Annotated in this window: 61 protein-coding genes (1 of these 61 only partly in view); 58 read left to right on the forward strand and 3 right to left on the reverse strand. The window is 46.2% G+C overall.

Translation table 11 applies throughout. The annotated features are described in order from the left end of the window. Window positions 1-102: 102 nt before the first annotated feature. The 15 genes from VIG27_RS03670 to VIG27_RS03740 all read left to right on the forward strand — a co-directional run bounded on the left by VIG27_RS03670 (window position 103) and on the right by VIG27_RS03740 (window position 14,730). Complete coding sequence (locus tag VIG27_RS03670) at window positions 103-312, forward strand: TOBE domain-containing protein (protein ID WP_394525306.1); 210 nt, start codon at window positions 103-105, stop codon at window positions 310-312. Window positions 313-572: 260 nt separating this feature from the next. Next, complete coding sequence (nifH, locus tag VIG27_RS03675) at window positions 573-1,397, forward strand: nitrogenase iron protein (protein WP_394527389.1); 825 nt, start codon at window positions 573-575, stop codon at window positions 1,395-1,397. A 26-nt stretch (window positions 1,398-1,423) separates the two neighbouring features. Continuing rightward, window positions 1,424-1,747: a P-II family nitrogen regulator gene (locus VIG27_RS03680; RefSeq protein WP_394525309.1), complete on the forward strand. Its 324-nt coding sequence runs from the start codon at window positions 1,424-1,426 to the stop codon at window positions 1,745-1,747. Window positions 1,748-1,779: 32 nt separating this feature from the next. Then, on the forward strand, window positions 1,780-2,163 hold the full coding sequence (locus tag VIG27_RS03685) for a P-II family nitrogen regulator (RefSeq protein WP_394525310.1): 384 nt from the start codon (window positions 1,780-1,782) through the stop codon (window positions 2,161-2,163). 14 nt (window positions 2,164-2,177) lie between these two features. Beyond that, window positions 2,178-3,776, forward strand: coding sequence for a nitrogenase component I subunit alpha (locus tag VIG27_RS03690; RefSeq protein WP_394525311.1), 1,599 nt, complete (start codon window positions 2,178-2,180; stop codon window positions 3,774-3,776). Then, a complete protein-coding gene (locus VIG27_RS03695) occupies window positions 3,776-5,149 on the forward strand; it encodes a nitrogenase component 1 (protein WP_394525312.1) in 1,374 nt (457 codons plus the stop codon). The genes VIG27_RS03690 and VIG27_RS03695 overlap by 1 nt, the downstream gene beginning before the upstream one ends. Window positions 5,150-5,234: 85 nt before the next feature. Then, window positions 5,235-6,590 carry a nitrogenase iron-molybdenum cofactor biosynthesis protein NifE gene (nifE, locus tag VIG27_RS03700; RefSeq protein WP_394525313.1) on the forward strand — a complete coding sequence of 452 codons (1,356 nt, stop codon included), beginning with the start codon at window positions 5,235-5,237 and terminating at the stop codon, window positions 6,588-6,590. A gap of 18 nt (window positions 6,591-6,608) precedes the next feature. Further along, entirely contained in the window at window positions 6,609-9,284 is a 2,676-nt protein-coding gene (locus tag VIG27_RS03705) for a nitrogenase component 1 (protein WP_394525314.1), read from the forward strand. Between the two features lie 22 nt (window positions 9,285-9,306). Further along, a complete protein-coding gene (locus VIG27_RS03710; protein ID WP_394525315.1) occupies window positions 9,307-9,615 on the forward strand; it encodes a 2Fe-2S ferredoxin in 309 nt (102 codons plus the stop codon). Window positions 9,616-9,647: 32 nt separating this feature from the next. Then, complete coding sequence (locus tag VIG27_RS03715) at window positions 9,648-10,631, forward strand: hypothetical protein (protein ID WP_394525316.1); 984 nt, start codon at window positions 9,648-9,650, stop codon at window positions 10,629-10,631. Further along, window positions 10,606-11,433, forward strand: coding sequence for a homocitrate synthase (locus tag VIG27_RS03720; protein WP_394525317.1), 828 nt, complete (start codon window positions 10,606-10,608; stop codon window positions 11,431-11,433). Before VIG27_RS03715 ends, VIG27_RS03720 begins: the two co-directional genes overlap by 26 nt. Continuing rightward, window positions 11,411-12,805 carry a hypothetical protein gene (locus VIG27_RS03725; RefSeq protein ID WP_394525318.1) on the forward strand — a complete coding sequence of 465 codons (1,395 nt, stop codon included), beginning with the start codon at window positions 11,411-11,413 and terminating at the stop codon, window positions 12,803-12,805. The genes VIG27_RS03720 and VIG27_RS03725 overlap by 23 nt, the downstream gene beginning before the upstream one ends. A gap of 1 nt (window position 12,806) precedes the next feature. Beyond that, the gene (locus tag VIG27_RS03730; RefSeq protein WP_394525319.1) at window positions 12,807-13,097 is read left to right on the forward strand and encodes a PqqD family protein; all 291 of its coding nucleotides are present in this window, start codon (window positions 12,807-12,809) and stop codon (window positions 13,095-13,097) included. Between the two features lie 20 nt (window positions 13,098-13,117). Next, entirely contained in the window at window positions 13,118-13,729 is a 612-nt protein-coding gene (locus tag VIG27_RS03735; protein WP_394525321.1) for a Fe-only nitrogenase accessory AnfO family protein, read from the forward strand. Window positions 13,730-13,743: 14 nt separating this feature from the next. Next, the gene (locus VIG27_RS03740) at window positions 13,744-14,730 is read left to right on the forward strand and encodes a hypothetical protein (RefSeq protein WP_394525322.1); all 987 of its coding nucleotides are present in this window, start codon (window positions 13,744-13,746) and stop codon (window positions 14,728-14,730) included. Window positions 14,731-14,807: 77 nt separating this feature from the next. Here VIG27_RS03740 and VIG27_RS03745 read toward each other — a convergent pair whose 3' ends face one another. Further along, entirely contained in the window at window positions 14,808-16,358 is a 1,551-nt protein-coding gene (locus tag VIG27_RS03745) for an oligosaccharide flippase family protein (RefSeq protein WP_394525323.1), read from the reverse strand. A 168-nt stretch (window positions 16,359-16,526) separates the two neighbouring features. Here VIG27_RS03745 and nifS point away from each other — a divergent pair, with 168 nt between their 5' ends. The 6 genes from nifS (at window position 16,527) to VIG27_RS03775 (ending at window position 22,050) form a co-directional block, all read left to right on the forward strand. Continuing rightward, complete coding sequence (nifS, locus tag VIG27_RS03750) at window positions 16,527-17,711, forward strand: cysteine desulfurase NifS (RefSeq protein WP_394525324.1); 1,185 nt, start codon at window positions 16,527-16,529, stop codon at window positions 17,709-17,711. Between the two features lie 68 nt (window positions 17,712-17,779). Continuing rightward, window positions 17,780-18,217: a Fe-S cluster assembly scaffold protein NifU gene (gene nifU, locus VIG27_RS03755; RefSeq protein ID WP_394525325.1), complete on the forward strand. Its 438-nt coding sequence runs from the start codon at window positions 17,780-17,782 to the stop codon at window positions 18,215-18,217. A gap of 49 nt (window positions 18,218-18,266) precedes the next feature. Continuing rightward, the gene (mnmA, locus tag VIG27_RS03760) at window positions 18,267-19,346 is read left to right on the forward strand and encodes a tRNA 2-thiouridine(34) synthase MnmA (protein WP_394525326.1); all 1,080 of its coding nucleotides are present in this window, start codon (window positions 18,267-18,269) and stop codon (window positions 19,344-19,346) included. Beyond that, complete coding sequence (locus VIG27_RS03765) at window positions 19,343-20,461, forward strand: N-acetylmuramoyl-L-alanine amidase (RefSeq protein WP_394525327.1); 1,119 nt, start codon at window positions 19,343-19,345, stop codon at window positions 20,459-20,461. Before mnmA ends, VIG27_RS03765 begins: the two co-directional genes overlap by 4 nt. Before the next feature lie 188 nt (window positions 20,462-20,649). Further along, the gene (locus VIG27_RS03770) at window positions 20,650-21,540 is read left to right on the forward strand and encodes a patatin-like phospholipase family protein (RefSeq protein WP_394525328.1); all 891 of its coding nucleotides are present in this window, start codon (window positions 20,650-20,652) and stop codon (window positions 21,538-21,540) included. A gap of 36 nt (window positions 21,541-21,576) precedes the next feature. Further along, window positions 21,577-22,050, forward strand: coding sequence for a GNAT family N-acetyltransferase (locus VIG27_RS03775; RefSeq protein WP_394525329.1), 474 nt, complete (start codon window positions 21,577-21,579; stop codon window positions 22,048-22,050). A 130-nt stretch (window positions 22,051-22,180) separates the two neighbouring features. On the opposite strand, the gene VIG27_RS03780 is transcribed toward VIG27_RS03775, so the two are convergent. After that, window positions 22,181-23,404, reverse strand: coding sequence for an argininosuccinate synthase (locus tag VIG27_RS03780; protein WP_394525330.1), 1,224 nt, complete (start codon window positions 23,402-23,404; stop codon window positions 22,181-22,183). A gap of 220 nt (window positions 23,405-23,624) precedes the next feature. On the opposite strand from VIG27_RS03780, the gene argC reads away from it, so the two are divergent. From argC to VIG27_RS03820, 8 genes are all read left to right on the forward strand, one after another. Further along, window positions 23,625-24,665 (forward strand): N-acetyl-gamma-glutamyl-phosphate reductase, encoded by a 1,041-nt coding sequence (gene argC / locus VIG27_RS03785; protein ID WP_394525331.1) that lies wholly within the window; start codon window positions 23,625-23,627, stop codon window positions 24,663-24,665. Between the two features lie 11 nt (window positions 24,666-24,676). Next, window positions 24,677-25,147: a GNAT family N-acetyltransferase gene (locus VIG27_RS03790; protein WP_394525332.1), complete on the forward strand. Its 471-nt coding sequence runs from the start codon at window positions 24,677-24,679 to the stop codon at window positions 25,145-25,147. Between the two features lie 48 nt (window positions 25,148-25,195). Beyond that, window positions 25,196-26,419 (forward strand): bifunctional glutamate N-acetyltransferase/amino-acid acetyltransferase ArgJ, encoded by a 1,224-nt coding sequence (argJ, locus tag VIG27_RS03795; RefSeq protein WP_394525333.1) that lies wholly within the window; start codon window positions 25,196-25,198, stop codon window positions 26,417-26,419. 24 nt (window positions 26,420-26,443) lie between these two features. After that, entirely contained in the window at window positions 26,444-27,340 is an 897-nt protein-coding gene (gene argB, locus VIG27_RS03800; RefSeq protein ID WP_394525334.1) for an acetylglutamate kinase, read from the forward strand. Next, window positions 27,330-28,529 carry an aspartate aminotransferase family protein gene (locus VIG27_RS03805; protein ID WP_394525335.1) on the forward strand — a complete coding sequence of 400 codons (1,200 nt, stop codon included), beginning with the start codon at window positions 27,330-27,332 and terminating at the stop codon, window positions 28,527-28,529. The genes argB and VIG27_RS03805 overlap by 11 nt, the downstream gene beginning before the upstream one ends. 104 nt (window positions 28,530-28,633) lie before the next feature. Beyond that, complete coding sequence (locus VIG27_RS03810) at window positions 28,634-29,554, forward strand: HD domain-containing protein (protein ID WP_394525336.1); 921 nt, start codon at window positions 28,634-28,636, stop codon at window positions 29,552-29,554. Between the two features lie 70 nt (window positions 29,555-29,624). Then, window positions 29,625-30,257, forward strand: coding sequence for a cyclodeaminase/cyclohydrolase family protein (locus VIG27_RS03815; RefSeq protein WP_394525337.1), 633 nt, complete (start codon window positions 29,625-29,627; stop codon window positions 30,255-30,257). A 17-nt stretch (window positions 30,258-30,274) separates the two neighbouring features. Further along, complete coding sequence (locus VIG27_RS03820) at window positions 30,275-31,123, forward strand: bifunctional 5,10-methylenetetrahydrofolate dehydrogenase/5,10-methenyltetrahydrofolate cyclohydrolase (RefSeq protein ID WP_394525338.1); 849 nt, start codon at window positions 30,275-30,277, stop codon at window positions 31,121-31,123. A 192-nt stretch (window positions 31,124-31,315) separates the two neighbouring features. On the opposite strand, the gene VIG27_RS03825 is transcribed toward VIG27_RS03820, so the two are convergent. Then, window positions 31,316-32,881: a methyltransferase domain-containing protein gene (locus tag VIG27_RS03825; RefSeq protein ID WP_394525339.1), complete on the reverse strand. Its 1,566-nt coding sequence runs from the start codon at window positions 32,879-32,881 to the stop codon at window positions 31,316-31,318. 161 nt (window positions 32,882-33,042) lie between these two features. Here VIG27_RS03825 and VIG27_RS03830 point away from each other — a divergent pair, with 161 nt between their 5' ends. The 29 genes from VIG27_RS03830 to VIG27_RS03970 all read left to right on the forward strand — a co-directional run. After that, on the forward strand, window positions 33,043-33,501 hold the full coding sequence (locus VIG27_RS03830) for a MarR family winged helix-turn-helix transcriptional regulator (RefSeq protein ID WP_394525342.1): 459 nt from the start codon (window positions 33,043-33,045) through the stop codon (window positions 33,499-33,501). Continuing rightward, the gene (locus tag VIG27_RS03835) at window positions 33,502-34,932 is read left to right on the forward strand and encodes an MFS transporter (RefSeq protein WP_394525344.1); all 1,431 of its coding nucleotides are present in this window, start codon (window positions 33,502-33,504) and stop codon (window positions 34,930-34,932) included. A gap of 200 nt (window positions 34,933-35,132) precedes the next feature. Beyond that, window positions 35,133-35,558, forward strand: coding sequence for a DMT family transporter (locus VIG27_RS03840; RefSeq protein ID WP_394525346.1), 426 nt, complete (start codon window positions 35,133-35,135; stop codon window positions 35,556-35,558). A 101-nt stretch (window positions 35,559-35,659) separates the two neighbouring features. Continuing rightward, window positions 35,660-36,313 carry a helix-hairpin-helix domain-containing protein gene (locus tag VIG27_RS03845; protein ID WP_394525347.1) on the forward strand — a complete coding sequence of 218 codons (654 nt, stop codon included), beginning with the start codon at window positions 35,660-35,662 and terminating at the stop codon, window positions 36,311-36,313. 21 nt (window positions 36,314-36,334) lie between these two features. Then, window positions 36,335-37,033 carry a response regulator transcription factor gene (locus tag VIG27_RS03850; RefSeq protein WP_394525350.1) on the forward strand — a complete coding sequence of 233 codons (699 nt, stop codon included), beginning with the start codon at window positions 36,335-36,337 and terminating at the stop codon, window positions 37,031-37,033. Window positions 37,034-37,151: 118 nt separating this feature from the next. Beyond that, on the forward strand, window positions 37,152-39,008 hold the full coding sequence (locus VIG27_RS03855) for a DUF6320 domain-containing protein (RefSeq protein ID WP_394525352.1): 1,857 nt from the start codon (window positions 37,152-37,154) through the stop codon (window positions 39,006-39,008). A 24-nt stretch (window positions 39,009-39,032) separates the two neighbouring features. Beyond that, window positions 39,033-40,061: an alpha/beta hydrolase gene (locus VIG27_RS03860; protein WP_394525353.1), complete on the forward strand. Its 1,029-nt coding sequence runs from the start codon at window positions 39,033-39,035 to the stop codon at window positions 40,059-40,061. Window positions 40,062-40,071: 10 nt separating this feature from the next. After that, the gene (gene rlmH / locus VIG27_RS03865; protein WP_394525354.1) at window positions 40,072-40,551 is read left to right on the forward strand and encodes a 23S rRNA (pseudouridine(1915)-N(3))-methyltransferase RlmH; all 480 of its coding nucleotides are present in this window, start codon (window positions 40,072-40,074) and stop codon (window positions 40,549-40,551) included. A gap of 211 nt (window positions 40,552-40,762) precedes the next feature. Further along, complete coding sequence (locus VIG27_RS03870) at window positions 40,763-41,701, forward strand: M14 family metallopeptidase (protein ID WP_394525355.1); 939 nt, start codon at window positions 40,763-40,765, stop codon at window positions 41,699-41,701. Then, window positions 41,698-42,633, forward strand: coding sequence for a M14 family metallopeptidase (locus VIG27_RS03875; RefSeq protein WP_394525356.1), 936 nt, complete (start codon window positions 41,698-41,700; stop codon window positions 42,631-42,633). Before VIG27_RS03870 ends, VIG27_RS03875 begins: the two co-directional genes overlap by 4 nt. 92 nt (window positions 42,634-42,725) lie before the next feature. Then, complete coding sequence (locus VIG27_RS03880) at window positions 42,726-43,265, forward strand: DUF3877 family protein (RefSeq protein WP_394525357.1); 540 nt, start codon at window positions 42,726-42,728, stop codon at window positions 43,263-43,265. Between the two features lie 25 nt (window positions 43,266-43,290). Continuing rightward, a complete protein-coding gene (locus tag VIG27_RS03885; protein WP_394525358.1) occupies window positions 43,291-43,827 on the forward strand; it encodes a C40 family peptidase in 537 nt (178 codons plus the stop codon). Between the two features lie 134 nt (window positions 43,828-43,961). Further along, entirely contained in the window at window positions 43,962-44,966 is a 1,005-nt protein-coding gene (spoIIIAA, locus tag VIG27_RS03890; RefSeq protein WP_394527393.1) for a stage III sporulation protein AA, read from the forward strand. Beyond that, the gene (locus VIG27_RS03895; RefSeq protein ID WP_394525359.1) at window positions 44,959-45,489 is read left to right on the forward strand and encodes a stage III sporulation protein AB; all 531 of its coding nucleotides are present in this window, start codon (window positions 44,959-44,961) and stop codon (window positions 45,487-45,489) included. The genes spoIIIAA and VIG27_RS03895 overlap by 8 nt, the downstream gene beginning before the upstream one ends. 10 nt (window positions 45,490-45,499) lie before the next feature. Continuing rightward, window positions 45,500-45,694 (forward strand): stage III sporulation protein AC, encoded by a 195-nt coding sequence (gene spoIIIAC, locus VIG27_RS03900; RefSeq protein WP_394525360.1) that lies wholly within the window; start codon window positions 45,500-45,502, stop codon window positions 45,692-45,694. An 8-nt stretch (window positions 45,695-45,702) separates the two neighbouring features. Beyond that, window positions 45,703-46,089, forward strand: coding sequence for a stage III sporulation protein AD (gene spoIIIAD, locus VIG27_RS03905; protein ID WP_394525362.1), 387 nt, complete (start codon window positions 45,703-45,705; stop codon window positions 46,087-46,089). A gap of 17 nt (window positions 46,090-46,106) precedes the next feature. After that, window positions 46,107-47,291 (forward strand): stage III sporulation protein AE, encoded by a 1,185-nt coding sequence (locus tag VIG27_RS03910; RefSeq protein ID WP_394525364.1) that lies wholly within the window; start codon window positions 46,107-46,109, stop codon window positions 47,289-47,291. Window positions 47,292-47,296: 5 nt separating this feature from the next. After that, window positions 47,297-47,926 carry a stage III sporulation protein AF gene (locus VIG27_RS03915; protein WP_394525366.1) on the forward strand — a complete coding sequence of 210 codons (630 nt, stop codon included), beginning with the start codon at window positions 47,297-47,299 and terminating at the stop codon, window positions 47,924-47,926. Further along, entirely contained in the window at window positions 47,874-48,500 is a 627-nt protein-coding gene (locus VIG27_RS03920) for a stage III sporulation protein AG (RefSeq protein ID WP_394525367.1), read from the forward strand. The genes VIG27_RS03915 and VIG27_RS03920 overlap by 53 nt, the downstream gene beginning before the upstream one ends. A gap of 15 nt (window positions 48,501-48,515) precedes the next feature. Next, window positions 48,516-49,367, forward strand: a complete 852-nt coding sequence (locus VIG27_RS03925; RefSeq protein WP_394525369.1) for a SpoIIIAH-like family protein — start codon at window positions 48,516-48,518, stop codon at window positions 49,365-49,367. Between the two features lie 78 nt (window positions 49,368-49,445). Then, complete coding sequence (locus VIG27_RS03930) at window positions 49,446-49,832, forward strand: Asp23/Gls24 family envelope stress response protein (RefSeq protein ID WP_394525371.1); 387 nt, start codon at window positions 49,446-49,448, stop codon at window positions 49,830-49,832. A 156-nt stretch (window positions 49,833-49,988) separates the two neighbouring features. Next, on the forward strand, window positions 49,989-51,416 hold the full coding sequence (locus tag VIG27_RS03935; protein ID WP_394525372.1) for a sensor domain-containing diguanylate cyclase: 1,428 nt from the start codon (window positions 49,989-49,991) through the stop codon (window positions 51,414-51,416). A 129-nt stretch (window positions 51,417-51,545) separates the two neighbouring features. After that, complete coding sequence (gene nusB, locus VIG27_RS03940; RefSeq protein WP_394525375.1) at window positions 51,546-51,989, forward strand: transcription antitermination factor NusB; 444 nt, start codon at window positions 51,546-51,548, stop codon at window positions 51,987-51,989. 1 nt (window position 51,990) lies between these two features. Continuing rightward, window positions 51,991-53,289, forward strand: coding sequence for an exodeoxyribonuclease VII large subunit (xseA, locus tag VIG27_RS03945; protein WP_394525377.1), 1,299 nt, complete (start codon window positions 51,991-51,993; stop codon window positions 53,287-53,289). Between the two features lie 11 nt (window positions 53,290-53,300). Beyond that, the gene (gene xseB / locus VIG27_RS03950) at window positions 53,301-53,513 is read left to right on the forward strand and encodes an exodeoxyribonuclease VII small subunit (RefSeq protein ID WP_394525378.1); all 213 of its coding nucleotides are present in this window, start codon (window positions 53,301-53,303) and stop codon (window positions 53,511-53,513) included. Next, a complete protein-coding gene (locus VIG27_RS03955; protein WP_394525380.1) occupies window positions 53,491-54,390 on the forward strand; it encodes a polyprenyl synthetase family protein in 900 nt (299 codons plus the stop codon). Before xseB ends, VIG27_RS03955 begins: the two co-directional genes overlap by 23 nt. A gap of 16 nt (window positions 54,391-54,406) precedes the next feature. Continuing rightward, window positions 54,407-56,332, forward strand: a complete 1,926-nt coding sequence (dxs, locus tag VIG27_RS03960) for a 1-deoxy-D-xylulose-5-phosphate synthase (RefSeq protein WP_394525382.1) — start codon at window positions 54,407-54,409, stop codon at window positions 56,330-56,332. Next, window positions 56,329-57,144 (forward strand): TlyA family RNA methyltransferase, encoded by an 816-nt coding sequence (locus tag VIG27_RS03965; RefSeq protein ID WP_394525383.1) that lies wholly within the window; start codon window positions 56,329-56,331, stop codon window positions 57,142-57,144. The genes dxs and VIG27_RS03965 overlap by 4 nt, the downstream gene beginning before the upstream one ends. An 11-nt stretch (window positions 57,145-57,155) precedes the next feature. Then, window positions 57,156-57,553 carry the start of an NAD(+)/NADH kinase gene (locus tag VIG27_RS03970; RefSeq protein WP_394525385.1) on the forward strand. 460 nt of this gene lie beyond the right edge of the window, so the window shows 398 of its 858 coding nt (coding positions 1-398); its start codon is at window positions 57,156-57,158; the stop codon falls past the right edge of the window.

Consider the following 57,553-nt stretch of genomic DNA (forward strand, 5'->3'; position numbering starts at 1 on the left):
ACAAATAGATTGACAAAACAACTTGAATTGATTACCATGTGTCAAAAGAAGTTAAGATCTGTTGGTTGTATTCAAAGGAGAGGAATGGAGGAGACAATACATATGAGGCTTAGTGCAAGAAATCAGTTAAAGGGAAAAGTGGTAGGAATAGAACCGGGAGCAGTCAATGCCATGGTAACCATGGACGTGGGAGGCGGAAACATTATTTCTGCCACGGTATCCATGGCGGCAGTAAAGGATCTGGAACTGGAAGTAGGAAAAGATGCGTATGCGATTATAAAAGCAACTTCCGTTATGGTAGGAGTGAACTGAGGTACAAAAGAAAGAGCTGGTGATCCCGCTCTTTTTTGCAGTTATAGATCAAAAATGGAATGTAATACAAAATATAAAAAGAATTAGACTGTAATTTGTGCATAGTGCTGTATTGAATTCAGGAATTAAAACAGATATAGTTATAGCAACCTAAGTGGTCGACAAAACTTAGTTACTTTTTCATTTTCTATTCACGAAGAGGTGGAATGGCAGGATACCCAATGTATCCGCCTTCTGCCTCTTTTTTCATGTAAGGAGGAATTGTTATGAGACAGGTTGCAATCTATGGAAAAGGCGGTATCGGTAAATCTACAACAACGCAGAATCTGACAGCAGGTCTTGCAGAAATGGGCAAGCATATCATGATTGTAGGGTGTGATCCTAAAGCGGATTCTACCAGACTGGTGCTTGGAGGTCTGGCACAGAAGACGGTTCTTGATACCCTTCGTGACGAAGGCGATGACATTGAACTGGATGCAGTTATGAAAGAAGGCTATGGCGGGATCAAGGGCGTGGAATCCGGCGGACCTGAGCCTGGAGTAGGCTGTGCAGGCAGAGGAATTATCACTTCTATTAACCTGCTGGAACAGCTTGGTGCCTATACCGATGATCTGGATTATGTATTTTATGATGTATTGGGCGACGTTGTCTGCGGCGGATTTGCAATGCCTATCCGGGAAGGCAAGGCCCAGGAAATCTATATCGTATGTTCCGGGGAAATGATGGCCTTGTATGCGGCAAATAATATTTCTAAAGGTATTTACAAGTATGCAAAAACAGGGGGGGTAAGACTGGGCGGTCTGATCTGTAATTCCAGAAAGGTAGATAAGGAGCAGGATCTGGTTGAAGCCGTAGCAGCAAAAATCGGAACTCAGATGATTTATTTTGTACCTCGTGACAATGCGGTTCAGAGGGCAGAAATCAGAAAGAGAACTGTAATTGATTTTTCGCCGGAGGAGGCTCAGGCAAATGAATATCGTACATTGGCAAGAAAAGTGGATTCCAATGAAATGTTTGTGATTCCCAATCCAATGAAAATTGATGAACTGGAAGAGATCCTGATGGAATATGGACTCATGGAATAAGTGGGATTGAGAAAGGGGAAGTTGTTATGGTATTGGTGAGAGCGATCATTCGGCCGGAAAAGGCGGATTATGTTATGAAAGAAGCTGCGGAGGCAGGGTTTCAGGCAGTGACCAAAATGGATGTTTATGGACGCGGCAAGCAAAAAGGAATCACCGTAGGAGAAATCCATTACGACGAGATTCCAAAAGAAATGCTTTTATTTTTCTGCAACGATGAGGACAAAGATGATCTGGTAAGGGTAATATTAAGAACCGCCAGAACCGGGGATGGCAATTACGGGGATGGCCGTATCTTTATCTCTCCCATGGAGGAAGCATATACCATCAGCACCGGAAAGAAGGGGCTTTAAGGCAAGGCTTTTGAAAGAAAGGAGTGATTATAATGAAAGAGGTAATGGCATTTATCCGTGTCAATAAAATCAATCCCACGAAAAAGGCCTTGGCGGAAGGGGGATTTCCTGCATTTACCTGCAGATCCGTACTGGGCAGGGGAAAAAAACAGATTGATCCGGAGCTGCTGACCCTGGTTCTGGAGAATGGAGAACTTCCTATGTCTTTGAAAGGAGAGCATTTGTCAGAATCCTACCGGTGGATACCAAAACGGCTGGTGACCTTGGTTGTGGAAGATGAACAGGTAAAAGACGTTGTGGATATTTTGATCAAAACGAACCAAACGGGCAATCCGGGCGACGGGAAAATATTTGTGCTTCCGATTTATGAAGCTTATACCGTGAGAAGCGGAGAGCATACGATAGACGCTTATTGATGGGAGGGAAGGCTATGGCAAAAGAGAGAGATCTATTACTGGATAAGTATTCATCCAGAGTATTTAAAAACAGGAAAAGTCATATAACACAGCTGGAATTTGGGGAGAAACCGGATGAGATTGCTGCTAATAACAGAGCAATACCAGGAATCATAACCGCAAGAGGCTGCTGTTATGCAGGCTGCAAGGGTGTTGTGATAGGACCGATGAAGGATTCTGTGGTCATCACCCACGGACCAATCGGGTGTGCATTTTATACCTGGGGAACGAGAAGAAACAAAGCAAAGCCTTCCTATGAAGGAGAACCCAATTTTGTTCCCTATTCGTTCTGCACCGATATGAGGGCGCCGGATATCGTGTTCGGAGGAGAGAAAAAGCTGGAAGAAGGAATTGATGACATCATGCGGCTGTTCAATCCTAAATGTATTTTTATCTGTTCCACCTGTCCCATTGGTCTCATTGGCGACGACGTACAGGCCGTAGCAAGAAGGGTAGAAGAAAAGTACGGGATTACCGCAATTGGTTATTCCTGCGAAGGATATAAGGGGGTATCCCAATCCGCAGGCCACCATATTGCCAATAATGGCCTGATGCGCTACGTGATCGGAAAAGGGGAAGAAGCACCAAAGGCCAAATACAGTGTCAACTTGCTGGGAGAGTATAACATTGGGGGTGACGGCTGGGAACAGGTTCGGATTTTAAAGAAGATCGGTTATGAAGTGGTTTCTGTATTTACCGGTGATGGTTCGTATGAGACCGTTAAAAATTCCCATCTGGCAGATTTGAATCTGGTCATGTGCCACCGGTCCATCAATTACATAGCGGAAATGATGAAGACAAAATATGGAGTCGACTGGATCAAGGTCAATTTCATCGGAGTGGGAGGAACCTGCAAATCCCTTCGGATGATAGCAAAGTATTTCAATGACCCGGAGCTTATAAAAAGGACGGAGGAAGTAATTGCAGAAGAGTTGGCGGAAATTAATGAGGATATGGAATACTACAAATCCAAATTAAAAGGGAAGACTGCCGGTATCTTTGTAGGAGGTTCCAGGTCCCATCATTACCAGATGCTTTTAAAGGATTTTGGCATGGAAACCACCATTGCAGGCTATGAGTTTGCTCATCGGGACGATTATGAAGGACGGGAGATCATCCCTCAGATTAAGGCAGATGCGGATTCTAAAAATATTGAAGAAATAACGGTGCAGCGGGAGCCCGGCTATGAAGACCGTTACTCGGAAGAAGAGCTGAAAAAGATGCGGGAGGAAGGAATCGAGCTGGATACATATGACGGTATGATAAAAGATATGAACAAGGGCAATATGGTAGTAGATGACTACAATCTGTTTGAGACAGACCAGCTGATTGAGGAATACAAACCAGATATATTCTTTTCCGGCATCAAAGATAAATACGCCATACAGCATGGGGGAGTGGTATCCCGTCAGATGCATTCATACGATTATTCCGGCCCTTATGCAGGTTTCCGCGGAGCGGTGATCTTTGGAAGAGATGTTGCTATGAGTCTTTATACCAATGCCTGGGCGCTGGTGAAACCGCCGTGGAAAACCACGCCTATGATTGAAGGAACCTTAGGAGGTGTAGGCTAATGCTTGAATTGACCCCAAAAGAAATTATGGAAAAACGCCATATGACAATCAATCCCTGTAAAACGTGTGAGCCGGTAGGAGCCATGTTCTGTGCCCTTGGTGCAGAAAAGTGCATGCCTCATTCCCATGGTTCCCAGGGCTGCTGTTCCTATCACAGAACGGTGCTTAGCCGGCATTTTAAGGAACCGGCCATTGCTTCCAGCAGTTCCTTTACGGAAGGTGCATCCGTATTTGGAGGGCGCAGCAACATCACGACAGCTATGAAAAATGTATTTGATATCTATAATCCGGATATCATGGCCATTCACAGCACCTGTCTTTCGGAAACCATCGGAGATGATGTGAATTCCTACATTATGGATATGGAGATTCCCGAAGGCAAGACGGTTTTGTTTGCCAGCACGCCTTCCTATGAAGGCTCCCATATTCAAGGGTTTTCTAATATGATGATCGGTTTTATGAAGTATATGACCAAAAAAAGTGGAAAGCCAAACGGGAAGGCAGCGATCTTCCCGGGCTGGGTCAATCCAGGAGATGACCGGGAATTAAAAAGGATCGCCGGATTGATGGGGGCAAAGTATATTTATTTCCCAGATCATGACGGTACCTTGGATCACCCCATGGATGGCAAGAATGAATATTTCCACAGCCATGCAGGAACGTCTGCAGAGGATATAAAGGCTCTTGGGGATTGCGAAACGCTGATTTCCATGGGAACCTACTGCACTCTGGAGCCTTCCGAGTATATGAAAAAGGAATATAAAATCCCATTTGCCAACATTCCGGTTCCGGTAGGGGTAAAGCTGACGGATCAATATCTTATGGAGCTGCAGAAATTCACAAAGAATGAGGTTCCAAAGGTACTGGAAGACGAAAGAGGCAGACTGGTGGATTTAATGTTAGATGCACATCAGTATGTATATAAGAAGAAAGTCGCCATTTATGGAGACCCGGATATCGTATATGGATTTACTTCTCTGTGTCTGGAACTTGGAATGAGTCCCAAATACATCATCACCGGGACGCCCAAAGAACGGTGGGAGCGGGAAATCAAAGAGCTGATGGATCAGTACGGAGTCGATGAAAGCGAATATGTGGTCAAAGCGGATACGGATTTATTTTATCTTCACCAGTTGATTAAAAACGAAACGGTAGATCTGCTCCTTGGGTCCAGCTATGGAAAGCAGATTGCAAAGGCCGAGGATATTCCTATGGTACGAATGGGATTTCCGGTACTGGACCGGTATGGGAACCCCATACAGGCAACGGTGGGCTATGCCGGAGGAATCCGGTATGTGGAGAAAATCGTAGATGCAATGATGGACCGTCAGGACCGGGATGCGGCAGATGAAGATTTTGATGTAGTGATGTAACTCAGAGAACAAAGGAACCAGGGAGGGAGCCGCACCCTCCCTGTTGTTGTATTTTTTCAGGGTGGTATTTGAAAGGAGCATGGTCATGGAAACGGAAAACAACAACAAAAATATTTTGGAAGCCAGAAAAAGTTCCATTGTAATAAAAGACAGCTGCAGCGGTGCCAAAGGCGGAATCTGCTGTGACAGTAACAGTGTATCCGGTTCCGTGTCTCAGAGAGCCTGTGTATACTGCGGAGCCAGGGTTGTTTTAAACCCCATAACCGATGCATACCATATCGTCCATGGTCCCATTGGCTGTTCCAGCTACACCTGGGATATCAGAGGGTCCCTGACCAGCGGGGAAGATATTTACCGAAACAGCTTTTCCACGGATTTACAGGAAACGGATATTATTTTCGGAGGAATAAATAAGCTGGAAGCAGCCGTGGATGAGCTGATGGAAAAAGAAGAGAATGTAAAACTGATCTTTATCTATGCCACCTGCATCGTAGGGGTGATCGGAGATGATGTGGAAGCGTTATGCAAAATCAAATCCAATCAGTATGGCATACCCGTAATTCCAGTCAAATCCCCTGGGTTTTCCGGCAATAAATCCACCGGATACCGTATGGCATGTGACGCCATTATGAACGTTCTTCTTCCATATAAAAGTGAGCAAAAGAAAAAAGCCATCAACATATTAGGAGATTTTAATCTGGCTGGGGAGATGTGGATCATCAAAAACTATTTAAAAGAAATCGGGATTGATGTGATCTCCGGTTTTACGGGAGATACCTGTTATGAGGATATGATCGAAGCTCCAAAAGCAGCCTTAAATATTGTCCAGTGTGCAGGGTCCAGCACCTATCTGGCAAACCGCATGGAGGAGGAATTTGGAATTCCATTTATCAAGGTCAGCTTTTTTGGAATTGAAGATACCACCTCATCCCTGATCCGAGTGGCAGAAGCTCTTGAGGACGAAGAGGCAAGGGCGAAGGCGGTGGAGTTCTGTTCCAGGAAGCAAGCAGAGCTGAAGGAATTTTTAGACCGGTACCGGAAAAATCTGGAAGGAAAAAAAGCAGCTATTTATGTGGGCGGAGGCTTTAAGGCCATTTCCCTCATCCGCCAGTTTAAAGCCATGGGAATCGAAACTGTGGTGGTTGGGACACAGACCGGAAAGAAGGAAGATTATGAGATAATAGAAAGTCTGGTGGAGCCGGAAACCATCATCCTTGACGATGCCAACCCGGCGGAGCTAGAGACATTTATGAGAGAAAAAGGGGCTCATATTCTGGTGGGAGGAGTAAAGGAAAGACCTCTGGCCTATAAATTAGGGATTGCCTTTTGCGATCATAACCACGAAAGAAAGTTCCCGTTGGCCGGCTTTGAAGGGGTCTATCACTTCACCATGGAGATCAATAGAAGCATCAACAGTCCGGTATGGGACTATGCAGGCTGACAGAAAGGCGGAATGACAATGAAAAGTAAGGTAGAACCTCTCGTAAATTTAAATATCAATCCATGTAAAATGTGTATGCCCATGGGAAGCGCTACCGCGTTCTATGGCCTGAAAAACTGCATGACCATACTGCACGGTTCCCAGGGGTGCGCGACTTATATCCGAAGACATATGGCAACTCATTACAATGAACCGGTGGATATTGCTTCCTCCTCTTTGACGGAACAGGGAACGGTTTACGGGGGAAGTGACAATTTAAAAAAGGGCTTAAAGAATCTGATTGAGCTTTATCACCCGGATATGATAGGAGTGATGACCACCTGTCTGGCCGAGACCATCGGAGAAGATGTTCCGGGAATACTGGAAACATTTCTGGAGGAAAACCCGGAGTACCGTGATATTACACTCATTTCCTGTTCGTCACCGGGATACGGCGGAAGCCAGTATGAAGGATACTTTGCCGCACTTTATGCAATTGTTTCTTCCATAGAAATGAGCAGGGAGAAAAATAATCTTGTGAATGTTGTGACAGCCCCCATCAGCCCGGCGGATACCAGGTACATAAAAAACATGTTAAATCTCTTTGGGATCAATGCCATTCTCCTGCCGGATCTATCTGAAAATCTGGATGGGGTCCACGATAAGGAATATAACCGTCTTCCTCATCACGGAACGGATATTCGCGATTTAAAAAGGATGGGGGGAGCAAAGCTGACCCTGGAATTATGCGGGTTTGAGCGGAAGAATTCAGTGGCGGAATATTTGCAGAATACATATGGAGTGCCCTATATCAGACTCCCCCTGCCCGTAGGACTGAGAGATACGGACATTTTTTTAAAAATCCTTTCTGACATTTCCGGGAAAGAAATTCCCCAGGAGCTAAAAAAGGAAAGAGGGCGGTATTTAGATGCCATGATTGATTCCCACAAATACAATTCCGCCGGAAGGGCCGCTGTATTTGGAGAACCGGATCAGGTATATTCTACGGTGCGCATGATGTGTGAATGCGGAATCCTGCCCGTGGTGTGTGCGACCGGAACCTCCTGTCCGGAACTTGTGGAAAAAGCCGGTGCAGAAATCCATAAATTAGGCACGCGTTATCTGGCGGAAGATTTTAAGATTGCAGACAAGGCAGACTTTAAAGACATCGAAGCCATGGTCACTTCCTGTCAGGCCAATATTCTGGTGGGGAATTCCGATGGAAGAAGGATTGCTGAGGATTTAAACCTTCCGTTAGTACGCAGGGGATTTCCAATCCATGACCATGTTGGAGGCCAGCGGCTGAAAATGCTAGGGTACGAGGGCTCCATGGAGTATATGGATGAGATTTCCAATCAGCTGATTGATACCACAGAAACTACGTTTAGGAAGACACTATATGACAAGTATTATAAAGATGGTCTGATTGGTGAAAAAAAGAAGGAAGAACAGATGAAAGCAGAGCAAGGTATGGTGCAGAAAAATAGTATCGCCGCACAGGAAGAAGTGATGAGACGCAAGACCCTGGAGCATCCCTGCTACAACTGCAAAGGCCACAAATTTGCCCGAATCCATCTCCCGGTAGCACCCGCCTGCAATGTCCAGTGCAGTTACTGTGTCAGAAAGTTTGACTGTCCCAACGAGAGCCGTCCGGGAGTGACTTCCTCCGTCCTTACCCCTGAGGAAGCCCTTAAACGGTATCTTCTGGTCAAGAAAAAAATGCCAAACTTAACGGTCGTGGGCATTGCGGGACCGGGAGAGGCTCTGGAAAACTGGGAAAGTGTAAAAGCAGTTTTTGAATTAATAAGAGAACAGGACCCGGATGTGACCTTCTGCCTTTCCACTAACGGGTTAAAGCTTCCCATGTATGCGGAGGAACTGGCAAGACTTTCCGTATCCCATGTAACGGTCACCTTAAATGCGGTGGACCCTCATATCAGCGGGCAGATGTACCAGTATATCCGGTTTATGGGAAAAGAGTACCGGGAAGATGCGGCAGGGGCCATTATGGTGGCGAACCAGCTTGCAGGAATCCGGCTTTTGATTGCCAGCGGTGTTCTTGTAAAGGTTAATATCGTGACGGTCAAAGGAATCAATGACCATCATGTGCCGGAAGTGGTAAAAACCGTAAAATCCATGGGATGCTTTATCACCAACATCATGCAGATGATTCCGGTGGAAGGGAGCGCATTTGAACGCGTGGAGCCTATTTCCAATAAACAGCTGACAAAACTGAGAAAACAGTGCGAGGAGATCATGCCTCAGATGTATCACTGTCAGCACTGCCGGGCAGATGCGGTAGGTACCCTTACCGATGACAAATCCATAGAGTTAAAAGAATTCTTATCAGAGAAACCCAAAGAATCCGCTCCTGTTTCTATAAGCTACCGGTTTGCGGTGGCATCAAAAAGCGGCGTGATCGTTGATACACATTTCGGGCATGCAAAGGAATTTTATTTATACGATTATAAAAACGGAGAAGTACGTTTCGCAGGAAAACGGAAGGTGGAGCAGTACTGTGCCGGAGAGAAGTCCTGCGGAGAGAAAGAAGATAAAATGGAACAGCTGTTAAAGGCACTTACAGGCTGCAATGGTGTCATCGCCATGCGGATCGGCATGGAGCCAAAGAAAAAGCTGGCACAGCTTGGCATCAAACCGGTAAATACATATGACATGATTGAAGATGCGGTGAAAAAGGCCGCCGCCGCCATGTAAAGAAGGAAAGAGGAGGAGTCAAATGGTACAGCCCAAATATCATGTATTGATCTGCACCAGCTGCAGAGTAAACGGAACCCAAAAAGGAATGTGTTATCAGAAAGGCGGTGTGGACTTGATCCAGTCCTTTATGCAGGAGATCGAAGACCGGGAATTATCGGGGGAAGTGGTCCTTAATAATACGGGCTGCTTTGGAATCTGCGAAAAAGGCCCGGTGGTTGTGGTATACCCGGAAGGCGTCTGGTACGGGAATGTGACCGAAGAAGACGTGGAACGGATTTTTGACGAACATTTTGAAGGAGGAACACCGGTTGCAGATTTGATGATCTGACAGGGTCGAACGGAAAAAGGAGGGGTTGTTTCATGATGAAGATCATAGATGCCACACTTGCTATGCTGGATGAATATTCACTGACAAAGGAACTGGTTTTGGAATTTGCAAAGACGTTGATTCGTCTCTCTGTTTCCGGTGTTGTTATATCGCCAAGGGTTTACCATCTCATCCATGGGGAACTGCCGGAAGGCGCTATCTATTATATGGAGCTTCCTAATTTAAGAGAGAGCAGTAAATATCCGGGTGTTGGATATTTTCTCTCCTCCTTCTGTGACGGTACGGGAAGGGGCATCCGAAATATCCAGGTCAATGACATCTCTGAATTAAAGGGTCTGGAGGGCATTGAGCAGGATCAGAAATTAAGGCTTACCGGCCTTGATGATCTGTTGATCTATGAAAGCAGGGATATATATGAACGGGGCATGAAACTGCTTATGCGGGTCTCCCCCATTCTGTACCCGGAGGACTCTTATTACTGTGCATCTGCCATTGCAGCAGATTTCTTACAGTACCATCACAACGGAACGGTGATGACGACGTTTACCGGAATCGGCAATAAGGCGGCAACGGAGCAGGTGATATTAGCCATGCGGGTGGTGGAGCGATACAAACCAAACCACAGCTTTGAAATGCTGACCGAACTTCGGACTCTTTTTGAACAAATGACCAGATCGGAAGTGTCCTCCCATACTCCGGTGATCGGGCGGAAAATATTTCATATCGAATCCGGCATTCATGTGGATGGGGTCTTAAAAAAGCCTTCCAATTATGAATCCTTTCCTCCGGAGCTTGTGGGAGCATCGAGAAAAGTGGTATTGGGAAAGCATTCCGGAGGAACCTCCATACGCTATAAGCTAAAGCAGCTTCATCTGGAAGGACGCTATGATGTGAACCAGCTGCTGGATCTGGTGAAGCGTAAAAGCATAAAAAAAGGCGGAGAAGTAACCGATGAAGAGTTTTTAAACATAATGAGTGAGTGTGATGTGTATGAAGAGAAGAATCAAATTAGTTGATACCACCCTGCGTGACGGGGAGCAGTGTCCCGGTATCGTATTTTCTCCCTCGGATAAGATCAGGCTGGCTCTTTATTTAGACCGCATCGGCATTGATGAGATTGAGGCCGGAATCTATGATACCGGAACGGAAGGAATGAACTACATCAGTGAGATCATGAAACGGAAAAAACAGGCCAGGATATCTGTGTGGTCCAGATTAAATCCCAGAAACGTAGAAGAATCCGCCAGACAGAGACCGGATTTAATCCACATTGGAACGCCGGTATCCTATGCACAGATCTATAATAAAATTGGAAAAAATAAGAAATGGATTGAAAATACACTCCAGGAATGCATTCAAGTGGCAAAGGATTATAACATTCCCATAACCGTAGGTCTGGAGGATGCATCAAGGGCTGATGTGGCATTTTTAATTTCTTTAATCCGGCTTATGAGGCAGCAGGGCGTGGAAGTCATCCGGTTAGCCGATACGGTGGGTGTCTTATTCCCCCGGAGAGCAAGGGAAATGATTGGGGAGATCAAGCAGACCGGGATTCAGGTGGAGGTCCATGAACACAATGATTTTGGAATGGCGGTAGCAAACTCCATGGTCATGGCACTTGCGGGAGCGGATATGGTTGACGGCACTTTAATGGGGATTGGGGAACGGGCAGGAAACTGCAACCTCTATGAATTTGTACATGGAGCCAACAGGAAATTTGATTTTTTAGTGAACAGTCTGGATATTAAAAAAGCAGAAGGTCTTTTACAATCCATTATGAACGGAGGGGAAACGGATGATACGTCAGATTCGATTTGAGGACGGAAAAAGCAGGATCGCAGAAGGAATTAGAAGTCTTTGCCGTGCGCTTTCCCTGGAAGGCGGAATTCTGGTAAAAGGAACCTACTGTTTTTCCGCGGCAGAGGTGGCAAAGGAACTGGAAGGAGAAGACTTATTTATGAACCAGGGAATCAGGCTCGCTTGTGCCGCCATAAGCGAGATCAATGAGGTTACAGGCTGCGGAACCAGAGAGACCGCCCGCATGATGGGCTCTTTGCTTTCTGTCTGTGAACGAAAAGCGGCTTCGGGCATTAATCCGGTTTTCCTGGCAAAGGATTTAAAACAGGCGGCAGACTCACTGGAAGCAGCCGTCTTAAACGGATCATTTTTTTCCGGAAAGTCAAAAGGAGAGCTGATCGGGCAGATCACCAGGGACCCTGAAACTGCCCGAATGATACTAAAAGGCACTGAAGCCGGGGAACTGGTGGTAAAGGAGTCCATGTATGCGGACACAAGGCTTCAGATCACCAGAGGAATGCACCTTGACGGTCCGCTTACCGTGGGGGAGTCTGGGACGTTTTCTGAGGTGTTGGTCCTGATCGTAAACCGTCCGCTGTCCTCCTTTGGGGAACTGGTTCCTCTGCTTCAGAAATTGGGACAGCAAAAGCTGTTTATTCTCGCAGATCAGATTGAAGGAGAGGCCCTGTCCCTTTTGTCTGCCAATGTAAAAAAAGACCGTCTCCATGTGTGGGCAATGAAAGCACCTGGCATAGGGCGGAGAAAAGAAGATATCATGGGGGATGTGGCAGTCTTAACCGATACAAGAGTGTTTGATGGTATGTACCCATGCTCCATAGAGGAGATCCCTTTGCAGATGCTTGGAAAGGCAAACGTTTTAACGGCAGCAGGGACGTACACGGTAATAGAAGGGGATGCTGACCGGGATATGGTCCGTAACCGAATCGTAGACATAAAAAAGAAAATCGGGGATCCAAAAACCAATTATTACGACAAGCAGAAACTAAGAGAACGGCTCGCTGCCCTAAACGGGACCGCACCGGTGCTTTATGCCGGAGGGGATACACTTTCTCAGTCCAAAGAAGAAAAAAGAAGAATCGAATATGCCGTTGCCTATGCCCAGACTATAGAGCGTTATGGGATATACCATACCAAAGACCTGCTTTCTGTTTCTTTCAAATCCGAAGCAGAAAAAATGCTTGCACAGGTCATAAGCAAAAGTCTGGACGGGGAAGAAATCAGCACCTGGCTTTTGGTATTAATGCTTCGGAAGGTATGCGGTCTGATGGTCATGTGGCTGACAACAGGAGCGGTGATGGTGAGTACGGGGTACGACCGGGAAGATTTGGAACTGATAAAAAACGGTGTGGATATAGAAAGGTTGAGGGGTTGAAATGAAGATCAGGAATGTGAAGCTGAAACCTGGATATGTCTTAAAGGAACTTGGGGGGGAGTTTTGTATTTTTGATGAAAGAGACAGTCAGAACGGTTCCTTAGACGGACTTCCGTCTGTCAATGAGACCTGTATTTTTTTATGGAACAGTCTGGAGCGGGGAACCGCGGTTACGGAGCTGGTCTCTCTTTTGTCAGCTGAAAAAAATATAGATGAGGAAGATGCCCAGCTGGAACTGGAAGAATTTCTTGCAAAGCTGATCCATGGAAAGGTGATCGAAATAGAAAGTTAAAAAAGGAAGGGGTTGTGTGAATGGATCAAATAGCGGTATTCAAAAGAGATGAGAAAATGGAGGCGTTTCTTCATTGCAACAGAGTAGAAATCTATGAAAAACAGGATGAAACCTGGCTTCTTGTAAAGACCGTCAGTTTTCCCCCGGTAAAAGGAAATACCGTAAAGGAACTGCGGCAGGAAACGGAAAACATTGCAGTGTATGCAGAGGATGCGAAAGCCATACTTTGCAAAGAAATAACCGGAATTCCCTTTTCCGTATTTGATAAAAAAGGCTATGGGATTTTCTGTACGGAAGAAGCGGGGGAAGAAACCTTTGAGGGCGTGATAACCGAGTTAAAAGAAAGCGATGAGAAAAAGCGAATGAAAGAAGAAATGATCCGCAATGCACGGCCTGTAGAAACAGGTACTCCCGGAATTTATCATCTGAATCTGCTGGACTTGCAGAAGGAGTGCCCGGAGGTTTCTTCCAAAAAGGCACTGGTCTCTTTTCTGAAACAAACTCCTTTTTTAGAACTTCATCTGATCTGTGCCCATATTCCACCATGGCTGGAGCATGACTCCACTCTTGAAAAAAAGGTCCGGTTACAAGATGGAGTTTCATATGTAACCATAACAAAAAAGCAATGCTAGCGGGAGGGAAAAAGATGCAAAATTATATGGTATTAGATGATAAAAAGCTGCAGACTCCCTTTGGAATCCTGGGAGGGGTGGATTCTTTCTCCTGCCACCCCACAGGAGAACTGTATGGAGTACGGCTTTCCGAGAAAAATATGATTCTCACACAAATAGGAGAACTGGTTCCTGCCTATACGGAAAATAACAGACGAAAGAATCGGCCGTCCATTGAATTTAACAGACAGGGCATGGTCATGAGCGTAGCGCTGGAACAACAGCAGGAGATTACGACTCCCATTGGGGAACTTCCGGCAGAACGCATCAAATTCTATCCCGGGGGAGAGCTGCACCGGGTATTTGTTTTAGATGGACAGCTCAGCGGCTTCTGGACCGAAGAAGAGGAGCGGGAATTAAATGTTCCTCTTACCTTTGACCTGGGATTTTCCGAATTCCGGGCAATGATCAATGGAATCTGCTTCTACGAAAGCGGTGATATCAAAAGTATCACTCTGTTTCCGGGAGAAAATGTCGTCATTCAGACTCCGGTGGGAGTGATAGAAACAAAAGTAGGAGTTTCCTTATATGAGTCAGGACGCTTAAAGTCCGTGGAACCCTCCAATCCAGTCATGGTGCAAACTCCCATCGGAACCATGGCAGCCTATGATCCGGACCAGATTGGAATCAATGCGGACAGCAATTCCCTTTCCTTTACAGAAGCTGGCCGGATTCAGTCTCTCATTACCTGCGACCATTCGGTTTATGTGCAGACGGAGGAGGAACAAATCATCAAGCATTCTCCCCGTATTAAAGTTCATCCGCTTTATGACGACGTGCTTACGGTATCCGGATTAAAGGTAAGCTTTGATTACGATACAGAGGAAGTCAAGATCGAAGATCAAACGTACCCACTGCAGACTTGTGGTTTCACCATAGAACCCTTTCAAAGACCAGGGCTCCATTGCAGTCCCGCGGATTGTGCCAATTGTTCCCTGTGTAACAAAAGTTCTGTAAAATAGTGCAGGAAAAGACATTCATCACGTAGAAAATCTGCCAGGCAAAAGAATACCAATGCTGCCTGGCAGATTTTATTCCCTTAGAAGTCCTCCGTTTTTCCGCCTTTCAATATATGGGCTCCAACCAGAAGAAGCAGATAAAAGCCGCATAAAATTATGATATGTATTGCCGTTTTTATAAAGAGCGGCAGCCCGCTGAAAGGATCAGCTGTAGAAAACGCGGCATAATAGATTCCGATTGCCAAAACCATAAGAATTGCCGGCTTTGCGATCATATCCCAGGCGTTCCATGTAAATTCCACTTTTTTCTTTAAGGTTAGAACATGCAGGAGAGCCAGAAGGAGTTCACTGACCAGAGCACCCACCAGATAAGCAAAGATTCCAAATCGTGGAATCCCGAAAAGGACAAAAAGGAGACGGACCACCATGGCAATTACATTCTGGATAAAGGTTACCGAGGTCCGCCCCAACCCGTTTAGGATGCTGCCCATGGTGGTGACCAGATAAAGAAAGGGGCACAGCCATGCAAGAATGGTCATATAGCTGCCTGCGGTGTTGTCTTTAAATACACTGACCCCCAGATCATCGCCAAATAAAGTAAAAATTCCGATGCACAGGATTCCCACATACAGACAATACCGAAGGGACATGGAAATGGCTGATCCGATTCTGCGGTCATTTCCCTCAGACTGGGCCTCTGCAACTGCAGGAAGCAAAAGCACTGCCAATGAATTAAATACTGTAGATGGGAACAAAATAAAAGGCAGAGCCATTCCGGTCAGAACACCGTAAACAGATAATGCTGCCGAGTCCGTAAGCCCTGACATCTGAAGCCGGCTTGGAATAAGGATGGCTTCCGCACTGGCAAGAACATTCAAAACCAGCCGGTTTCCCATCAAAGGCATTGCCAGATGCATAAGCTCCGGTGCCGTTTCCCGAAAACCGGAGGAAACGTGGGTAACGCCAGGAGCCAGCTTTGGAGGAAAGAACCGGTAGGCGGTGACCGTATAAAGAGAGGAAGCGATTTCTCCGATCAAATGTCCAAAGACAGCAAGCTGTACGGTGATGGTGATGCCTGACTGGATCATAATATCCGCAATTAAAAATACGGCTCCGATCCTCACACTCTGTTCCATGATCTGGGCAAAGGCTGGAACCTGGGGACGCTGCATACCGTAATAATAGCCGTTGATGCAGGCATGAATGGCGGCGCATGGTACAGAAACAGCAACAAAGATCAGAAGAGGCGCGCAGCGGGGTTCCATCAGGATATTTCCGGCAATCATATCCCTGAACTGGATGATACCGTATGCCAGAACCACGGAAATAGTCAAGGAAATGATCAAACCGGTGCGGAAAATGGAACGGCCTTTTCTCACATTGGCGGCTACGGACTGGGATATGGCAGTTTGAATGGAGCCGGCACATAAGGCAAAGCAGATGCCAAATACCGGATGGATCAGATTAAAGACTCCAAGTCCCTCCGCTCCGATAGTTCTGGAAAGAAAGATCCGGTAAAAAAAGCCCAGCACCCGGGTAATGAGCCCGGCGGAAGTCAAAAGCAGGGTTCCGGTCAATAAAGCGTATTTGGTTGGAGACAATTTTCGCGGAATCTTAAGCGTATCATTCATGAAATCTCCTGAAAATGATAATTATTATAAATATATGGATTGGATTCTTTCTTCATGACATATTCATAATGAGAATCATTCCTATTGAAATTCTAGGAAATGTGTGTATAATAGAGTTTGTAGATGAAGCTTTTAACTTTAGGACTACAGAAAGGCGGAACTAACAATATGAAGCAATTGATTTATCTTGACAACGCAGCAACGACCAGAACACGACCAGAGGTCGTAGAAGCCATGCTGCCGTATTTTACGGAATATTATGGAAATCCATCTTCCGTATATGAGTTTTCCGGGATCTCAAAGAAGGCCATCGCAGGAGCCAGAGAAACCATCGCAAGTGCCATTGGTGCAAAATCAAATGAGATCTATTTTACAGCAGGAGGCTCTGAGTCAGATAACTGGGCATTGATTGCGACAGCAGAAGCTTATGCGGAAAAGGGAAAACACATCATAACCAGCAAGATCGAGCATCATGCGGTGCTTCACACCTGTGAGTATTTGGAGAAGCGCGGTTTTGATGTCACCTATTTAGATGTGGATGAGAACGGCGTCGTAAAACTGGATCAGTTAAAAAAGGCCATTCGGCCGGATACCATTCTTATCTCAATTATGTTTGCCAATAATGAGATCGGAACCATCGAACCCATTAAGGAGATTGGCGAAATAGCAAAAGAACACGGCATTTTATTCCACACCGATGCAGTCCAGGCTTTTGGACATGTGCCCATCCATGTGGATGATTATCATATCGATATGCTCAGTGCCAGCGGCCACAAGATCAATGGACCGAAAGGCATTGGCTTTCTTTATATCCGTACCGGCATCAAATCACGCTCTTTCGTTCACGGCGGCGGACAGGAAAGAAAACGGCGTGCAGGAACAGAGAACGTCCCAGGCATCGTAGGCTTTGGAAAAGCTGTAGAGCTTGCAGTAGCTGAGATGGATGAGAGGATCAAAAAAGAGTCCGGGCTTCGGGATTATTTGATGGAGCGCGTGATGTCTGAAGTTCCCTATACGAGAATCAACGGTCATCGTAAGAACCGGCTATCTAACAATGTGAATTTTGCATTTCAGTTTATTGAAGGAGAGTCACTTCTTATCATGCTGGATATGAAAGGAATCTGCGGTTCCAGCGGTTCTGCCTGCACATCGGGTTCTCTGGACCCCTCCCATGTGCTTCTCGCGATCGGACTTCCTCATGAGATCGCTCATGGTTCCCTTCGTCTTACCCTGGATCAGGTAAATACAAAAGAAGAGATGGATTTTGTAGTGGAATCCGTGAAAGAAATCGTAGAAAAGCTGCGCAGCATGTCACCGCTTTATGAGGACTATATCAAGCATCAGGCGAAATAAAAGGAGTCTCTGCAGCAGTGGATCAGTAACAACAGGACATTATTACCTGGAAATGGAGAAGATAGAATATGTATACAGAAAAAGTAATGGATCATTTTGAACATCCAAGAAATGTAGGCGAAATAGAGAATGCAAGCGGTATGGGTACCGTAGGCAATGCGAAATGCGGCGATATCATGAGAATGTATCTGGATATTGATGAAAATCAGGTTATCCGTGATGTAAAATTCAAGACCTTTGGCTGCGGTGCTGCAGTTGCAACCAGCAGTATGGCCACAGAGATGGTAAAAGGCAAGACAGTAAAGGAAGCAATGGAAGTTACCAACAAAGCTGTCTGTGAGGCACTCGACGGGCTTCCACCAGTGAAGATACACTGTTCTTTATTGGCAGAGGAAGCGATTCACGCCGCATTATGGGATTATGCAACCAAGCACGGAATTGAAATCGACGGTTTAAAGAAACCCAAGTCCGACATCGGTGAGGAAGAAATCGAAGAAGAATATTAAGATGCCGGGCTTTTGCTTACCCGGCGGAAGAAAGTGGAAACGTGAAGCTATGAGTAAAGCGAAAGTAGTAGTAGGAATGTCGGGAGGCGTTGATTCCTCTGTAGCCGCATGGCTTTTAAAGGAAGAGGGATACGACGTCATCGGCGTTACCATGCAGATATGGCAGGACGAGGATACCAAGACCCAGGAAGAGAACGGAGGCTGCTGCGGACTGAGTGCCGTGGATGATGCCAGACGTGTTGCATGGGATCTGGGTATTCCTTATTATGTCATGAATTTTAAAGAAGAGTTCAAATCAAGCGTCATAGATTATTTTGTAGAAGAATACCAGAAGGGGAGGACCCCCAATCCGTGTATTGCCTGTAACCGCTACGTCAAATGGGAGTCTCTGTTAAAGAGGAGTCTGGATATCGGTGCGGATTATATCGCCACCGGCCATTATGCCCAGATAGAGCAGCTGCCAAGCGGAAGGTATGCATTGAAGAAATCGGTGACGGCTGCAAAAGACCAGACATACGCGCTGTATAATCTGACCCAGGAGCAATTATCCCGCACGCTGATGCCGGTGGGGGCTTATACCAAGGACCAGATCAGGGAGATTGCTGAAAAAATAAGCCTCAGGGTGGCCCATAAACCGGACAGTCAGGAGATTTGCTTTATCCCGGATAACGATTATGCTGGCTTTATTGAAGAGAATTCCGGAGAAAAAGTACCGGAAGGCAACTTTGTGGACTTGAACGGACAGGTGATCGGACGGCACAAAGGAATCACCCACTATACCGTCGGCCAGAGAAAAGGGCTGAATCTGTCCATGGGACATCCTGTTTTTGTGGTTGAGATACGTCCTGAGACCAACGAAGTGGTGATCGGAGATGGAGAAGACGTTTTTTCCGAATCGTTAAGGGCCGGTTATTTAAACTGGATGGCCATCGACGGACTTCATGGAGAGCCTATGGAGGTGACTGCCAAGATCCGCTACAGCCATAAAGGCGCCCGCTGCACCATCAGGGAAGCGGAGGACGGAGTGGTAGAATGTAAGTTTGAGGAACCGCAGCGCGCCATTACACCTGGACAGGCCGTTGTATTTTATGACGGCGATTACGTTGTCGGAGGAGGAACCATACTGTGAAGAAGCGAAGGAAAAAAAGAGGATGGTTCCTCCTTTTTGCTGTCATTTTCTGTGCAGCCATGCTTTTTGGCTGTCAAAAGAAGTACGAAGCGGTGGATGGGCCAACGGTGGAAGAGGCAAAGGGCGGTCTGCCTGAGCAAGTTAATGGGGCAGTTCCTGTCCCCATGGAAGACACTTCCGGTAATGCAGGGACAAGCTCCCATAAAGCGGCTGTTACCAAAGAGACGGCACCTGCATTTCAGGGAACCGATGAGACCGTCTATGTGACAGGAGATCAGGTCAATGTAAGAAAGTCTCCATCCTCTGACGGGGAGATTCTTACAACGCTGGACAAGGCAGTTTCCTTAAAAAGGACCGGTTACAGCAGTACCTGGAGCCGGGTTGCCTATCAGGACAAGGTGTGCTATATCTCATCCCGATACGTGTCAAAGGAAAAACCAGTGGTAGAAAAGGAAAGCCAGGCACCTTCGGTGACAGGAAGCGGAGCAGGCAAAGTCATAGCCATTGATCCTGGGCATCAGGCGAAAGGCAATTCCGAGAAGGAACCAATTGCTCCCGGTTCTTCTAAGAAGAAGGCCAAGGTAGCTTCCGGCACTCAGGGAGTTAAGACAGGGATTCCGGAATATCAGCTTACCCTTGCAGTTTCCTTAAAGCTCAAACAGGAGCTTTTGGACCGGGGCTATCAGGTCTATATGATCCGGGAGACCAATGAGGTCAATATCAGCAATGCAGAACGGGCCGAGATGGCAAACAAAAGCGGTGCTGATATTTTTGTCAGAGTCCATGCCAATTCCATCAATGACAGCAGCATCCACGGGGCACTTACCATGTGCCAGACCTCTAAGAATCCTTACAATGGAAATCTTTACGGAAAAAGCTCGGCTCTTTCAAAAGCCGTAGTGGACGCACTTGCAGCCAAAACCGGTTTTAAGAACCGGGGCGTGCAGGAGAGCGACTCCATGAGCGGCATAAACTGGTGCAGGATACCGGTTACTATCGTTGAGATGGGCTTTATGAGCAACCCGGAAGAGGATCAAAAGATGGCAACAGAGGAATACCGGGATAAAATTGCAAAAGGGATTGCAGACGGAATTGATGCTTATTATGCAAAGTAAAGTCATAGATCCCATCATAAATTCATTTGAATAATCGAAAATGGAAGAACAGTCTTAGTGGGAATGCAGCTCTTTGACAGAGTGCATACTTAAGAGCTGTTCTTCTTTGTATCAGGTGGTCAGTCATAAATCCCTGCAAAAAAGCATAAATTTTCCTAAAACTCAGCGAAGAAGCGAGGAGATTGAAAATGGCTGATTACGGACTGGCGCTGGCAGGCGGAGGTACCCGGGGAGCGGCCCATGTGGGAGTTTTGACCGCTCTTGAGGAAGAAGGGATGCTTCCGAACCAGATCGCAGGGGCCAGTGCCGGAAGCATCGTGGCAGGGCTTTACGCATCTGGTATGGGAGTGGGAGAAATGAGAGAAACGGTACGGTGGCTTGCCAGACATGGCAAGGGGCTCATTGACCCGGATATTTTTGGGATTGCGTTGTTCCTGCCTCAGATCATTTTCGGGAAAAAGACAACGCTCAGCGGGCTGATCAAGGGGAACCGTATGCAGCATTTTCTTTGCGATCTGACAAAAAAACTGGACATCCAGGGAAAGTGCAAAGGTCTTTTGATTCCGGCAGTGGATATCAACAGCGGGGAAACAGTGGTGTTCACCAATCTGTTTCAGGAGCAGATTCCCTTGTCCGCCCTCGCCTTAGAACATGTGAAATGGGAGAGGAGCGGACTTTTGTGTGATATCATGATGGCAAGCTGTTCCGTTCCTGCAATCTTTTGTCCAAGAACCATGAAGAATTTCCTATTGGTAGATGGGGGAGTGACCAATAATCTTCCGGTGGATTTACTGATTGCCGCAGGAGTGCCTAAGGTTCTTGGTGTGGATATTGGCGAAAAGTATAAAAAGCCTCATGATGAATCCATTATTGAGATTGCTTATAATTCATTTACGGTTATGAGCAGAGATTTAAAAGACTGCGGCAGCAGCGGCGAGGTCCTGCTTTTGACCCCTCCCCTTCCAAAAGAAGCCGGGCTTTTGACCTTTTCCTGCATGGAGGAATGTATGGAAAGCGGCTATGTCTACACGAAAAAGATGATACCAAGAATCAAGAAGGCGTTAGAAAAGAAATCTTAAAATAAATCAAACAGATTACATATAGGAGGAAATGAAATGGAGATTACGTTTCGTTATGCAGAAAAAAAGGATGCCGGATTAATTTTGGATTTCATCAAGGAACTGGCAGTGTATGAAAAGCTGCTTGATGAGGTTGTTGCAACAGAAGCAATTTTAGAGGAATGGATTTTTGAAAAGAAAAAAGCGGAAGTCATTTTTGTGATGGCCGATGGAAAAGAAGCAGGATACGCTCTGTTCTTCCATAATTTCTCCACATTTTTAGGCAGAGCAGGAATTTACCTGGAAGACTTATACGTGACGCCTGAATACCGGGGATATGGACTTGGGAAGGCTTTGATCAAAAAACTGGGCTCCATTGCAGTGGAACGAGGGTGTGGAAGGCTGGAGTGGTCCTGTCTGGACTGGAATACCAAAAGCATTGACTTTTACCGTTCTCTGGGCGCAGAACCTATGGAGGGCTGGACGGTTTACCGGGTTACGGGGGATACTTTAAAAAATCTTGCGGAATAAAAAAGAACGCATTCAGGAATATACTCTGGATGCGTTCTTTTCTATGCGATTACATGGTTTCAATTGCATGTTTTGCATGAAATATTTTTTACTGCATGTTTTTCACTGTATATCTCTTACGATATACTTCCTATTTCTTTTTTTCCGCTTCCTGCATCTTCATCGCACGAACCTTTAACGGAAGACCGAACAGTGTGATGAAGCCGTCTGCATCGTGATGGTCATAGAGATCACCGGTGGTAAAGGAAGCCAGAGATTCGCTGTATAAGGAGTAAGGAGAGGTGGTTCCGGCTTTGATGATATTTCCTTTGTAAAGTTTGAATTTTACTTCGCCGGTCACATATTCCTGGGTGGAGGTTACAAATGCCTGAATCGCTTCCCGAAGAGGAGTGAACCATTTTCCTTCGTAAACAATCTGAGCGAATTTGCCAGCCATGTCCTTTTTCACTTCCATGGTTGCCCGGTCTAAAACAAGCTCCTCCAGCTGCTGGTGAGCCTCTAAGAGAATGGTTCCCCCGGGAGTCTCATAAACACCCCTGGATTTCATGCCAACCACGCGGTTTTCCACGATGTCAATGATTCCGATGCCATGCTTTCCGCCCAGTTCATTCAAGGTGGTAATAATATCGGATACCTTCATCTTTTTCCCGTTTACGCTGACAGGAATTCCCTTTTCAAAGGTCATGGTCACATACTCGCCCTCATCCGGAGCTTTTTCCGGGGAAACACCGAGTACCAGCAGGTGGTCATAGTTAGGCTCGTTGGCGGGATCTTCCAGTTCCAGACCTTCGTGGCTGATGTGCCATAAGTTGCGGTCACGGCTGTAGCTGCTGTCGGCAGAGAACGGAAGGTCGATTCCGTGCTGCTTGCAGTATTCGATTTCGTCTTCTCTGGACTGCATGGTCCAGACATCGGTCATACGCCATGGAGCGATGATTTTTAAGTCAGGTGCAAGTGCCTTGATGCCAAGTTCAAAACGGATCTGGTCATTCCCTTTTCCGGTTGCTCCGTGGCAGATGGCAGTAGCGCCTTCTTTTCTGGCAATCTCAACCAGTCTTTTTGCGATGGCAGGACGTGCCATAGAAGTTCCAAGCAGATATTTGTTCTCGTAAACGGCATTCGCCTGCACACATGGAACAATGTAGTTGTCACAGAAATCATCCACCAGATCTTCAATATATAATTTAGAAGCGCCGGATAATTTGGCTCTTTCTTCCAGTCCGTCTAATTCATTTCCCTGTCCGCAGTCGATGCAGCAGCAGATAACGTCATAATCAAAATTTTCCTTTAACCACGGGATAATGGCTGTGGTGTCCAGACCGCCGGAATAGGCTAAAATAACTTTTTCTTTCATCAATGAATCCTCCTCTGCCTTATTTAAATATAAATCGGTTGAACTTTCATAAATATACACCAAAACGGGCCGTAATGCAAGTGTAAAATGAAAAATATAAAAAAAACTTGCATATTATGCAGATGGGATGTATAATTATGAACTACCGGAAGCAGGAGTATGGATATGCTTCCAAACGTGAAGAATAAACGTATTCAAGACAGGAAAAGGAGAGAAGATTATGATAAAGGCAGGAATCATTGGATCAACCGGATATGCAGGCGGAGAACTTGCAAGACTGTTACTGCAAAGAGATGATGTGGAGATCGTTTGGTACGGTTCCAGAAGCTATGTGGACCAGAAATATGCTTCCATTTATCAGAACATGTTCCGATTCGTAGAGGATTCCTGTCTGGATGATAATATAGAAGCATTGGCAGAAGAGGCAGACGTGATTTTTACAGCAACCCCCCAGGGATTTCTTGCTTCCCTTCTGAATGATACTATATTATCAAAGACAAAAGTGATTGATTTAAGTGCCGATTACCGGATCAAGGATGTGGCAGTATACGAAGAATGGTATAAAATGGTGCATAAAACACCTCAATATATCAAGGAAGCGGTTTATGGACTTCCGGAGCAAAACAGAGAATCCATAAAAAAAGCCAGGCTGATCGCGAATCCAGGCTGTTACCCCACCTGCTCCATCTTATCCATTTACCCTCTTTTAAAAGAAGGGCTGGTGGAACATGACAGTATCATCATTGATGCCAAGTCAGGGACTTCCGGCGCCGGCAGAGGAGCAAAGGTAGATAATCTTTACTGCGAAGTCAATGAGAACATCAAGGCATACGGTGTAGGGGTTCACCGCCATACCCCGGAAATCGAGGAACAGCTGTCATACGGTGCCGGAAAGCCGGTCACCATCAGCTTTACCCCCCATCTGGTTCCCATGAACCGTGGAATCTTAATTACCGCTTACGGGACCTTAAAGAAAGGCATTTCCGAAGAACAGGTACGGGCAGCCTATGAAAACTATTATGAAAATGAACGGTTTGTCCGCGTTCTGGAAGGTGATGTGACCCCCCAGACCAAATGGGTGGAGGGAAGCAATTTCGTTGATGTAAATTTTAAAATGGATAAAAGAACCAACCGGGTGGTCATGATGGGTGCCATGGATAATCTGGTAAAAGGGGCTGCCGGCCAGGCGGTGCAGAATATGAATCTCCTGTTTGGACTGCCGGAAGAGAAAGGACTGAAACTGATCCCCATGTTTCCGTAAGAAAACAGGAGATGGATTTCATAGAGGAAAAAGCAATGGAAATACGAACCATGACGGTCAATGATTATAAAGAGGTTTATGCTCTGTGGTCAGGCATCAAGGGCTTTGGGCTGCGAACCCTTGACGATTCCAGGGAAGGCGTGGAAAAATTTTTAAAACGAAACCCAGGCACCAGTGTGGTGGCAGAAGAGGACGGAAAAATCGTAGGCACCATTTTAAGCGGACATGACGGGCGCCGGGCAAGTTTTTACCATGTGTGTGTGGCAAAGGAATACCGGGCAAAGGGCGTGGGACATCAGATGGTTTTAGAAGCAGTGGAGAGGCTTAAAAAAGAAGGAATCTGTAAAGTAAGCCTGATCGCATTCCGGTCCAATCTGGTGGGAAATAACTTCTGGAAGGACATGGGATTTACGTTCCGGGAAGATTTGAATTATTATGATTTCCCATTAAATACAGACAATGTAACAAACTTTATCGGATAGAAGGATTTACTGGATATAGAATTATTTAAAACATGGAGGAAAAGCGATATGAAAGAGATTAACGGAGGAGTAACGGCAGCGGCAGGATTTAAAGCAGCTTCCACGGCGGCAGGAATCAAATATAAGAACAGAAAAGATATGGCATTGATTTACAGTGAAAAACCGTGCAGAGCGGCAGGAACCTATACCACCAATCTCGTAAAGGCAGCTCCGGTTAAATGGGATAAGGAAATGGTAGACCATGCTCCCTTTATCCAGGCCATCGTTGTCAATGCAGGAATTGCCAATGCCTGTACCGGAAAGGAAGGAGATACCTATTGTGAAGAGACTGCAAAGGCAGCAGCAGAGTGTCTTTCCATACCTTCTGATTCTGTACTGGTGGCATCGACCGGAGTCATTGGAATGCAGCTCCCTATGGACCGCATCAAAGCGGGAATTGAAGCGATGATCCCGGTGCTTGATGAAAGCCTTGAAAGCGGTACGGATGCCGCAACCGCCATTATGACCACGGATACGGTAAAGAAAGAAGTGGCAGTTCAGTTCACTGCGGGAGGAAAAACCATTACGGTGGGCGGAATGTGCAAAGGCTCCGGCATGATCCATCCCAACATGTGTACCATGTTAAGTTTCATTACCACAGATTTGGCCATTTCCAAGGAACTCTTGCAGGAGGCCCTCAGCGAGGATGTGAGGGATACCTATAACATGATTTCTGTAGACGGAGATACTTCCACCAATGATACGGTTCTCCTTCTGGCAAACGGATTGGCAGAAAACCCTGAGATCACAGAAAAGAATGAAGATTACCAGTCCTTTTTAGAAGCCCTTCACTATGTCAATGAATACCTGGCAAAAAAGATGGCAGGAGACGGAGAAGGCTGTACGGCATTATTTGAAGTAAAGATCATCGGGGCAGAGACAAAGGAACAGGCAGTGACCCTGTCAAAATCAGTCATCACCTCCAGCCTTACGAAAGCGGCCATCTTTGGCCATGACGCCAACTGGGGCAGGATTCTCTGTGCCATGGGCTATTCGGGAGCACAGTTTGATCCGGAGCAGGTGGATTTATATTTTGAAAGTGCCGCAGGCAAGCTGAAAATTATTGAAAATGGGGTAGCTCTTCCCTACAGCGAAGAAGAAGCCACAAAGATTTTATCAGAACCGGAAGTGACTGCCACAGCAGATATCAAGATGGGAGAAGCCACAGCCACGGCATGGGGCTGCGATCTGACCTTTGATTACGTGAAAATCAACGCAGATTACCGTTCATAACCGGAAATAAGGGAGGAAAGAAATATGGAATTGGATCAAAGCATCATGCAGAAGGCGGAAGTACTCATTGAGGCCCTTCCTTACATCCAGAGATTCAACCGTAAGACCATTGTGGTAAAATACGGCGGCAGTGCCATGGTGGATGAAGAACTGAAAAAGCAGGTCATTCAGGATGTGGTTCTTTTAAAGCTGGTGGGTTTTAAACCCATCATTGTCCATGGAGGCGGAAAAGAAATCAGCAAGTGGGTGGAAAAATCCGGCATGGATTCCCACTTTGTAGGGGGCCTTCGTGTGACGGATGAGCCAACCATGGAAATCGCTGAGATGGTCTTAAACCGGGTGAATAAAAGCCTGGTGCAGCTTGTCAATGAGCTTGGCATCAAGGCCGTGGGAATCAGCGGAAAAGACGGCATGATGTTAAAGTGTAAAAAGCGTTTTTCCAATGGAGAGGATATCGGCTATGTGGGCGATATTACGGAAGTAGACCCTCAGATCATCAACGAGCTGCTGGAAAAAGACTTTCTTCCCATTATCTGCCCCATTGGTTTTGATGAAGATTTTAAAACGTATAACATTAATGCAGATGATGCCGCCTGTGCCATTGCAACAGCCATGGAAGCGGAAAAACTGGCTTTTTTGACTGATGTGGAGGGCGTTTACCGGGATTTTAAGAATAAGGATTCCCTGATTTCCGAGATGACCATTGAAGAAGCGGAGAAATTTGTTGGCAGCGGCACTCTTGGCGGGGGAATGCTCCCAAAGCTTCAAAACTGCATTGATGCGATGAAACAGGGGGTTTCCAGGGTACATATCATGGATGGCCGGATTCCTCACTGTCTGCTGCTTGAGATATTTACCAATAAAGGAATCGGAACTGCCATTATAAGTCCGGGAGAGGAGCGTTATTATCATGCGGAGTAAACAGGAGTATATGGAAAAAGCGGAAGAATTAATCTATAAGACCTATAACCGTTTCCCTGTGGTGTTCGATCACGGTGACGGAGTGTTCCTTTATGATACCGATGGAAAGGAATATTTGGATTTTGCCGCAGGAATCGCGGTAATGGGCCTTGGCTATCATGACAAGGAGTTTGACGATGCCTTAAAAAGCCAGGTGGAGAAACTGCTCCACACCTCCAATCTTTTTTATAACGTTCCTGCTGTGGAAGCGGGAGAGCTGATCTTAAAGGCTTCGGACATGGATAAGGTATTCTTTACCAACAGCGGAACAGAAGCCATTGAAGGTGCCTTAAAAATTGCCAGAAGGTATGCTTATAACAAGGATAAGAGTCACGATCATGAGATTATTGCCATGAACCACTCCTTTCATGGAAGAAGCTTGGGAGCCCTTTCCGTTACGGGCAATGACCATTACCAGGAACCATTTAAGCCTCTGATTCCGGGAATCCGCTTTGCCGAATACAATGATCTTGACAGTGTAAAAGCCCTTATGAATGATAGGACCTGTGCAGTGATTATGGAAACCATTCAGGGAGAGGGCGGAATCTATCCCGCTACGGAAGAATTCTTAAAAGGCGTCAGAAAACTCTGCGACGAACATGACGCACTTCTGATCCTCGATGAGATCCAGTGCGGCATGGGGCGCACCGGGACCATGTTTGCATGGCAGAAATATGGTGTAAAACCGGATGTGATGACCGCAGCAAAGGCCCTTGGAAACGGCGTTCCCATCGGTGCGTTCCTGGCTCACGGAAAAGCCGCTACAGCCATGTCCCCCGGCGACCATGGAACCACCTACGGCGGAAATCCGTTTGTGACAGCCGCAGCCGCAAAGGTGCTGGAACTATTTGAAAAACGAAAAATCGTAGACCATGTAAAAGAAGTGGGTGATTATCTTTGGGAGCAGACAGAGGCTCTTTCTCAGAAATATAAGATCATAACCGCCCACAGAGGCTTAGGTCTGATCCAGGGACTGGAACTGTCCGTTCCCGCTGCGCCCCTTGTAAAAGACGCATTGTTAAATGAAAGGCTTGTTATCATCAGTGCCGGAGCCAATGTGATTCGCTTTGTTCCCCCACTTATCATCAGCAGGGAGCATGTAGATGCCATGCTTATAAAGCTGGAAACGGTATTAAAAAAACATTCTTGATTTCATTTCTGTATTTTCTAAAAAAGCAAATTTGGAACAGCCGGATTCTTTTAATTCTGCTATAATCAGGTTACCACGTGGAAACCAGAACAGGAGGCAGCGGAATGGAAAAAGAAGAATGGGCGGTTTTATGCACCCTGTATATTGAGGAGCATTTAAAAGAAGAGCTTTCTGTAAAACGCTTGAGTGAATGGGCAGGATACTCCCCCTGGTATTTTTCCAGATGTTTTAAGGAAAAGGTTGGTGCATCCCCCATGGAATATCTAAAACAGCGTCGTCTGTTGGCTGCGGCAAGGGAGATCCGTCGGGGACGGAGAATCCTTGACGCCGCCATGGATTACGGCTGGGAAACTCATGGCGGATTTACCAAGGCATTTGTCAGCCAGTTTGGCTATTCCCCTGTATATTTAAGAGCTTTCCATTTCCGTGATGTCTCAATGAAAGGAGAAATCATGGAATTGTCATTAAAGAATATGGAGTTTTATAAGGAACCTGAGGAACTTTTTTCAGAACTTTGCCGGACTTTGACAGAAAACGGGACGGAATATCACCCGGAAGAATTGAGAAGTATATACGAAGCGGCATCCAATGCCCATAAAGGTCAGACCAGATATTCCGGCGAGGCGTATGTGACACACCCATTAAATGTTGCAATTATACTTGCGGATATGGGTGCTGATATAGAAACCGTTTGTGCCGGATTGCTTCACGATCTGCTTTTTAATGCTTTTTTCCAGGATAAGAAAAATGGATGTTATTTTGAGCACCAAGAGGAGATGAAAGCAGTTCTGCAATCTTATCAGGAATTCAACCAGACCGGCACCTGTACGGATGACCGCGGCGCATTGGTCGCATTGGCGGACCGGCTTCATAACATGCGGACCATAGAATTCGTGGACCCGTCCACCTGGAAACAAAGGGCAGAGGAGACTTTAAAGGTATTTTCTCCCCTTGCTGCAAAATACCAGGATCTACGGCTTCGGTCGGAGCTTGATGACTTATCCATCAAACACCTTATCATATAGCCTTGTAATTTTTTCAAAAGCCTTATATAATGTAAATTAAAATTTTTAGTCTGAAAGGCGGTATTCACAAATGATACAGGATCTTACGGTTTCTTCTTTCCTTGAAAAGCTTTCTTCCAAAAGCCCCACTCCAGGCGGAGGCGGAGCGGCTGGTCTTGGAGGTTCGGTTGGAACAGCCCTTGGGAAAATGGTGATAAACCTAACTCTTGGGAAAAAAAGGTATGCAGATGTGGAGGAAGAGATGCAATCCATTCTGACAAAGCTTTCCCATCTGGAAAAGGAGTTTTTAAGGCTTGCCGATGAGGATGCAGCGGTATTTGCCCCACTGGCGGAGGCCTATAAACTCCCTTCCGGAACGGAAGAAGAAAAAAGGAACAGGGAAAAGATTCTGGAAGGCCATCTTCTTGCAGCGTCCCTGGTACCCATCGAAGTTATGGAACGGTCGCTGGAAGCGCTGGATTACATGGAGATTTTAGCGGAAAAGGGAAGCCGGATGGCGATCAGTGACGTTGGAGTAGGAGTACAGTTTATCCGAGCCTCCCTTTTAGGGGCAAAGATGAATGTGTTCATCAACACAAAGACCATGCTCCAGAGAGAAAAGGCAAGGGAATTAAATGCCATGGCAGAAACCATGGCTGAGAATGGAATCCGCAGGGCAGATGCTATTTATACGCAGGTGGAAGCGGCGCTAAAGACAGAATAAAGGAGGCAGAAAAAGCCGTGATTACATTAAAGGGAGCAGCAGTGTCTGCAAAAATTAAGGAACAGGTGGAAGAACTGTTAAAAGGGAATACAGGACGTATTCCAAAGCTGGCCATAGTCAGGGTCGGAGAACGTCCCGATGATTTATCCTATGAACGGGGAGCCTTAAAGAAGATGGCAGCCTTTGGGCTGGAAGCGGAATGCTTTGCATTTCCGGAAGATATTACAGATCAGGACTTTAAAAAGGAATTTTCCCAGATCAATGAGAGTCGGGACATTGATGGGATTCTTCTTTTAAGGCCCCTTCCAAAGCAGATCCGGGAACAAGACATTGAGCGAATGATTGACCCCCAAAAGGATTTGGATGGCATTTCCCCCATTAATATTGCCAAGGTCTTTGCAGGAGATGATTCCGGCTTTGCTCCATGTACTGCAGAAGCGGTGGTAGAGGTTTTAAAGGCCAATGAGATCCCTTTGACTGGGAAAAAGGTCACCCTTGTAGGCAGGAGCATGGTCGTAGGACGTCCTCTTTCCATGCTGTTATTAAAGGAAAATGCCACGGTGACCATCTGCCATACCCGCACAGAAAATTTAAAAGAGAACTGTCGGAATGGAGAAATACTCATAGCCGCTGCCGGACGAGCAAAAATGCTTGATGCTTCTTATGTAAAAGAAGGGGCAGTTGTGATTGATGTGGGAATCAATGTGGATGAGAACGGAAAACTCTGCGGAGATGTGGATTTTGATACCCTGGAAGGCACCGCCTCCATGGCTACTCCGGTCCCAGGAGGAGTAGGCGCGGTGACCACCGCTGTGCTTGCAAAGCATCTGGTGCTGGCGGCTTGCTGTAGAAGAGATACTGTATAAAGAATACAGAATATTTTATGCATAAAAACACGCTTTGAAGGATAGTCTCCTCTTTAGAATCAAACGGAGGAAGCGATCCTTTCAAAGCGTATTTTTATGCAGTTTGACCAACCGGAAAAATGTAATCCGGTACAATAAAATTTCCAATGGAATTTAATAAAACTTACTTAAAATACCATATTGAAATGTTTCCTATAATTTTTTTGCCTTGACCAGATACTGATAAGCCATAAATTCATCTGCCCTGCTTGTGCTGATGGTGCAGAGGGTTTGGATGAGTTTTGTCTGGTCGTCACTGATCCACACTCTGGTATTCCCCATATCTGCAATTTCATATCCCGCCCGGGAGAACATTTTTTCGATTTCCTCCTTGGTAAAGAAACGCAGATGGGTCCGGTCCAGGATTCCGCTGTCCTGATAGGTGAATTTTCCATTTAACAAATCACCGAGTACCGAAATATGCATGATATTAGGAATGCTGGCAAGAATCATTCCCCCTGGTTTTAAATACCGTTTCATATTCACCAGCACGGCTTCCGGCTGATGAAGGTGTTCAAGAACATCTCCAAAGATAATATAATCAAAGGATTCCAGAGGATAATCCAAGTCTTCTTCCACATTTCCCTGAGTTACGGGAAATAGTTTGGAAGCGATGTTCCAGGAACCGGGGTCCAGCTCAATGCCGTGAAGGTCTGCGTTTGGATATTTGTTTTTTATGGATAAGAGCAATGCTCCACAGGCACAGCCAACATCAAGGACCTTTAAGGGGGTTTCCCCAGGATCGGTGATCAGCCTGATAATATCTGGCCGGCTAAAAAGAGAGTAGTTCAGCCGCACATTCCATTTTTCATAAAAATGATTGTAGTCGAACCAGCGGGCGGAGTTGTTCTGGGGCTGGATCAAGGTATAGACATAGCCATGATGGCAGACATAGGTCAGTTTTTTTGTTTGAAGCAGCTGAAAGCTTAAATCCTTTTGGGCCACCTCCAGGGTTAAAAAGGAATCATCAAAGCCATTTACCTTATCCCAGCAGTCCCTTTTTACTAACAGAGACCCGCAGGTGGGTATCAAACTTGGAGTCATGTGGTGATCGCCGGGAAGATTGTGTTCCAGGGCATATCCGTCTGCCCGCTTGATCGGAGTTACAAATTCCGTAAGCCCCTGAGCCGGACCGTTGGTAACCGCATTGGCTGCACCGATTTCCTCATTTTTATAAAGTGACATGCGCAGATGAAACAGGGCATGGCTCAAGAGGGCGGAGCCGCGGTCAAGAAGCAACAAATCATCGTGTTTGCCCGCCTTCTGAACTGCTTTTTGATAGGCGTCATGAGGGGACAGCCCTTTGGCAGAGACTACCGTAAGCTCCGGATTCCCATGAAGCCAGTTCGTCACCTCTTGGTTCTCTTCCATATCAAGGACTATAACTGTTTTACAGTCTTCCTTTAGAGCCAGGCTGGCGTTTAAAACGGCTTCCATCTGTGCCAGTACAGGGACCGCAGGAATGATAATGGTGACCAGTGGGACATCCTCCGGCGCTTCCTTTTTGATCGCCTCGATCTTATCCGACAGCAATAAAGCCTCCTTATCCTGGTCACAGAGAAAATGACTGTGAACGTAGCAGAGATAAGCTCTCTTTACATTTCCTTCTTCCTGGTAATGGTCTCCCATTTCTTCATATATTTTATAATTGCGGCTGTTGATAGCTGCCTCCTCGTACAGCTTTTCCATGCTTTTTAAGGGTTCTGCCTGAGTCTTCATAATTTCTCCTTTTATAGCTTTTTCTTTCATTATATTCCCTGAGTACGTGCCATTGTGATAATGAGTAGGTTTGGTCAAAAAATAGTTGACTTATCAACTATTTTGAAATATAATAGCTTGCGTGCAATTTTCAGGTAATAAAACGGGAAAAAGGAGAAACAATGAAAGAAGAGCATAGAAAGCTGAGTAAATACACCGGCGGCATTTACCGATGCACCCAGGCTTTTACCAGTGAGATTCTGAAACCTTTTGGATTAAGCAGCGGCTGCTGTTCCTATTTGCTGACTTTAAATAACAACGACGGGATGAATCAAAATCAGATCAGCCGGGAGCTGAATGTGGACAAAGCCATGTCGGCAAGGGAACTGAAAAAGCTGATCCAGAAGGGATATGTTAAAAAAGAAGCGGACAAAAACGATACGAGAGCCTATAAGCTTTCTCTCACAGATCAGGGCAGACGCATCATTCCGGAAATTCACAGAGAGCTGTCTATCTGGAACAATGCCATTACCTCAGGTCTTGAGGAAAAAGAAAAGGAAGAACTGTTACGAATGCTCGATGTTGTTTTGCAGGAAGCAAGACGTCTTCGCAGCGTACAAAAAGAAGAATGGAGATCATGAATGGAACAAACAAATGAAACCGTGTATAAAAACCGAATGCTTATTTTGGTGAATGTAGTTTTACTTACTTTTATGGCAACGCTGGACAGCAGCATTGTCAACGTGGCCCTGCCTCAGATGTCACAGCTTCTGTCCGTCAGTTCAGAAGCAATTGCCTGGGTGGTGACGGTTTATCTGCTGGTGGTGGTAGGAACCATCCTGATATTCGGACGCCTGGGTGATATTTTTGGAAAGACCCGTATTTTCCTGTACGGTGTTTTGGTATTTACTTTGGGGTCCTTATTATGCGGCATATCCCATAACTTTCCCCAACTGATCATTTCCCGAGGGATCCAGGCTCTTGGCGCTTCTGCGGCCATGGGCACCAACCAGGGGATCATCACTCAGATATTTCCCGTCCATGAAAGAGGCAAAGCCCTTGGAATATCCGGGACCTCGGTGGCGCTGGGCTCCATGGCAGGTCCGCCCCTGGGAGGCTTCATCATCCATTCCTTTGCATGGGAATATATTTTCCTGATTAACGTGCCAATTGGAATTTTCGTGTATATTTTGGGAATGAAAATACTTCCAGTTGCCAAGAAGAGTACAGCGGAGCCTTTTGATATAAAAGGAGCCATTTTGTTCTGTATTTCCATTGCGTCTTTGTTCTTATCCATGAACCTGGGAAAAGAATATGGCTATGGAAATCCCTTTATTGTGGGGGGCATGGTCTTATTTGCCGTTTCCTTTCTCCTGTTTTTGCTGCTGGAACGGAAAACCGAGATCCCCCTCCTGCCGTTGAAGCTGTTTAAGAACAGCTTATTTTCCATCAGTATATTTTGTGCGTTTCTATCCTTTGTAGCCATCAGCAGCTCCACCATCATCCTGCCGTTTTATCTGCAGAATACCCTTAAATATTCTTCGGCAGTGACAGGACTCATTCTTATGGTATCTCCGGTCATTCTGGCGGTGGTAGCACCGGTCAGCGGCCATCTGTCGGATCAGATAGGCTCTGAGATCCTGACCTTTGTGGGATTGATTCTCACTGGAACCGGATTAGGGCTTATGTCAACGCTGACAGAAACATCAGATATAAAGCTTCTGATTGCATATCTGGCCATTATGTCAGTCGGAAACGGATTGTTCCAATCACCCAACAATTCCCTGACCATGTCAACGGCCCCCAGAAACATGCTGGGAATATGCGGGAGTGTCAACGCCCTCATCAGAAATCTGGGAATGATCAGCGGGGTGTCCTTTGCAATTTTGATCCTGTACAGCCGGATGAGTGCCAAAATCGGCTATAACGTGTCCAATTACATTGAAGGGCGGGATGATATATTCATCTATGGCATGAAAGGCGTATATGTGATCGCTGCTCTGATCTGCGGCCTGGGCGCCCTTTTTACAGCCATCCGCTTATACGGAAGGAAAATAAAAAAGACCCTGTAATATTTTTACAGAAGGACTTCATAGATTTTATCGGATACCAATAGCCGCGTATACGCTGATTTTTGTCAGTGCTGCGCGGCTATTGGCTTTTATGCTTCTTAAAAACGGTATCCATTTCGTGTCTAATGATAATATTTGCATAAAAAAGCAAATAAAGCACAACCTAGGATATAGAAGAAAATTGGATACGGAGGTACTTTATGATAGGCTTTATGATCGCCTTGATATCAGGGGCACTTATGAGCATTCAGGGGGTTTTTAATACAGGAGTAACCAAACAGACCAGCATGTGGGTGGCTACTGGCTGGGTACAGCTGAGCGCATTTATAACCTGTATTGTTTTATGGTATTTTTCGGGCCGGGAAAATATATCAAGCCTTTTGGAGGTGCAGCCAAAATATATTTTGGTGGGAGGAATCATCGGAGCATTTATCACCTATACCGTAGTAAAAAGCATGGGAACTCTGGGACCGGCAAAAGCTACGATCGTCATTGTGGTTTCCCAGATCCTGGTGGCTTACGGAATCGAATTTTTTGGATTGTTCGGCGTGGAAAGAGTTGGGTTTGAGTGGAAAAAACTCATCGGTGCCGTCGTTGCAATCATCGGAATCATGATATTTAATTAATTTGAAATAGTGCTTGTATTTACCTGTTTCTTTCGGTAGAATAATAACATAGGCTGAAGATGGTATCCTTTTTTGCATAATTTTGTAATAGGAGGGATATCATGAAGTACCAGAAAGCGAAAATCGCGGTCATTATTTTATGTGTTTTGATTTCCGGTATATGCTACAGTTACAGCAGGATTCAAACAAGCAGGACAGAAGGAATTGATTTGCAGGAGATGCCTGTCACAGAGGAAGCAGCGGCAGGCCCCCAAAAGCCTGAATTTTCTGGTTCCGATGAGACTGAAGATCAGGGCAGCGGTTTTCGCAGCACCAGAGAAGCTGCTTCGCTGCCCTGTTATGTACATATCTGTGGGGAAGTGGTTTCTCCCGGTGTTTATGAACTTTCCGAGGAAAGCAGAGTCTTTCAGGCGGTGGAAAAGGCCGGAGGATTTACCGCGAACGCGGCCGCAGAAAGCCTGAATATGGCGGAGCGGATCAGAGACGGTATGAAGATCACCGTGTTAAGCAGGCAGGAAGCCCGGTCGGCAAACAAAAATCCGGCAGATTCTTCTCAGGGAAAGCATCAGGTGAATTTAAATACGGCAGTCAAAGAAGAACTGATGACCCTGCGGGGCATTGGAGAATCCAGGGCAGAAGATATCATACGATATAGGGACAGCCACGGAGGATTTAAAAAGATTGAGGATATTATGAAGGTATCCGGAATCAAGGATTCAGCATTTCAGAAGATAAAAGACGACATAACGGTTTAATATAGAAGACAGAGGTGTGAGATGGCAAGTGTTTTAGTAGTGGATGATGAAAAACTGATTGTGAAAGGGATGAGGTTCAGCCTGGAGCAGGATGGTATGGAAGTGGACTGTGCGTATGACGGAGAGGAGGCCATTGGTCTGGCAAAGCAGAAAGAATATGATGTGGTGCTTCTTGATGTCATGCTCCCCAAGTTCGATGGCTATGAAGTGTGTCAGGCCATCCGGGAATTTTCCGAGATGCCAATTATCATGCTGACAGCCAAGGGCAATGATATGGATAAGATTCTGGGCCTGGAATACGGAGCGGATGATTACATTACCAAACCGTTTAACATTCTTGAGGTAAAGGCGAGGATCAAGGCGATTATGCGCCGGAATGCCAAGAAGGGCAGACGGGACCGCCAGGATGAAAGCCGCCTGGTTACGGCAGGCGATTTAAAGCTGGACCGGGACAGCAGACGGGTTTTTATCGGAGAGAAAGAGATCAATTTAACCGCCAAGGAATTTGACTTATTGGAGCTTCTTACCTGCAATCCAGGGAAAGTTTACAGCAGGGAACAGCTTCTTACCTTTGTATGGGGGAATAAGGCCATGGACACAGGAGATGTCCGTACCGTAGACGTTCATGTACGGCGTCTCAGAGAGAAGATCGAGCCCAGTCCAAGTGATCCCAAATACGTGCATACCAAATGGGGCGTGGGATATTATTTCCGTGTCTAGGAAATAAAAAAGGCGGATTTCCTGCCGGCTACGGGGAAATCCGCCTTTTTCTAAATGAGGGAATCAGATCCCTTTGAAATACCAGTAGAATTGGGAACAGAAAAGAGGCACAGACCGGATGAAACGAAGTCCACAGGGAGAGAGATGGAGAAGGCTTGACAATACGGCAAAGATTTTTCCTGTTATAGCAAGTGAAAATTTAAGCAGTGTATTCCGAATTTCGGCTACTTTAAAGGAAGAAGTGGACCCGGGGACCCTGCAGAGCGCTCTGGAAGAGATTCTTCCACAGTTTGAAGGATTTTCCGTAAGGCTTGGGAGAGGATTTTTCTGGTATTATTTTGAGCACAACAAGCGTATGCCCGTAATAGAAAGGGAGACTACGTATCCCTGTAAATATATCGAACCCAGAAGCAGCCACCAGTACTTATTTAGGGTCAGTTATTATGACAGGCGGATTAATTTAGAAGTGTTTCACGCCATCACCGACGGATTGGGCGCTGTCAACTTTTTAAAAGCACTGGTTTACCGGTACCTGGATTTGAAAAGCGGTTCCCGGACCGGGCATTATTTTGATCAGAAGATATCTTCGGATATTTCCATGAACGTGGAGGACAGTTACGTCCGTCATTACAAAAAGACCTTAAAGCGCAAATATAGTTCCAAGGCAGCATTTCGTATCAAAGGAGAGGTCCTTCCCCTTGATGAGGAGAACATCCTTCATGGCTATATGAGCTTAAAGGAATTAAAGGCGGCAGCCAGGCGTTACAAAGTCAGCATAACCAGGTTCCTTACTGCAGCTCTTATCTGGGCCATTTACCAGGAGTATCTGGGGAAAAGGGCATGCAGCCAGCCGATTGGAATCAGCATTCCCATTAATTTGAGGACCTTTTTTGATTCCAAGACTATGGCTAATTTTTTTGCCGTCACCCTGATTGAATTTCTTTCCGATGGAAAAGAGCATACTTTTACGGAAATATTAAAGACAGTGAGCGACCAGATGGATCATAAAATTACAAAGGAAAAGCTGGAGGAAGTGATTTCCTACAATGTCTCCAATGAAAAGAAGTGGTATCTGCGTATCACGCCCCTGTTTTTAAAGTGGGCGGCGTTAAACCTGATTTTCAGAAAGAATGATAAAGCATATACCATGACCCTATCGAACATCGGTCCTATCAATATTTTAGAGGAATACAAAGAGGACATCGAAAGGTTTCATATGCTGATCGGAGTTTCCAAAAGACAGCCCATGAAGTGCGCGGTCTGCGCCTATGAAGATGAGGTGGTGGTGACTTTTACTTCTGTATTTCAGGATACCAGGCTTCAGGACCGTTTTTTTTCTGTTTTAAGAGACGAAGGGATTGCTGTGGAGTTAGAAAGCAACGGCGTTCCTGGAAATCGGGATGACAGAGGGCGGTATCCTCATATCCGTTATGACAAGGAAAAGCTGAAGATGATTGCCAATGTTTTTTATGGATTGATGCTGTTTGTGGCTGCGGTCCTTGGGGTCATCAATTATGTCACTTACTCCGGTTCCATGTGGTCTGTCATTGCCATTGGACTGATGGCTTATGCGGCTATGACGGTCCGTTATTCTCTGATGCGCCATGCCAATCTGGGATCAAAGATTTTAGTCCAGTCGGCAGCCGCGGCTGTGCTGTGGGTGACCATTGACTATTCCTCTGGTTATAGCGGCTGGTCGTTGAATTATGGAGTTCCCAGCACCATTCTCTTTGCGGATGTGGCGGTGGTGTTTTTGATTTTGGTAAACCGGATGAACTGGCAGAGCTATTTTATGTACCAGATTGCCATTACGGTATTCAGTTTTATACCGCCCATTCTATGGGCAGCTGGACTGATTACCAGGCTGCCTCTTACCATTGCGACCGTTTCCGTGACTGTGCTCATTTTAGCAGTCACCATCGTACTAGGGGACCGTAGTTTTAAAAATGAATTAAAGCGGCGGTTTCATGTATAAAGACAGGAAGGAGTTGTCTTTTCATTGAGAAGAAAAAAAGTGAGTGTAAGGGGAAATCTGGTGAGAGAAATGATGCAGAATGTTATGGAAACCTCCTTAAAAGAACCGATACAAACCGGTGAGCTGAGGAAAAAACCGGTGGAGCCGGCCTGGATCTGCCCCGCGGGCTATGAATATGAGATCATTAAAACAGAAACTTTTAACATGGAATATTTATGCCCGGCAGGCGTGGTGACCGGACGTGTCATCTTACAGCTTCACGGGGGAGGATACATTGGACCAATGAAGAACATTTACCGGAGATTTGCGGTCCGGTATTCCAAGATCAGCTACGGCGGGGACGTACTCACCCCGGATTACCGGGTTGCACCGGAGAATCCCTATCCGGCGGCGCTTTCTGATGCCGTAGCAGCCTATGAATGGCTTTTGAATGAGAAAAAATATGAGCCGGAGAACATTGTGGTTGCAGGAGATTCGGCAGGCGGAGGCTTGGGCCTGGCGTTAGGTCTGTATCTAAAGGATCATAACCTTCCTTTGCCCGGAGGTTTCATCACCATGTCAGCCTGGACGGATTTAACCAACAGCGGAGAAAGTCATAAGACAAATTACGAAATTGATCCCTTGTTTGGAAACTCCACCCGGAATATGCTGTACGATTCCTCCTATATCGGAGCGTCTGACCCCAAAGATCCCTATCTATCACCGCTTTTTGGAGCATTTGATGGATTTCCGCCGGTTCTGTTGCAGGCAGGAAGCTATGAGGTTCTTTTAAGTGATACCTTGTCATTGGCGGAAAAACTGAAAAAAGCCGGTGTGAAACACCGCCTGTCCGTTTATGAGGGGATGTTCCATGTCTTTCAAATGGGACTTGACTTGATTCCGGAAAGCCGGGAAGCCTGGGACGAAGCCGAAGAATTTTTACGCATCGTGTATCACATCAACAGAAAGCCGGAAGGAAAAGTGGTGCGCAAAGTCCGAAACGGAGAGAAAAAATCAGTAAGAGATGTAACCAGGTTCCTGATTGCAATGATGAAGAAGGAGCTTGACGGATAAGGAGATTCCAATGAGGATAACTTTGGTTACGGTCGGTAAGATTAAGGAGAAGTTCTTTACCGACGCCATTGCAGAATATACAAAGAGACTGAGCCGCTACTGTAAGCTGGATATCGTTCAGGTGGCCGATGAAAAGACACCGGACAATGCCAGTGAAACAGTAGAGCGCCAGATCAAGGATAAGGAGGGGGAGCGGATTCTTTCCTCTATTAAAGATGGTTCCTATGTGGTGGCTTTGGCCATTGAAGGTGAGATGTTAAGTTCCGTAAAGCTGTCGGAAAAAATCAGTGCCCTGGGTGTGGGAGGAACCAGCCAGATCGTGTTTGTAATCGGCGGTTCCCTGGGACTTTCAGAAACCGTTTTAAGGCGGGCAGATTATAAACTGAGCTTTTCCCCCATGACCTTTCCCCATCAGCTGATGCGGGTGATTTTGCTGGAGCAGATTTACCGCAGTTACCGGATTATGAATGGAGAGCCGTACCATAAATAAATGCATCCGATTAAATAAATGCAAGGTTCGTAAGCCAATGGAACTTAGGGGTGCATTGACAAAACCTTAAAAAAACGGTATATTATTTAACAGGCAACGGTGCTGTTTTCGCATCCGTTGTCTCTTTTTGTGCAAGAAACAGCTTGACGTTTGTCAAAGCCTGTTCTATTGTTGAAATAAGAAAAAGCAGAAACAAAAGGTGAGGAAAATTATGATAGAGACGGTTGTATCTGTGGGGCTGGCAGTAGGGGAAAACTGGAACATCTATAAGAACAGGATTCAGCCGCCGGTACGAAAAGGAAATGAAAAACGGCTGAGCATCGTGACCGGAGTTCATGGTGACGAACTGGAAGGACAGTTTGTGTGTTATGAGTTAAACCGTATTCTGCAGGAAAATATAGAGCATTTAAAAGGCATTGTAGACATTTATCCGGCACTGAATCCTCTGGGACTGGATTCCATTACCAGAGGGGTGCCCGGTTTTGATATTGATATGAACCGGATCTTTCCGGGAGATGAGGAAGGGGCGGTGACAGAGCACATCGCCTCCCGGATCATGGCGGATATATCCGGTTCTGATTTTTGTGTGGATATTCACGCCAGCAGCATATTTGTAAGAGAGATTCCCCAGATTCGTATGAGCGAAAAGCGGGCAGATTCTCTGATCCGTTATGCAAGGCTGATGAATGTGGATCTGGTGTGGATTCACGAAAGTCCGGTGGTGCTGGAGTCCACTCTTTCCCATGGTCTGAACAGCATTGGTGTCCCCACGTTTGTGGTGGAGATGGGCGTCGGGATGCGGATCACCAAAAGCTACGGCCGCCAGCTGACCGATGGGATCTTTTGTCTGATGAAGGAGCTTGGCATTTGGGAGGGGGAGACCATTACACCAAAGGACCCCATGATTTCCTTAAACCGGAAACTGGGACTGTTACATGCACAGAAACCGGGGATTTTTATTCCCCTGGTGGAGCATCTTGGGATCGTAGAGGAAGGACAGCCTATGGGCCGGATCTTAAATCCCCTGGACGGAACGATTATGGAAGAAGTCGTTTCACCCATATCCGGACTTGTATTTACGTTAAGAGAATATCCGGTGGTATCCACAGGTTCCCTCTTAGCCAGAGTGTTGGGAGGGGAAGAAGCATGAGAAAAGAGGTTGTTTTCACCCTGAGTAACCTTTACCGGGACAACATGGATATATACGGGTATCATTTTGGAAAAGGGGATAAATCCGCCTGTATCGTGGGAGCGTGCCGGGGCAATGAGATCCAGCAGCTTTACATCTGTTCCCAGCTTATCCGGAAGCTAAAAGAGCTGGAAGAACGGGGAGCCATCGTAAAAGGCAATGAGATTCTGGTTATTCCGACCATGAATACATCCTCCATCAATCTGGGAAAAAGATTCTGGTCTGCCGATGATTCGGACATCAACCGGATGTTTCCGGGAGACAGGGAGGGAGAGACCACCAAGCGGATTGCGGCAGGAATTTTTGAGGCAGCCAAGGAATACAGCTATGGAATCCAGTTTACCAGTTTTTATATTCCCGGTGATTTCATTCCTCACGTGCGTATGATGGATACGGGACATCAAAATCCCAGTCTTGCCAATTTATTCGGACTTCCGTATGTGGTTATCCGGGAGGCAAAGCCCATTGATAAGGTAACACTTAATTACAACTGGCAGCTTTCTAACACCAATGCGTTTTCCATCTATACCAGCGGCACGGATAAAATCGACGAGCCGTCTGCGAACATGGCAGTTGCTTCGGTGCTGCGTTTTTTGACCCGTATGGGGCTGATCCGATACGCCAGCCACAGCGGTTATATCGCCTCCGTTCTCCGGGAACAGGACTTGGCCAGTGTCCGGACAGACTGTGCTGGCATATACTGCCCTCATTTTCAGCCGGGACAGGAGGTAAGCCGGGGAGATGTGCTGGCAGAGATTTATGATCCCATGGAGGGAGAAGTGATCAGCCAGATCCTGGCGCCTGCGGAAGGAATCGTATTTTTTGCCCATTCCCAGCCCCTGGTCATGGAAGGAGCGATTATTTATAAAATTATCCGAAGGCTCCATCAGTAATAGAAACCTACTTGACTGGTATGGGTATGACTGTCTATAATAGACAAAGGAGCTGCCAGACAAAGGACAGGCTTACAGTTGGGAGAACGGATATGCAATATGCTTTTCTGGAGCAAATGCTCATGAATTCGATAAAAGAAGTGCAGATTAAATTAGGCTATGAAAAAGAGGCCATCCGGTTTTATTATCCGGAAAAAGCCCTATGCAAAATAGTGAAGATAAGCGGTGATTCAAAAGAAGAAACGAAAGAATTTATGGAAGGCTTTAAAGAATATACGAAGGACAAGCTGGGCAGGCTTAAAATCACCAAAAGCCAGGGACGCTTCTGCTTTGAGATCCCTGCAGAAGGTGTGGATTATGTATACAACAACGTGGAGGACAACGGATTTTTAAGGGAATTTATTGAAACGGTAGAAAAGCCTCACGCCACCCTGGACGATATTCTAAGTGTTTTCGGTAAATATTCAAATGGCAGGATCATCTGTGAAAAGTCTTCACAAGAGGAATGCGACTATATCATATTTTTTGAAGATGCCTCCTTCGATTATTACCGGTATTATTTAAAGTTTCATGAAAATCATGTGACTTACCACAGGTTTCTGCTTGAAGAAGCCATGGAAATGGGAATATAGAAGAAACCATATAGGGAGAGAATCTATGCAGAAAAAAACATTGACCACAGTTTTGCTTTCCGGCTTTGCCATGATACTTGCGGGCAGCTTTCCGGCAAAGGCGGATACCATTACAAATTCAGCCATTCCTTTGGTTCCTCCAATGCCCTTTGAAAAGCTGGCCGGACCGGGAGTGAATTTAAAGGGTCCTTATTCCCCGGGCTTTACTTCAGCCAAAGGAGCAGAGGTTGCTAATTATGCCAGACGGTTTCTGGGGAACCCATACGTCTATGGAGGGACAAGCCTGACAGAGGGCGCGGACTGTTCCGGGTTTGTTTTAAGCGTCTATAAGCAATTTGGAGTGAACTTACCCAGGACCTCTCAGGAGCAGGGAAAAGCAGGGGTTGAAGTGGACGGCATTGAGAATGCAAAGCCGGGAGATTTGATCGCATACATAGGACATATCGGGATTTATGCAGGTGATTATAAGCTGATCCACGCAAGCGGGCCAAAGGATGGGATCAAGATATCCAACTATGATTTTATGCCGGTCCAGTCTATCAGAAGAATCATAAACGAATAAAAGCAAGCACATCAGGTTTGGAATCAAGAGCCTGATGTGCTTTTTTAATATGGAAAAAGGGCAGAAATGGACAAACGTTTTTAAGGAATAATTTGTCCCACCTTACATATATTGAGGTAAGAGGAGGGATGATGGTGGAAAGGAAAGACGAGCTTATTCATATATTTTCTAAGAACGTAAGAGAGATTCTAAGCCGGGTAGCCGCAGACTTTGAGGAAGTCCAGGAAATAAGGCTCCGGGCGGCTGGTCCTCTTTTGCTGGTGTACCGAAACGAGGAATATTATGTGTCTCAAAACGGAGCATTAAGCAAAGAAAGGGCCGATGCTTACCTGGTTGCAAAAAATGAACTGAAGGAAACCATGGAATACATGAGCAACCATTCCCTGTACGCCTTTGAAGAGGAGATGAAGCAGGGATTTATCACCATACCGGGCGGTCACCGCATCGGGATTGCGGGAAAGACCATTCTGGATGAGTCCGGCATCAAGACCATGAAGTACATATCCTTTATCAATGTCCGGCTGTCCCATCAGATCAAGGGCTGTGCCTTACCGGTTCTTCCTTATGTATATGGGGCAGGAAAAGAGATCTGCCACACGCTGATCATTTCTCCCCCAAGGTGCGGAAAGACCACCTTACTTAGGGATTTGATCCGGCAGGTATCCAACGGGACCAAAGAGTATCCCGGCCTTACGGTGGGGGTGGTTGATGAACGTTCTGAGATTGGAGCCTGTTATCAGGGGGTCCCTCAGAATGAGATTGGAATAAGGACCGATATTTTAGACTGCTGTCCCAAAGCAAAAGGCATGATGATGCTGATCCGTACAATGTCTCCCAGAGTGATTGCTGTGGACGAGATCGGAAGCAGGGAAGATTTGGAAGCCATGGAATATGTCATGAACTGCGGCTGCAAACTGATTGCAACGGTCCACGGAAGTTCCATTGATGATATCAAGCAGAAGCCGGTATTGAGAAAGCTGGTGGAGGAACGGGTTTTTGAGCGGTATGTGGTCTTAAACTGCCGGGGAAGGATCGGGAACATTGATCAGATTTACGACTCCCGGGGAACCCAGTTATATAAGGCACCGCTTCATCCGGCAGAAGGGCGGTGGGACAGGCAGGAGTGGGCATATGGGTAGAACCTTTTTTAAGCTGCTGGGAGCGGCACTGGTTATTATTTCCTCCTCCGGGCTGGGATTTTACATGGCGGCCCAGTGGGGGGAACATTTGAGGACCCTGGAAAAGCTTAAGAAAATGATCTTCCTATTAAAAGGAGAAATTGTCTATGCCAATTCCCCTTTGACCGAGGCCTTTGAAAGAACCGGAAAAAAGGCAGGAGGCGGGATTGGTGATTTGTTTTTGGCAGTGTCGGACCGGTTGATGGAACAGCATGCAGAACCTTTCTTTACCGTATGGCAGGAGGAGATTGATAAACTGCCGAAAGAAGTCTGTTTGTCCAAAGAGGACAAACAGAATCTAAAGGGGCTGGGAGAACATCTGGGCTACCTTGATATGGATATGCAGGAAAGAAACATTTTGCTTTATTTGGAGCAACTGGATTTAGCCATCAATTATTTGAGAAAACATAAGCAGGAAAAAAGCCGTCTTTACACCACTCTTGGCATCATGGGCGGACTGTTCCTGACCATTGTAATGTATTAAGGAGGATCGCATGGGGGTCAATTTGATTTTTCGGATTGCGGCAGTTGGAATCCTGGTTTCCGTCATTTGCCAGGTTTTAAAACACAGCGGGCGGGAAGAGCAGGCATTCTTAACAAGTCTTGCCGGTTTGGTCCTGGTGCTGTTCTGGCTTGTGCCTTACATATACCAGTTATTTGAATCCATTAAAAATCTGTTTGCATTGTAGGTGAGCGCATGACGGTAGTTACCATAGCCGTGACAGGAATTGTGGCGGTGCTTTTGGCAGTATCCTTAAAAGGAATAAAGGGAGAGTATGGAACCTATGTAGTTATGGCGGCAGGCTTTTTTATTTTTTTCTACGGAATGGGAAAGCTTACCACCATCATTGATACCATGAAGGAGATTCAGTCCTACATTAAGATCAACAACATTTATTTATCCACACTGGTAAAAATGATCGGCATTACATACATCGCAGAGTTTGCAGCAGGCATCTGCAGGGATGCCGGTTACGGAGCGGTAGGAACTCAGATTGAAATCTTTGGAAAGCTGTCTGTGCTGGCGGTCAGCATGCCCATTCTCTTAGCCCTTATTGAGACGCTGCAGGTATTCTTATCATGACAGGAGGGAGAAAGGCCATGAAAAAGATCACAGGATTCCTGCTGTGCCTTATATTCCTGTTCCTGGTTTCCATGAATTGCTTTGCGTCACAAGCGGATTTAAGAACGGACATGCCCGAAGACAAAACAGAGAGCGGGGAGCTTGACCTAGATCAGTATGATCTGTCGGACATCCAGACGTTTCTGGACCGCATGAATGGAAAACAGGGGCTGGATCTTTCGTTTAAGGATTTGATGAAACAGCTGATGGCAGGAAAACTGGATCAGGTCATGGGACAAGTAGGAAATGCCATAAAAGAGCTTTTGCTGGGAGAAATAAAAACCAATGGCCATATGATGGGACAGATTATCATACTTGGAATCATTGGGGCGGTATTTTCTAATTTTTCCAGTGTGTTTACGGGAAGCCAGATTTCAGAGACCGGTTTCTTTGTCACCTATTTACTGCTGTTTACCTATCTTGCCGCCAGCTTTTTTACCAGCGTGACCATAGTAGGAGATGTGGTCGGCCAGATCATCGGCTTTATGAAGGCGTTACTCCCGGCTTACTTTCTGGCGGTGGCATTTGCAGGAGGGAGTGCCACGGCAGCAGCTTCCTATGGATTTACGCTGTTTGTCATTGCCGGAGTCCAGTGGCTGCTGGGAAATGTGCTTTTGTCTTTGATCCGTGTCTATGCCCTTCTTGTCATGGCGGGCCATATTGCAAAGGAAGACATGCTTTCAAAGATGACTGAGCTTTTGGAGCAGATTATTTCCTGGAGTTTAAAAACACTGATTGGAGTCGTGCTTGGCTTCCAGGTCATTCAGGCCATGGTTCTTCCTTATGTGGATTCCATGAAAACCGGGGCGGTCCAGAAGCTGCTGGGAGCGGTGCCGGGAATCGGACAGGGAGTAAACTCCGTTGCACAGATGGTTCTGGGGTCCGGGGTGGTTATTAAAAATACCATTGGCGCTGCCGGTATTGTAATCCTGATTGTCATCATAGCCATTCCCCTGATTAAGCTGGTGGTGCTTATGCTGCTTTACCAGTGCGTGGCAGCCCTGCTCCAGCCGGTCTGCGACAAGAGGATTGTTTCCTGTATTTCCGATATCGCCAAAGGCCACAAGATGCTGCTGTCCATTGCAGCATCCGGTGTTTTGCTGTTTGTAATTACCATAGCCCTGGTCTGTGCATCGACCAACGTAACTTATTATTCCGGGTGAGTGAAATGGAACAATTATTTGATTGGATACGAAGTATTACTTACTATCTGATATTCATTACGGTTGTAACAAACCTTCTGCCCAATAAGAAATATGAGAAATACATCCGTTTTTTTGCAGGCATGGTCCTGATCCTCCTGGTTTTAAAACCCATTACAGGAGGCTTGAGGCTTGATGATACTCTGGCGTATTACTTTGAAGCCATCAGCTTAAAGAAGGAGGCGGGAGAACTGACAGGAGAAATCTCTAAAATGGAAGGACAAAGGCTGAACAAGATGATCACCCAGTATGAAACAGCCATTTCAGAGGATTTAAAATCCATGGCAGAGTCCTCAGGCTTTTTTTGCAGGGAATCAAAAGCAGAGATCAACCAGGATCAGGAAAGCAGCCGCTTTGGTCATGTGGTGGGGGTATTCCTGGTGCTGACACCGGAAAAAGAAGAAACAAAGGAGCAAACCGTTTCCGAGGTAAAAGAAATTGCTCCCATAAAAATCACTCCCCCCAGGCCGGATAACGGAAATCAGAAGAGACAGGAAGAAAATTCTCGGTTATCAGGTCTTAGAAGGAAAATTGCGGAATATTATGATTTGGAGGAACAGGAAATTGAAATTCAAGTGGAAGATGGGAAAGGATAAATGGCTGATCCTGCTGGCGGTCGGAATGATTATCCTGATCCTTACAATTCCCTCCGGCTCAGGTATGGTCCTGAAAGAAGGAAAGCCAGCAGAAAGCAAAGGCCAGACAGAACTGCAGAAAGGGCTTGTCACAGAGAATGCAGACCAGGTGGCGGCTGTGGCTGCAGGAGCAGACAGAACGTATGAGGAACAGATGGAAGCGCGGGTGAAAAAGATCCTGAAAACCGTAGATGGAGTCGGACAGGTGGAGGTGATGATTGTGCTGAAATCCTCAAAGGAAAAAGTTTTGAGGGTGGATAAAAACACATCGGATTCTTCAACGGATGAAAAAGACAGTTCCGGAGGGACAAGAAAAATAACCAGCAAAGAGCAGCAGGAAAGCACTATTTTAACCGGTTCAGGAGAAAATACCTCTCCAATTGTGGAGAAAGAGATAAGTCCGGAAATCGAAGGAATCATCATCAGTGCCCAGGGCGGAGGCAGTCCTACGGTAAAAGCTGAAATTTCCAGTGCCATGGAAGCATTATTTAACCTGCCCCCACATAAAATAAAAGTATTAAAGAGGGTGGAATAAAAAGGAGTGTCAGGTATGAGAAGTTGGAAAACAAGCAATGAACCAAATGTCCCGAAAACCCCAAAGAAAATGGATATGAAGAAACTGTTTCGGAGAAACCAGATTATCATTACCACGCTGGCCGTTATGATTGCTGCAGCAGGATATTTGAATTATGCAGGAAAACAGGAGGTCTCTTCGGAAAAAGATGTATATGAAGCAGGACTGACTGATATATCCGAAGAAGATGTCTTAGCAGAAAATAAAGCCCTTGACGGCAGTGATGCAAGTCAGGATATCGCAAGCCTGGATCAGGACGCTTCGGATATTGATAAACTGGCCGCTGCAGAAAGCGCAGCAGATGATCAGGCAGCAGCAAACCAGGCAGCAGCAAATACTGAAGCAGCCGCAGAAAGCCTCGCAGCAGGTGAGACACAGGCAGCACCTCAGCTTGCAGAAGGGGAAACTCAGGCAGCAGATACCGGTCTTGATAACCCAGGAGAGGCTGTTCTTACAAGCGGAATGAATGTGACTGATTACATATCAAGCGTCCAGTTAAACAGAGAGCAGGTCAGGGCCAGAAACAAAGAGACTTTAATGAACCTGATCAACAATCCAAACATTGAAGAATCAGCAAAACAGCAGGCCATCCAGGAAATGATTGATATGACGGCCATTTCCGAAAAAGAAAGCGCAGCAGAAACCCTTCTGCTTGCCAAAGGCTTTGCAGATCCAGTCGTCAGCATTTCAAACGGAAAAGTAGATGTTGTCATCAATGCCTCCAGCATCACAGACCCGCAGCGTGCCCAGATTGAGGACATCGTAAAGAGAAAAGCCGAAGTCGGCGCTGAAAATATCGTCATTACTCTTATGAAACTGGAAGAATAAAAAGCCTTTGCAAATGACTGACAATTTTGCTATAATATTTCCATAACCCAGAAATTTTAAGTACAGGAGGAAATTGCTGTGGCAGAATTGGAAAGCAGAAATACTCACAAAGTATATGAAAAAGATAAAATCGGCGAAGTGCAGATCGCAGACGATGTGGTAGCGATCATCGCAGGTCTTGCTGCAACCGAAGTAGAAGGCGTAGATTCCATGGCGGGCAACATCACCAATGAACTGGTGGCAAAGCTTGGCATGAAAAACTTATCCAAAGGCGTTAAGGTGGAACTGACGGAAGAACATGTTTCGGTGGAACTGTCTTTAAACATCAAATACGGTTACAGCATACCTTCCGTCAGTGAGAAGGTTCAGGAAAAAGTGCAGGCTGCAATCGAGAACATGACCGGTCTTACGGTTATGGATGTGAATATCCGGATCGCCGGTGTCGCGTTGGAAGAAAACAAATAGATGGAAAAGTCTATAGCGGGGGTGGACCTGTGAATGGTCCTTGCCCCCGTTTTTCTTTTGGTTTGCGTAAGAAATTTTATCTTGTAATGAACTTGGACAGGATTTATAATGAACCATAAGCATTAGGACAGGATGTTAAGGACAGGTGTTTTTACTATGATCGATCACAGGGATAAGAATCATCCAAAATGGGTGATGGGGGTGCTTGGGTTGATGCTTGCGGTTATCGTAGGGATTTGGGGATTGAATCTTTATTATTTTAAAGAAGTGGAAACCAGCCTGTTAAACCAGACATACCGTGATTTGAAGCAGGAGAATGATAAAGTTTTAAGCTATTTGCAGGGCCTGACAGAGGCAAAGCTTGAATGGCTGGAATTGTTTGCCGCATACTGTGATCTGCCCGATGGTTCAGGGGCTGAAACCTGGGGAGAGCTTGCGGAGGATTACAACAAGAAAGGCTCCAGGGTCGCCTTGGCTGATTTAAATGGAACTATTTATTATGGGAATCATAAATCCAGGAACATTTCTGACCATACCTATTACCAGAAGGTATTGGAGGGAAAAGAAAATGTTTCCAGGCTGTTTCCCGGTGAATTTGAAGGACAGGACGGAATCGTATTGGCGGTCCCCATCATCAGAGAGGGACAGGTTAAGGGAGCAGCCTTAATGGAATATACGGTAACAGAGCTTGAGTCATATTTAAACAACGTCCGGCTCAGTCCCTATGGTATGAATCTTATTTTTACACAATCCGGGGAACTGTTGGCTTCAAACCCTGGCATGGACCAGTACGGTACCATTTTTGAACAGTTAAAGAACATGGAATACCGGGATGGACAGTCTCTTGAAAAAATGCGGAAGCTGGTGGAAAGCGGACAGGCCGGATACCTGGTTTACTATGAAAACAACAACAAACGGCTTTTGTATTTCCAGCCTTCCGGAATAGAAGACTGGATGGTGGCATCCCTTGTGGAGATCGAAGGATACGAGAGTATGCTGCACCGGATCCGTGAGCTGACCATAGGCTTTATCACCAGTTCCACCGTCATGCTTGTATGTGCCGTTTTGCTGATTTTTTGTATTCTGCATTGGCGCCAGATAGAAGAAAAGCGGGTGCAAAAGGATTATCTGACAGGCGTTTATACCAGGGAGACTGCAGGAAGGCTGGTAGCCCAGGGATTAAGAGGTGTGGGAAATAACCGGTTCTACGCGTGTATGTTTTTGGATATTGATGATTTTAAAAAAATCAACGACACCTTTGGACATCACAAAGGGGATCTTGTTCTGATAGAAGTGGGCCAGATATTAAGTGCATGCACCAGACATGAGGATGTAATCGTCCGGTTCGGCGGTGATGAATTCTGCATCTGGCTGTATGGAATGAGAGGCAGAAAGCAGCCAGAAGCCATTGCCGGAAAGATTCTCAGCGCATTCAATGTGTCCGGGAATATCCATGCCAGCATCGGAATCACACTGGTAGGAGAACATGAAACTGATTACGATGCCATATTGAAAAGGGCAGATGTGGCATTGTATCAGGCAAAGAGAAAGGGAAAAAATCAGTATGCAGTCAACTTTTTATGACAACTGAAAGAAGAAGCGTATGGAAAAGCCAGTTGGAGGCATCTTAAAAATTAAGTTGTATAAAAATCCCCATTAAGGTATAATAATTCCAAACGTCCAGAAAAATTACCAACAGGAGGACCATGGTAAATGACCAGAAGTAAAATGCGTGAACACTGCTTTAAGCTGCTTTTTTGTGCGGATTTCCATCCGGCGGAAGAAAAGGAAGAACAGCTTATCCAATATTTTGAGGAACCAATGGAGTATGACATAAACACAGAAGGGGTAGAGGAGATCATCCACGATGTGGCTATGAGCGGTGAGAATGCCGGCCAGTTAAAAGAAAAAGCAGAAGCTGTCATGGGAAAGATCCCGGAACTGGATCTAAAGATCAATGAGGTGGCAGAAGGCTGGAAGACAAAGCGTATGGGCAGAGCCGAACTTACGATCCTCCGTCTTGCTCTTTATGAGATTTTGTTTGATGAAGACGTACCGGAAAAAGTAGCCATCAATGAGGCTGTGGAACTGGCAAAAAAGTACGGCGGGAACGAAGCTCCGGCATTTATTAACGGAGTCCTGGCAAAGCTGGTGTAATATGGCCGGCGCTTATTCCGTTTCCCAGGTCAACGCTTACATCAAGAATATGTTTGCCCAGGATTTTGCCTTAAACCGGATCTCCGTAAAAGGGGAAGTCTCCAATTGCAAGTACCACACCTCCGGCCACATTTACTTTACTTTAAAGGATGGAACGTCTTCCATCGCCGCAGTCATGTTTGCCGGATACCGGAAAGGGCTTTCTTTCCAAATGGAAGAGGGCCAGCAGGTGGTAGTGAAAGGGAGTGTGGAGGTATATGAGCGGGATGGACGCTACCAGCTCTATGCCCAGGAGATTAAGAGGGAAGGACTTGGGGATTTGTTTGAGCGGTTTCAGAAACTGCGCAATGAATTGGAAGAGATGGGGATGTTTTCCCCTGAATATAAAAAGCCAATTCCCAGGTATGCAAAGACCATAGGGATTGTGACGGCTCCCACAGGGGCTGCAATCCGGGATATCATGAATATTTCCGCAAGGAGAAATCCTTACGTGCAGTTATATCTCTACCCGGCTCTGGTGCAGGGAGAGAGTGCAAAGGAGAGCATAGCAAAAGGAATCGGGACCCTGGATCAGATGGGGTTAGACGTTCTCATCGTAGGAAGAGGCGGAGGTTCCATTGAAGATTTATGGGCATTTAATGAAGAAACCGTGGCAAGAGCCATTTTTCAGTGTTCCACTCCTGTAATTTCTGCAGTGGGCCATGAAACCGATGTGACCATTGCGGATTATGTGGCGGACATGCGTGCGCCAACGCCCTCTGCAGCAGCAGAGCTGGCCGTATTTGATTACAGACTGTTTGAAGAACAGATACAGCTTTACCGAAACACATTAAGTAAGACCATGGAGCGAAAGATAGAACGCTGCCGGTACCATGCAAACCAGTATGGGCTGAAGCTTAAATATTTTGATCCCGGACGGACCATTAGGGAGAACCGGCAGAGGCTTTCCGATATGGAAGTGAAGCTTCACACACTGATGCTTGCAAAGACAGCGAGAGATAAGGCAGAGGCGGCAGAATTGGCTCTCCGTCTTAAAAACCTCATAGAAAAGCAGGCAGTTCGGGACAGGCACAGGCTGGAGCTGTTTACCAGCCGCTTGGAAGCCCAGTCTCCCTTAAAGAAAATCGGCGGCGGATATGGATTTGTAACCGATGAAAAGGGGCGGAGGGTTGACTCCGTCAAACAGGTGAAAGCCGGAGACAACGTCCGATTGAGAGTCCGGGATGGCAGCATGGAGGCTGTGGTTTCCCGAATCACGCCAGAAAAAGCGCCCAAAGACGGCAGTTTGGAAAGTAAATAAGGAGGCCGGTCATGGCAGCAAAAAAAGAAAAGACCATTGAAGAGACATTTTCAGAACTGGAAGAGCTGATCAAAAAGCTGGAAAGCGGAGAAAGCTCCTTGGAGGAATCCTTCCAGTATTATGAGACAGGCATGAAGCTTGTCAAGTCCTGCAATGAAAAAATAGATAAAGTTGAAAAAAAGATAATCGTATTAGAGGAAAATGGTGAAGATCGTGAACTTTAAAGAGATGTTATCTGCCCGGACACAAGAAGTCCGGCAGGTAGTGGAAGCATACATGCCCTCGGTGGACGGGTATCAGAAAACAGTGCTGGAGGCAATGGATTACAGTGTCCGTGCGGGCGGAAAGAGACTCCGCCCCATGCTGATGGAAGAAACCTACCGCTTGTTTGGTGGAAAAGGGAAAGAGATTGAGCCGTTTATGGCTGCAATCGAGATGATCCACACCTCCTCTCTCATCCACGATGACCTTCCCTGCATGGATAATGACACCCTGCGCCGGGGACTTCCCACGGCATGGGTCAAGTTCGGGTATGATATGGCGGTTCTGGCTGGAGACGGCCTTTTGATTTATGCCATGGAAACGGCAGCAAAAGCCCTTTCCCTGACGGATCGGCCGGACAGGGTTGCCCGCTGTATGGGGCTTCTGGCAGAAAAGACAGGTATTTTTGGTATGATTGGCGGACAGACCGTTGATGTGGAACTTGCAGGAAAGCCCATTCCCGAGGAAAAACTGGACTTTATTTACCGCTTGAAAACAGGTGCCCTTTTAGAGGCCTCCATGATGATTGGAGCGATCTTAGGGGGGGCAGAGGAAGAACAGTTAAAATTGGTGGAAAAGATGGCTTTGCTGGTTGGCATGGCTTTTCAGATCCAGGATGATATCCTCGATCTGACCAGCAGTGACGAAGTTCTTGGGAAACCGGTTTTAAGCGATGAAAAGAACCATAAAACCACCTACGTGTCATTACATGGCATGACAAAGGCAAAGCAGGATGTGGAGATCATGTCGGAAGAGGCAGTAGCCTGTCTTCAAGAACTTCCGGGAACCAATGAATTTCTGGAAGAATTGATCCGTATGCTGGTGAACCGGAAAAGATAAAGGATCTGATTAGAATATGATATTGGAATTAATAAACGGACCAGAAGACATTAAAAAACTGGATAAGCAGGAGCTTGATATCCTAAGCCAGGAAATCCGGGATTTTTTATTGGAAAAGATAAGCAATATTGGAGGTCATCTGGCTTCCAATTTAGGCGTGGTGGAACTGACCATCGCCATTTATCTGGCTTTTGATCTTCCCAAGGATAAGGTCGTCTGGGATGTGGGCCATCAGTCCTATACCCATAAGATATTGAGCGGGAGAAAGGCGGCATTTAATGAGCTTCGCCAGTTCGGAGGCATGAGCGGCTTTCCCAAAAGGGAAGAAAGCCCCTGTGACGCCTTTAATACGGGACACAGCTCTACATCGATATCCGCCGGCCTTGGCCTTGCCCAGGCAAGAGATGTGCTGGGGCAGGACCATTATGTAGTTTCCGTCATCGGAGACGGTGCGCTCACCGGCGGTATGGCTTATGAGGCTTTGAATAATGCGGCGAGAATGGAACGGAATTTTATAATCATACTCAATGATAATAATATGTCCATCTCTGAGAATGTGGGAGGAATGTCCGCTTATTTAAGCGGCATCCGTACCGGAGCCGGATACCTGGATCTGAAAAAGTACGTCACCAATGTGCTTTCCAGAATCCCTGTTGTGGGAGATTCCCTCATTGAAAAGATCAGCCGGACAAAGAACGGCATCAAGCAGCTCTTGATCCCCGGAATGCTCTTTGAGAACATGGGGATCACTTATTTGGGTCCGGTGGACGGCCATAATGTAAAGGCACTTTCCAGAGCGTTGCGGGAAGCCAAGAAATTAGATCATACGGTTCTGGTTCATGTGATCACAAAGAAGGGAAAAGGATATGCTCCGGCGGAGAAAAATCCATCCAGATTTCATGGAGTGGAACCCTTTGACATTCTGACAGGAGAACCCAAAAAGGCTAAGAAGAACCCCAGCTATACCGATGTGTTTTCCAAAACCATCTGCCGCCTGGCTAAGACCGATAAAAAGATTGTGGCGGTAACCGCGGCCATGCCTGACGGAACCGGCTTAAAGCGTTTTTCCCAAAAGTACCCGGACCGCTTTTTTGATGTGGGAATCGCAGAACAGCATGCGGTCACGTCTGCGGCAGGAATGGCAGCCGGAGGTCTCAAGCCCGTTGTGGCGGTGTATTCCTCCTTCTTACAGCGTGGATTTGACCAGGTACTCCATGATGTCTGCATCCAGAATCTGCCCGTCGTTTTTGCGGTAGACCGGGCCGGTCTGGTGGGAAGTGATGGAGAGACCCATCAGGGCATCTTTGATTATTCCTTTTTATCCGCCATTCCCAATATGAGTGTGTTTGCACCCAAGAACTTATGGGAGCTGATTGATGGAATGGAGTATGCCATGTCCTATGGCGGTCCCATTGCAGTACGCTATCCCCGAGGAGAGGCTTATCAGGGGTTAAAAGAATTCCGTGCTCCCATCCGGCATGGAAAGGGAGAGATGATCTATGAAGAAAAAGACATCGCCCTTTTGGCCGTCGGAAGTATGGTGAGTACGGGAGAACACGTAAGGCAGAAGCTGAAGGCGGAGGGCTGGAACTGTACTCTGGCCAATGGCCGGTTTATCAAGCCCTTTGATCAGGAACTGGTGGATCGCCTGGCAAAAAATCACTGGCTCATCGTCACCATGGAAGAGAACGTTCTTCAGGGAGGCTATGGCCTTGCAATCACAAACTATATTCACGAGCATTATCCCCAGGTAAAAGTTATAAATATCGCTTTGCCGGACTCCTATGTGGAACACGGCAACGTATCTCTTTTAAGAAAAGGGCTGGGGATTGACAGCGATTCTGTAATCTGGCGCATGAAAAAGGAATATCTGGATCTGGAACGCCAGAATGCAGAATGGAAAAAATCACAAAGACAAAGCATGGAAGAGAGTAAGGAATGAAAGAACGACTAGATGTGCTTTTAGTAAAGCAGGGGCTGGCAGAGTCCAGAGAAAAGGCCAAAGCCATCATCATGTCCGGAATCGTATACGTTGACGGGGAAAAAGAAGACAAAGCAGGGACTTCTTTTGCAGATACTTCTGTCATTGAAGTGAGAGGAAATACGTTAAAGTATGTAAGCCGCGGCGGCTTAAAATTAGAAAAAGCCATGACTCATTTTGACGTGACTCTGGAAGGAAAGGTCTGCATGGATGTAGGCTCATCCACCGGTGGATTTACCGACTGCATGCTGCAAAACGGTGCTGTAAAGGTGTACGCAGTGGATGTGGGCCATGGCCAGCTTGCCTGGAAACTCCGGGAAGATGAGCGGGTGGTCTGCATGGAAAAGACTAACATCCGGTATGTGACGCCGGAGGACATTGGAGATAAGATCGCTTTTTCCTCCATTGATGTTTCCTTTATTTCCTTATCAAAAGTACTGGGACCCGTGAAAAATCTGCTTACGGAAGATGGAGAGGTGGTCTGCCTGATCAAGCCCCAGTTTGAAGCAGGACGGGAAAAGGTTGGAAAAAAGGGCGTTGTCAGAGAAAAATCCGTTCACTTAGAGGTCATTGAAGCGGTGATTTCCCATGCGTCTGACCTTGGATTTTCAGTGCTTCATCTGGAATATTCCCCCATTAAGGGACCGGAAGGAAATATTGAATATTTACTTCATTTAAAAAACTGCCGGTCAGACGAAGAACGGCCGGAAATATTCGTAGATCCAAAACGGATCGTGAGTGAGGCTCATGCCAAGCTGAGTGAAGGCAGGTAAGGAGTTATATTATGAGACATTTTTATGTAGTCATGAATCCGGATAAAGAAGGTGCCAGAGAAACTTCCGAAGCGATTTGCCGGTATCTGGCCGGTCACGGGGCCGATTGTGTCATCGGAAAGAGCGATAAAAAAGAAAACCAGCCGGGCAGCCACTATACGGATTCCTCCGTGGTTCCCGAAAATACAGATTGCATCATCACTCTTGGAGGTGACGGCACCTTAATCCAGGCCGCCAGAGACTTAGCAGGCCGCAATATCCCCATACTGGGGATCAACCGTGGTACTTTAGGCTACTTGACACAGATATCCCGCTCGGAAGAGATGGACCAGGCACTTTCCGCCCTGATATCCGGAGATTATAAGCTGGAGGAGCGGATGATGCTTGATGGAACCGTCCTCCGGAGGGG

This window comes from Lacrimispora sinapis (assembly GCF_043633585.1).
In the GTDB taxonomy this organism is placed as follows: Bacteria; Bacillota; Clostridia; order Lachnospirales; family Lachnospiraceae; genus Lacrimispora; species Lacrimispora sinapis.

Coding starts and splice junctions, on each gene's coding strand:
- VIG27_RS03670 (WP_394525306.1), top strand. CDS start 103: ATGAGGCTTAGTGCAAGAAATCAGTTAAAGGGAAAAGTGGTAGGAATA.
- VIG27_RS03680 (WP_394525309.1), top strand. CDS start 1,424: ATGGTATTGGTGAGAGCGATCATTCGGCCGGAAAAGGCGGATTATGTT.
- VIG27_RS03685 (WP_394525310.1), top strand. CDS start 1,780: ATGAAAGAGGTAATGGCATTTATCCGTGTCAATAAAATCAATCCCACG.
- VIG27_RS03690 (WP_394525311.1), top strand. CDS start 2,178: ATGGCAAAAGAGAGAGATCTATTACTGGATAAGTATTCATCCAGAGTA.
- VIG27_RS03695 (WP_394525312.1), top strand. CDS start 3,776: ATGCTTGAATTGACCCCAAAAGAAATTATGGAAAAACGCCATATGACA.
- nifE (WP_394525313.1), top strand. CDS start 5,235: ATGGAAACGGAAAACAACAACAAAAATATTTTGGAAGCCAGAAAAAGT.
- VIG27_RS03705 (WP_394525314.1), top strand. CDS start 6,609: ATGAAAAGTAAGGTAGAACCTCTCGTAAATTTAAATATCAATCCATGT.
- VIG27_RS03710 (WP_394525315.1), top strand. CDS start 9,307: ATGGTACAGCCCAAATATCATGTATTGATCTGCACCAGCTGCAGAGTA.
- VIG27_RS03715 (WP_394525316.1), top strand. CDS start 9,648: ATGATGAAGATCATAGATGCCACACTTGCTATGCTGGATGAATATTCA.
- VIG27_RS03720 (WP_394525317.1), top strand. CDS start 10,606: ATGAAGAGAAGAATCAAATTAGTTGATACCACCCTGCGTGACGGGGAG.
- VIG27_RS03725 (WP_394525318.1), top strand. CDS start 11,411: ATGATACGTCAGATTCGATTTGAGGACGGAAAAAGCAGGATCGCAGAA.
- VIG27_RS03730 (WP_394525319.1), top strand. CDS start 12,807: ATGAAGATCAGGAATGTGAAGCTGAAACCTGGATATGTCTTAAAGGAA.
- VIG27_RS03735 (WP_394525321.1), top strand. CDS start 13,118: ATGGATCAAATAGCGGTATTCAAAAGAGATGAGAAAATGGAGGCGTTT.
- VIG27_RS03740 (WP_394525322.1), top strand. CDS start 13,744: ATGCAAAATTATATGGTATTAGATGATAAAAAGCTGCAGACTCCCTTT.
- VIG27_RS03745 (WP_394525323.1), bottom strand. CDS start 16,358: ATGAATGATACGCTTAAGATTCCGCGAAAATTGTCTCCAACCAAATAC.
- nifS (WP_394525324.1), top strand. CDS start 16,527: ATGAAGCAATTGATTTATCTTGACAACGCAGCAACGACCAGAACACGA.
- nifU (WP_394525325.1), top strand. CDS start 17,780: ATGTATACAGAAAAAGTAATGGATCATTTTGAACATCCAAGAAATGTA.
- mnmA (WP_394525326.1), top strand. CDS start 18,267: ATGAGTAAAGCGAAAGTAGTAGTAGGAATGTCGGGAGGCGTTGATTCC.
- VIG27_RS03770 (WP_394525328.1), top strand. CDS start 20,650: ATGGCTGATTACGGACTGGCGCTGGCAGGCGGAGGTACCCGGGGAGCG.
- VIG27_RS03775 (WP_394525329.1), top strand. CDS start 21,577: ATGGAGATTACGTTTCGTTATGCAGAAAAAAAGGATGCCGGATTAATT.
- VIG27_RS03780 (WP_394525330.1), bottom strand. CDS start 23,404: ATGAAAGAAAAAGTTATTTTAGCCTATTCCGGCGGTCTGGACACCACA.
- argC (WP_394525331.1), top strand. CDS start 23,625: ATGATAAAGGCAGGAATCATTGGATCAACCGGATATGCAGGCGGAGAA.
- VIG27_RS03790 (WP_394525332.1), top strand. CDS start 24,677: ATGGATTTCATAGAGGAAAAAGCAATGGAAATACGAACCATGACGGTC.
- argJ (WP_394525333.1), top strand. CDS start 25,196: ATGAAAGAGATTAACGGAGGAGTAACGGCAGCGGCAGGATTTAAAGCA.
- argB (WP_394525334.1), top strand. CDS start 26,444: ATGGAATTGGATCAAAGCATCATGCAGAAGGCGGAAGTACTCATTGAG.
- VIG27_RS03805 (WP_394525335.1), top strand. CDS start 27,330: ATGCGGAGTAAACAGGAGTATATGGAAAAAGCGGAAGAATTAATCTAT.
- VIG27_RS03810 (WP_394525336.1), top strand. CDS start 28,634: ATGGAAAAAGAAGAATGGGCGGTTTTATGCACCCTGTATATTGAGGAG.
- VIG27_RS03815 (WP_394525337.1), top strand. CDS start 29,625: ATGATACAGGATCTTACGGTTTCTTCTTTCCTTGAAAAGCTTTCTTCC.
- VIG27_RS03825 (WP_394525339.1), bottom strand. CDS start 32,881: ATGAAGACTCAGGCAGAACCCTTAAAAAGCATGGAAAAGCTGTACGAG.
- VIG27_RS03830 (WP_394525342.1), top strand. CDS start 33,043: ATGAAAGAAGAGCATAGAAAGCTGAGTAAATACACCGGCGGCATTTAC.
- VIG27_RS03835 (WP_394525344.1), top strand. CDS start 33,502: ATGGAACAAACAAATGAAACCGTGTATAAAAACCGAATGCTTATTTTG.
- VIG27_RS03840 (WP_394525346.1), top strand. CDS start 35,133: ATGATAGGCTTTATGATCGCCTTGATATCAGGGGCACTTATGAGCATT.
- VIG27_RS03845 (WP_394525347.1), top strand. CDS start 35,660: ATGAAGTACCAGAAAGCGAAAATCGCGGTCATTATTTTATGTGTTTTG.
- VIG27_RS03850 (WP_394525350.1), top strand. CDS start 36,335: ATGGCAAGTGTTTTAGTAGTGGATGATGAAAAACTGATTGTGAAAGGG.
- VIG27_RS03855 (WP_394525352.1), top strand. CDS start 37,152: ATGAAACGAAGTCCACAGGGAGAGAGATGGAGAAGGCTTGACAATACG.
- rlmH (WP_394525354.1), top strand. CDS start 40,072: ATGAGGATAACTTTGGTTACGGTCGGTAAGATTAAGGAGAAGTTCTTT.
- VIG27_RS03870 (WP_394525355.1), top strand. CDS start 40,763: ATGATAGAGACGGTTGTATCTGTGGGGCTGGCAGTAGGGGAAAACTGG.
- VIG27_RS03875 (WP_394525356.1), top strand. CDS start 41,698: ATGAGAAAAGAGGTTGTTTTCACCCTGAGTAACCTTTACCGGGACAAC.
- VIG27_RS03880 (WP_394525357.1), top strand. CDS start 42,726: ATGCAATATGCTTTTCTGGAGCAAATGCTCATGAATTCGATAAAAGAA.
- VIG27_RS03885 (WP_394525358.1), top strand. CDS start 43,291: ATGCAGAAAAAAACATTGACCACAGTTTTGCTTTCCGGCTTTGCCATG.
- VIG27_RS03895 (WP_394525359.1), top strand. CDS start 44,959: ATGGGTAGAACCTTTTTTAAGCTGCTGGGAGCGGCACTGGTTATTATT.
- spoIIIAC (WP_394525360.1), top strand. CDS start 45,500: ATGGGGGTCAATTTGATTTTTCGGATTGCGGCAGTTGGAATCCTGGTT.
- spoIIIAD (WP_394525362.1), top strand. CDS start 45,703: ATGACGGTAGTTACCATAGCCGTGACAGGAATTGTGGCGGTGCTTTTG.
- VIG27_RS03910 (WP_394525364.1), top strand. CDS start 46,107: ATGAAAAAGATCACAGGATTCCTGCTGTGCCTTATATTCCTGTTCCTG.
- VIG27_RS03915 (WP_394525366.1), top strand. CDS start 47,297: ATGGAACAATTATTTGATTGGATACGAAGTATTACTTACTATCTGATA.
- VIG27_RS03920 (WP_394525367.1), top strand. CDS start 47,874: ATGATTTGGAGGAACAGGAAATTGAAATTCAAGTGGAAGATGGGAAAG.
- VIG27_RS03925 (WP_394525369.1), top strand. CDS start 48,516: ATGAGAAGTTGGAAAACAAGCAATGAACCAAATGTCCCGAAAACCCCA.
- VIG27_RS03935 (WP_394525372.1), top strand. CDS start 49,989: ATGATCGATCACAGGGATAAGAATCATCCAAAATGGGTGATGGGGGTG.
- nusB (WP_394525375.1), top strand. CDS start 51,546: ATGACCAGAAGTAAAATGCGTGAACACTGCTTTAAGCTGCTTTTTTGT.
- xseA (WP_394525377.1), top strand. CDS start 51,991: ATGGCCGGCGCTTATTCCGTTTCCCAGGTCAACGCTTACATCAAGAAT.
- xseB (WP_394525378.1), top strand. CDS start 53,301: ATGGCAGCAAAAAAAGAAAAGACCATTGAAGAGACATTTTCAGAACTG.
- VIG27_RS03955 (WP_394525380.1), top strand. CDS start 53,491: ATGGTGAAGATCGTGAACTTTAAAGAGATGTTATCTGCCCGGACACAA.
- dxs (WP_394525382.1), top strand. CDS start 54,407: ATGATATTGGAATTAATAAACGGACCAGAAGACATTAAAAAACTGGAT.
- VIG27_RS03965 (WP_394525383.1), top strand. CDS start 56,329: ATGAAAGAACGACTAGATGTGCTTTTAGTAAAGCAGGGGCTGGCAGAG.